Below are 57467 nucleotides of genomic sequence, written 5' to 3' on the forward strand. Positions count from 1 at the left end.
AAGGCTCGGCCCAGCCCGTTCTATGTGATGGACGAGGTGGAGGCCGCGCTCGACGACACGAACCTCCAGCGGCTGATCCGGATCATGCAGGAGCTGCAGGAGGCCTCGCAGCTGATCGTGATCACCCACCAGAAGCGAACGATGGAGGTCGCCGACGCGTTGTACGGCGTCTCCATGCAGGGCGACGGAGTGTCGAAGGTCATTTCGCAGCGCCTTCGTTAGGCCTCCATGGATCTCCCTGGACCTTCATCGCATGTTCAAGTCTTGAACGTATTGCGGTCACCTGCGGGGTTGGATCTCACAGGGGACCCCCTATTGACTTCGAAACTTGAAGGCATAGTCTCTGCATCGTTGCTTTTACCTTCAGGTGGTGGGCAGCGGGAAGCTGTGCGCCACTGGAAGGGTCGCCCCCCCACCCCGGCAGCGACGCCGGTGGCCTCAGGAGTTACACGTGACCAGCACTGCGCAGGCACCTCAGTCAGGAGCCGGGCCGGCTCATCCCGAACATCTCGCGCACGTCATCTTCATCGCGGCGGCGGCCGCGATGGGCGGCTTCCTCTTCGGCTACGACAGTTCCGTGATCAACGGTGCCGTCGAGGCGATCCGCGACCGCTACGACGTCGGCTCCACGGTCCTGGCGCAGGTCATCGCCATCGCCCTGATCGGCTGTGCCATCGGCGCGGCGACCGCCGGCCGGATAGCCGACCGGATCGGCCGTATCCGCTGTATGCAGATCTCCGCCGTGCTGTTCACCATCAGCGCCGTCGGTTCGGCGCTGCCCTTCGCGCTCTGGGACCTCGCCTTCTGGCGGGTCATCGGCGGTTTCGCCATCGGTATGGCCTCCGTCATCGGCCCGGCCTACATCGCCGAGGTGTCCCCGCCCGCCTACCGCGGCCGGCTCGGCTCGTTCCAGCAGGCCGCGATCGTCATCGGCATCGCGATCTCGCAGCTGGTCAACTGGGGTCTGCTGAACGCCGCCGACGGCGACCAGCGCGGCAAGCTCATGGGCATCGAGGCCTGGCAGGTCATGCTCGGCGTGATGGTGATCCCGGCCGTCCTCTACGGCCTGCTCTCCTTCGCCATCCCCGAGTCCCCGCGCTTCCTGATCTCCGCGGGCAAGCTGAGCCGTGCGCACGAGGTGCTGCGTGAGGTCGAGGGCGACGACATCGACCTGGACGCCCGGGTCGCCGAGATCGAGCACGCGATGAAGAGCGAGCACAAGTCGACCTTCAAGGACCTGCTCGGCGGTGGCGGCTTCTTCTTCAAGCCGATCGTCTGGGTCGGCATCGGCCTCTCGGCCTTCCAGCAGCTCGTCGGCATCAACGTCGCGTTCTACTACTCCTCGACGCTGTGGCAGTCCGTCGGCGTCGACCCGACGCAGTCGTTCTTCTACTCCTTCACGACGTCGATCGTGAACATCATCGGCACCGTGATCGCCATGATCTTCGTGGACCGCATCGGCCGTAGGCCGCTGGCCCTCATCGGCTCGGTCGGCATGGTCGTCGGTCTCGCGCTGGAGGCCTGGGCCTTCTCGTACCACCTCGTCGACGGCAAGCTGCCGTCCGCGCAGGGCTGGACCGCGCTGATCGCCGCCCACGTCTTCGTCCTCTTCTTCGCCCTGTCCTGGGGTGTCGTGGTCTGGGTCTTCCTCGGCGAGATGTTCCCGAACCGGATCCGCGCCGCCGCGCTCGGTGTCGCCGCCTCCGCGCAGTGGATCGCCAACTGGGCCATCACCGCGAGCTTCCCGTCGCTGGCCGACTGGAACCTCTCCGCGACCTACGTGATCTACACGGTCTTCGCCGCGCTCTCCATCCCGTTCGTCCTGAAGTTCGTGAAGGAGACGAAGGGCAAGAGGCTGGAGGACATGGGCTGACCGGGCCCTCCCCACATGCTCGGGGAGACGGGCTCAATCCCCCGCCGCCCGTCTCCCCGAAACCACCCCTCAGTCACCAGATGAGGACGCCGCCGCCGATCTCCCGGGCCCGGAGAGCGGCGGCCTCGATGTTGTCCAGGCGGCTCTCCACGAGGTCGGTACCCTCCCCGACCGCCGCGGCGACAGCTTCCAGATGCTCCCGCAGCAGCGCCAGCTCACGCAGGAACTCCGGTACGTCCGAGGCCTCGACGTACAGGTCGCTGGAGGCCAGCACGGGCAGGTACACGCAGCCCAGCGCGCGCACGGGCGCCGAACCCCACACGGTCTCGCGCCAGTTCTCGAAGCCGGCCGAGTCGTTGCAGCCCTCCGGAACGTCGAGCACGTTCCACTGGCCGTCCGCGTCACGCAGGAACACATCCACAGCCAAGGTCATGACCGCAGTGGACCACCGGTCGACCGGCCGGTCCACCGGTTGCGGGTAAAGGTCACCCTCCGAATCCGGGTCACTCCCCGAGCCGCGGCAGCACCCGCTCCGCGAACAGCCGCAGGCTGCGCCATCCCTCGTCCACCGGCATCCCGCCCGACAGCGGATGCAGGACGAGGTTGTCGAGCCCCAGCGCCACGCACTCGTCCGGCGTGAGAATCCGGTAGACGCCCTCCGCGCGCAGCTCCGCCACGGTCGTCGCCCCCGACTTCACCGCCGAGCGGATGTCCCCGGACTGCCAGGAGGCGTACGTCCGCGCCTCGTGCAGGAAGTGCGCCCCGTACTCGGCCCAGGCCCGGTCAGGGTCCTCGGCGATGTGCAGCAGCGGGGTCTCCGCCCCCGGCATCATGGTCCAGCCCTCGGTGCCGTACTCGACCAGCCGGTCCTTGTAGTAGGCCTCCAGGTCGGGCAGGTGAGCGCTGGGGAAGAAGGGCAGACCGAGCCGGGCGGCTCGACGTGCGGCGGCCTTCGAGGAGCCGCCGACCAGCAGCAGGGGGTGCGGGTCGGAGAAGGGGCGCGGGGTGACCCGTACCGTACGGCCGCGGTACTCGAACTCCTCGCCGGACCACGCCTTCAGGACCGTCTCCAGCAGCTCGTCCTGGAGTCTGCCCCGGCGCTTCCAGTCCACGTCGAACTGGGCGTACTCCTCGGGCCGGTAACCGATCCCGGCCACGGTCACCAGTCGGCCGCCGCTCAGCAGATCCAGTACGGCGATGTCCTCGGCCAGCCGCAGCGGGTCGTGCAGCGGGCCGATCACCGCCGAGACGGTCACCGCGATGTGCCGGGTCGCGCCGAACACCGCGCCCGCGAAGGCGAAGGGCGACGGCAGCCAGTTGTTGGCGACGCCGTGGTGCTCCTCCGTCTGCACGGTGGTGATCCCGTGCTCGTCGGCGTACGCGGCCATCTCCAGGGCGGCCCGGTAGCGGGCGCTCAGCGAGGCGGGGGTGGCGCCGGGTTCGACGAGGTTGAAGCGTACGACCGAGACGGGCATGGAAGGTCCCCCTTCGTGTGCGGTGGGGTCGTGCGTGGTGTCGTGCGTGGTGGGGGACGGTAGCTGACGGTACGTCAGATGGCCATGGGCGTGACTAGGGGCTTCCGGGTCTCCGGGCTTTTCGGCGCGGGCGAGGACGGTGCGAGATCTGGTGGCGCCGACGCCCCGGCCGTGCCCGCGCTGGGCCCCGGCGAGACCCATGGCTGATACTGGGTGGGTTATGGAAACCGTCATCCTTGCTGTAGTCATCGCCGTGGTCGTGCTCGGTGCGCTGGGCGGGCTCGTCGTCGGCAGCCGGCGCAAGAAGCCGCTGCCCCCGCCGCCCACCTCCGTCCCCGACATCACCGCCCCGCCGGCCGAGCCGCACGTCGGCGACGAGGCCGAGACGCCGCGCGACGAAGCGCGCCGGACGATAGAGGAGGTGGATCTCCCCGACGGCTCGGCCCCGGTCGCCGTCGAGGAACCCCCCGTACTGGATGTCCCCGAGCTGGATGTTCCCGAGCCGACCGCCGGACGGCTCGTCCGGCTCCGGTCCCGGCTCTCCCGCTCGCAGAACGCGCTCGGCAAGGGGCTGCTCACGCTTCTGTCCCGCGAGCACCTCGACGAGGACACCTGGGAGGAGATCGAGGACATCCTCCTCACCGCCGACGTCGGCGTGGCCCCCACCCAGGAACTGGTCGACGGCCTGCGCGCCCGCGTGAAGGTGCTCGGCACCCGCACCCCGCAGGAGCTGCGCACGCTGCTGCGCGAGGAACTGCTCAAGCTGGTCGACACCGACGTCGACCGCACGGTCAAGACCGAGCCCGAGGACCGCAAGCCCGGGATCGTGATGGTCGTCGGGGTCAACGGCACCGGCAAGACCACCACCACCGGCAAGCTCGCCCGCGTCCTCGTGGCCGACGGGCGGACCGTCGTGCTCGGCGCCGCCGACACGTTCCGGGCCGCCGCCGCCGACCAGTTGCAGACCTGGGGTGAGCGGGTCGGTGCCCACACCGTGCGCGGGCCCGAGGCCGGGGATCCCGCCTCCGTCGCGTTCGACGCGGTGAAGGAGGGCAAGGAGATGGGGGTCGACGTCGTCCTCATCGACACGGCCGGGCGGTTGCACACGAAGACCGGGCTCATGGACGAGCTGGGGAAGGTCAAGCGGGTTGTCGAGAAGCATGCGCCGCTTGACGAGGTGCTGCTGGTGCTCGACGCCACGACCGGGCAGAACGGGTTGGTGCAGGCGCGGGTCTTCGCCGAGGTTGTCGACATCACCGGGATCGTGCTGACGAAGCTGGACGGGACCGCCAAGGGTGGCATCGTGATCGCGGTTCAGCGTGAACTGGGTGTGCCGGTGAAGCTGATCGGGCTTGGTGAGGGTGCGGATGATTTGGCGCCCTTTGAGCCGGAGGCGTTTGTTGATGCCCTTATCGGGGACTGATGGGTCGTTTGTTCGCTGCGGGTCGGTGGGGGCTGGTCGCGCAGTTCCCCGCGCCCCTTGCAGGGGCGCTGTAGCTGCCCCCATCAAAAAAGTGCCCGTCCCTCAACTCATCGCTGAGGGCGGGCACTTCGTCGTCTACGGCCTACGCGCGCGACCTGTGTGCCACGTACGCCAGCGTGCCCAACAGCAGCCGCGCGGCCGGTGGTTTGGTGGCCGAGTCGAGCGCGGGGGAGCGGAGCCAGCGGACCGGGCCCAGGCCTCCTCGGTCCGAGGGTGGGGCGGTGATGTGGGTGCCGGGGCCCAGGCCGCGGAGGTCCAGGGAGGTGGGGTCGTCCCAGCCCATGCGGTAGAGCAGGGTGGGGAGTTCGGCGGCGGCGCCGGGGGCGACGAAGAAGTGGGCGCGGTGGTCGGGGGTCGCCGCGACCGGGCCGAGCGGGAGGCCCATCCGCTCCAGGCGGGCCAGCGCGCGGCGGCCGGCGGGTTCGGCCACCTCGATCACGTCGAACGCGCGGCCCACGGGCAGCATGATCGCGGCGCCGGGCAACTCGGCCCAGGCGTCGGTGACTTCGTCGAGGGTCGCGCCGGCCCGCACCTCGGGCGCGAAGGTCAGTGGATGTGCGCCCGGCGCGGGGCACTTGGTGTCACCGCAGGAACACGCGCCGCCGGCGGCCCGTGCGCCCGCGACCACGTCCCAGCCCCAGAGGCCGGTGAACTCGGCCACCGCTGTGCACTCCGACGCGCGGCCGCGGCGGCGCGTGCCGGACCGGATGTCGCGGATACCCCGGCTGCTGCCGATCGTGAAGCCCATGCCCCCTCCAACGGGTCCGACGCACCGGTGGTTACGAGACGGATGCGTGTCGTCACTCTGTGTTCACGCCTGCCCCGCGCCGCGTGGTCCAGGCGGCGTCCGGGAGCGCCTCGGGTGGTGTGCTCGACGGTGCGCGCCCCTGCGTGCACCGCTACGCCCACTTCCGGTCGTCCTATGTCAAGTGAATCGTGCGCGGGCAACCGTAGGTTCATTCGAAGGGGTGGCGAATGGTGGCGTTTCCGCGATCGCCGTGGCTGGACGGGTGATCGTAGGATTACTTTGAGTGCACAAGTCCTCGGGGCACATGCGCTCGTGGGTATGCCGCAGGCAACTCGTCATCTCGTTCGAAGGGTGACAAGTGCGGGACGGGAGGCCGTATTTACCGGCATTCTGATAGGGCTTGGCGCACAGCGGCGACAAGTGGTTCCAGGGATGGGGGCGTTCCAGTGGGCGGCAACGGCGGAAGCGGGACAACCGCGGCCAGTACGGAGAAGCGCCCCAATGAGCTGCTCGGCTCGTGGTTCGTGCGCAGCGGCTGGTCCAAGGGTGAGCTGGCGCGTCAAGTGAACCGCAGGGCTCGGCAGTTGGGGGCCAACCACATCTCCACGGACACCTCGCGCGTGCGCCGCTGGCTGGACGGCGAGAACCCGCGCGAGCCGATCCCGAGGATCCTCTCGGAGCTGTTCTCCGAGCGCTTCGGCTGTGTCGTCTCGGTCGAGGACCTGGGCCTGCGCGCGGCCCGCCAGGCGCCCTCCGTGTCCGGCGTCGACCTGCCGTGGACGGCCCCGCAGACGGTGGCCCTGCTCAGCGAGTTCTCGCGCAGCGACCTCATGCTGGCCCGGCGCGGCTTCCTCGGGGCCTCGCTGGCCCTGTCGGCGGGACCGTCCCTCATCGAGCCCATGCAGCGCTGGCTCGTCCCCGGCCCCTCGGCCCACCAGCCGGAGCCCGAGCCGGTGAGCGCCCCCCGGCACGTCGGGCGGCTCTCCCGGCCCGAGTTGGAGCTGCTGGAGTCCACCACCGCGATGTTCCGCAAGTGGGACGCCCAGTGCGGCGGCGGCCTGCGGCGCAAGGCGGTCGTAGGACAGCTGCACGAGGTGACCGACCTGTTGCAGGAGCCCCAACCCGAGGCCACCACGCGGAAGTTGTTCAAGGTCGCCGCCGAACTCGCCGAGCTGGCCGGGTGGATGTCGTACGACGTGGGGCTCCAGCCCACCGCCCAGAAGTACTTCGTCCTGGCCCTGCACGCCGCCAAGGAGGCGGGCGACAAGCCGCTCGGGTCGTACGTGCTGTCCAGCATGAGCCGGCAGATGATCCATCTCGGGCGGCCCGACGACGCGTTGGAGCTGATCCACCTCGCGCAGTACGGCAGCCGGGACTGCGCGAGTCCGCGGACCCAGTCGATGCTGTATGCGATGGAGGCCCGCGCCTACGCCAACATGGGCCAGCCGGGCAAGTGCAAGCGGGCCGTCCGGATGGCCGAGGACACCTTCGGGGATGTACACGACTGGGACGACCCGGACCCGGACTGGATCCGTTTCTTCTCCGAGGCCGAGCTGTACGGCGAGAACTCGCACTCCTATCGCGACCTCGCCTACGTCGCCGGCCGCAGCCCCGCCTACGCCTCGCTGGCCGAGCCCGTCATGCAGCGGGCGGTGGACCTCTTCGCCAAGGACGAGGTGCACCAGCGGTCGTACGCACTCAATCTCATCGGCATGGCCACCGTGCACCTGCTGCGGCGGGAACCCGAGCAGAGCGCGGTGCTGGCGACGGAGGCGATGACCGTCGCCAAGAAGGTGCGCTCCGAGCGCGTCAACACTCGTATCCGAAAGACCGTCGACACGGCGGTCCGCGACTTCGGCGAGCTGGCCGAAGTCGTCGACCTCACCGAGCGGCTCGCGATCGAGCTGCCGGAGACCGCCGAAGCGGTCTGACACCCCTCAAGCCCCGGCCGCGGCCGGCCCTCCCGAACCGCCCGACTCGGCTCCCCCATGCCAGGTCATCGGAAGGCCGACCGCGGCCGGTCCCGTTCGCGGACACCGAGCGGGTGGCGCCGGTGCGGCAGGTGAGGTCCGGGTGGTCGGAGGACCGTCCGGCCCTTCGGAACTCGTATTCGAAAGACCGTCGACACGGCGGTACGCGGTGTCCACGGTCCGGCCGAAAACGTCGGCCCCGCCGAGAGGGTCCCGACCGGGCCCCGGGAGAGCGCCGAAGGGGTCCGAGCCCCATGCCCCGGCGCCCCCGCGCCGAGCCGTCGAGAGGCGGACCGCGGCCGGTTTCCGGCCGCCGGAAAAGGTTGCGCCACGATAACGATCGCGCGGCCGGAGATCCGGCGGTTCATCGACGCGTAACACGCACGGCGCCTTCGTCACTCCGGTGAAACATCGAGGGGCTTCGACGGAAACCGCGCTGCGCCAATCTCATGGCGCATAACCGGACCCCCCGCCTTGACCGGACCGCATCCAGGCTTCGCCCGCACGGGGCCGTACAACCGACGAGGAGACGCCGATGGCATCAGCCGCCATCACGCTTGCCGCTGAGGCACCCAAACTGTCCTCCGCGAACACAGGCTTCATGCTGATCTGTTCTGCCCTGGTGCTGCTCATGACACCGGGACTCGCCTTCTTCTACGGAGGCATGGTCCGCGTCAAGAGCACCCTGAACATGCTGATGATGAGCTTCATCAGCATCGGGATCGTCACCATCCTGTGGGTGCTCTACGGCTTCTCCCTCGCCTTCGGTTCGAGTAACGGCTTCATCGGCTACAACTCCGACTGGCTGGGGATGAGCAACGTCGGACTGACGGAGCTCTGGGACGGCTACACCATCCCGATCTTCGTGTTCATGGTCTTCCAGATGATGTTCGCCGTCATCACACCCGCCCTGATAAGCGGTGCCATCGCCGACCGCGTCAAGTTCTCGGCCTGGGCGCTCTTCGTCGCCCTGTGGCTCACGGTCGTCTACGTCCCGGTCGCCCACTGGGTGTGGGGCGCCGACGGCTGGGCCTTCAAGCTCGGTGTGATCGACTTCGCCGGTGGTACGGCGGTCCACATCAACGCCGGTGCCGGCGCCCTCGGCGTCATCCTGGTCATCGGCAAGCGCGTCGGCTTCAAGCGTGACCCCATGCGTCCGCACAGCCTTCCGCTGGTCATGCTCGGCTGCGGTCTGCTGTGGTTCGGCTGGTTCGGCTTCAACGCCGGTTCGTGGCTCGGCAACGACGACGGCGTCGGCGCGCTGATGTTCGTCAACACCCAGGTCGCCACCGCCGCCGCCATGCTCGCCTGGCTCGCCTACGAGAAGATCCGGCACGGCGCGTTCACCACGCTCGGCGCGGCCTCGGGTGCCGTCGCCGGTCTGGTCGCCATCACCCCGTCCGGTGGTGCGGTCTCCCCGCTCGGCGCGATCGCCGTCGGCGCCATCGCCGGTGTCGGCTGTGCCGCGGCCGTCGGCCTGAAGTACAGGTTCAACATCGACGACTCCCTCGACGTCGTCGGCGTCCACATGGTCGGCGGTATCCTCGGCTCCCTGCTCATCGGCTTCTTCGCCACCGGCAAGGGCCAGTCCACCGCGACCGGCGTCTTCTACGGCGACCACACCTTCACCCAGCTGTGGAAGCAGTTCGCCGGTGTCGGCGCGGTCCTCGGCTACTCCCTGGTCGTCTCCGCGCTCCTCGCCTTCCTCCTCGACAAGACCATCGGTATGCGGGTCACCGAGGACGAAGAGGTCGCCGGCATCGACCAGGCCGAGCACGCCGAGACCGCATACGACTTCAGCGGCGCCGGCGGTGGCATCGGCAGCTCCGCTCTCGCCGCCCCGGAGACGAAGAAGGTGGACGCATGAAGCTCATCACCGCCGTCGTGAAGCCTCACCGGCTCGACGAGATCAAGGAAGCCCTGCAGGCCTTCGGGGTCCACGGTCTGACGGTCACCGAGGCGAGCGGTTACGGTCGTCAGCGGGGACACACCGAGGTCTACCGGGGCGCCGAGTACACGGTCGACCTGGTCCCCAAGATCCGCATCGAGGTGCTGGCCGAGGACGACGACGCCGAGCAGTTGATCGACGTCATCGTCAAGGCCGCCCGCACCGGCAAGATCGGTGACGGCAAGGTCTGGTCCCTCCCGGTCGAGACGGCCGTCCGGGTCAGGACCGGCGAGCGCGGACCGGACGCGCTCTAAAAGGAAACGAACAGGAGTCGCTGGGTGACGAGTACGGACGTGCGCAAGGATGCAGAGGACTCCGGACCCAGCGGCTACGCGGCGGCCCGGCTGCGCCTCCTCACTGAGGGGGTGCGGTCCGGGCCGCCGCGCCGTGCGGCCCTCGCCGAACTGACCGACGACTGGCTGACCGGCCTCTTCACCGCCGGCTCCGACGCCCTCAAGGGCGTCTCCCTGGTCGCGGTCGGCGGCTACGGCCGCGGCGAACTCTCCCCGCGCAGCGACCTCGACCTGCTCCTCCTGCACGACGGCAGCGACTCCGGCGCGGTCGCCGCGCTGGCCGACCGCATCTGGTACCCGGTCTGGGACCTCGGCCTCGCCCTCGACCACTCCGTCCGTACCCCCGCCGAGGCCCGCAAGACCGCCGGCGAGGACCTCAAGGTCCAGCTCGGCCTCCTCGACGCCCGCCACATCGCCGGCGACCTCGGCCTGACCGCCTCCCTGCGCACGGCCGTCCTCGCCGACTGGCGCAACCAGGCGCCCAAACGCCTCCCCGAACTCCAGGAGCTCTGCGCCGAACGCGCCGAGCGCCAGGGCGAGTTGCAGTACCTCCTCGAACCCGACCTCAAGGAGGCTCGCGGCGGCCTCCGCGACGCCACCGCGCTGCGCGCCGTAGCCGCCTCCTGGCTCGCCGACGCCCCGCGCGAGGGCCTGGCCGACGCGCGCCGCCGGCTCCTCGACGTGCGCGACGCCCTGCACCTCACCACCGGCCGCGCGACCGACCGGCTCGCACTCCAGGAGCAGGACCAGGTCGCCGCCGAGCTGGGCCTCCTCGACGCGGACACCCTGCTGCGGCAGGTCTACGAAGCGGCACGCGTCGTGTCGTACGCCAGTGATGTCACCTGGCGTGAAGTGGGGCGCGTGCTGCGGTCCCGTGCCGTGCGGCCGAGGCTGCGCGCCATGCTCGGCGGGGGCGCCAAACCCGCCGCCGAGCGCTCCCCGCTGGCCGAAGGGGTCGTGGAGCAGGACGGCGAGGTGGTGCTCGCCCGCGCCGCACGCCCCGAGCGCGACCCCGTTCTCCCGCTGCGCGCCGCCGCTGCCGCCGCGCAGGCCGGGCTTCCGCTCTCGCTGCACGCCGTACGGCGCCTCGCGGCCACCGTGCGCCCGTTGCCCACGCCCTGGCCCGCCGAGGCGCGCGAGCAGCTCGTGACACTGCTCGGTTCCGGGCAGCCCACGGTGGACGTGTGGGAGGCGCTGGAGGCCGAGGGCCTGATCACACGACTGCTCCCCGACTGGGAGCGGGTGCGCTGCCGCCCGCAGCGCAACGCCGTGCACATCTGGACCGTCGACCGGCACCTCATCGAAACCGCCGTCCGCGCCTCGGAGTTCGCCCGCCGCGTCAGCCGCCCCGACCTCCTCCTGGTCGCCGCGCTGCTGCACGACATCGGCAAGGGCTGGCCCGGCGACCACTCGGTGGCCGGCGAGATCATCGCCAAGGACGTGGCCGCCCGCATCGGCTTCGACCGCGCGGAAGTCGCCGTACTCGCGACTCTCGTACGTCATCACCTGCTGCTCATCGAGACCGCGACCCGGCGCGACCTGGAGGACCCGGCGACGGTCCGCTCGGTCGCCGAGGCGGTCGGGACGACGAGCACCCTGGAACTGCTGCACGCGCTCACCGAGGCGGACGCGCTGGCCACCGGACCGGCCGCCTGGTCGTCCTGGCGGGCCGGCCTCGTCACCGACCTGGTGAAGCGGGTCGCCGCCGTCCTCTCCGGGGACGCCCCCGAGGAGCCCGAGGCCGGCGCGGCCACCGCCGAACAGGAACGGCTCGCCATCGAGGCCGTGGCGACCGGCGGCCCGGTCCTCGCCCTGCGCGCCCAGACCGAACCCCCGACCGAGGACGAGCCCGCCGGCGACCCAGAACCGCTCGGCGTGGAACTCCTGATCGCCGTACCCGACCAGCCGGGCGTACTCCCCGCGGTGGCCGGCGTCCTCGCGATGCACCGCCTGACGGTCCGTACGGCGGAACTGCGCGCCCTGGATCTGCCCGACGGCGTGGAGGGTTCCGTCCTGCTGCTGAACTGGCGGGTCGCCGCCGAGTACGGCTCCCTGCCTCAGGCTGCCCGGCTGCGCGCCGATCTCGTACGGGCCCTGGACGGATCGTTGGACATCGCGGGCCGCCTCGCCGAGCGCGACGCCGCGTATCCGCGCCGCCGGGGTGTCGTGGCCCCGCCGGCCCGTGTGACGGTCGCCCCGGCCGCCTCCCGGCACGCGACGGTGATCGAGGTGCGCGCACACGACGCCCCGGGGCTGCTGCACCGGATCGGGCGGGCGCTGGACGACGCGGGGGTGCGGGTGCGGAGCATGCACGTCAGCACGCTGGGTTCCAACGCCGTGGACGCGTTCTACGTGACACAGCCAAAGGGCGCGCCCCTGGCCGGGGACGAGGCGCTGGCCGTGGCCCGGAAGCTGGAGGAGAGACTGAGGGAGTGACGTCACCGGCGCGCCGTTGTTCCCCGTGGACGCGGGGGTTCCGTCCCCGCCCGCTGAATACAGCAGGCGGGGACGATTGTCTTGCGGGGCCAGATACCCTGGAAGACGCCCACACTGCTCCCGACCCCGAGGACCGACGCCGCCGTGTTCGATACTCTCTCCGACCGCCTCAGCGCGACTTTCAAAAACCTCCGCGGCAAAGGCAGGCTGAGTGAGGCGGACATCGACGCCACGGCGCGCGAGATCCGCATCGCTCTCCTCGAAGCCGACGTGGCCCTGCCGGTCGTCCGCACGTTCATCAAGAACGTCAAGGAGCGTGCTCTCGGCGCCGACCTCAACAGGGCGCTGAACAACCCGGCCCAGCAGGTCGTGAAGATCGTCAACGAGGAACTCGTCACGATCCTCGGCGGCGAGACCCGCCGTCTCCGCTTCGCCAAGAACCCGCCGACCGTGATCATGCTCGCGGGTCTGCAGGGTGCCGGTAAGACCACCCTCGCGGGCAAGCTCGGCAAGTGGCTCAAGGACCAGGGGCACTCGCCGCTGCTCGTCGCCGCCGACCTCCAGCGCCCGAACGCCGTGAACCAGCTGAGCGTCGTCGCCGAGCGCGCCGGTGTTGCGGTCTACGCGCCCGAGCCGGGCAACGGGGTCGGGGACCCGGTCAAGGTCGCCAAGGACTCCATCGAGTTCGCGAAGTCCAAGGTCCACGACATCGTGATCGTGGACACCGCGGGCCGCCTCGGCATCGACCAGGAGTTGATGCAGCAGGCTGCGGACATCCGCGACGCGGTCTCGCCGGACGAGATCCTCTTCGTCGTCGACGCGATGATCGGCCAGGACGCGGTCAACACCGCCGAGTCCTTCCGCGACGGCGTCGGCTTCGACGGCGTGGTGCTCTCCAAGCTCGACGGCGACGCCCGCGGTGGTGCGGCCCTGTCGATCGCCTCGGTCACCGGCAAGCCGATCATGTTCGCGTCGAACGGCGAGAAGCTCGACGACTTCGACGCCTTCCACCCGGACCGGATGGCCTCCCGCATCCTCGACATGGGTGACCTGCTCACCCTGATCGAGCAGGCGGAGAAGACGTTCAGCCAAGAAGAGGCCGAGAAGATGGCCTCCAAGCTGGCGTCCAAGAAGGGCCAGGACTTCACCCTCGACGACTTCCTGTCCCAGATGGAACAGGTCAGGAAGATGGGCAGCATCAGCAAGCTGCTCGGCATGCTCCCCGGCATGGGCCAGATCAAGGACCAGATCAACAACCTGGACGAGCGGGACGTCGACCGTACGGCCGCGATCATCAAGTCGATGACCCCGGGCGAGCGCGCCGAGCCGACCATCATCAACGGCTCGCGCCGCGCCCGTATCGCCAAGGGCTCCGGTGTCGAGGTCAGCGCCGTGAAGGGCCTGGTCGAGCGGTTCTTCGAGGCCCGCAAGATGATGTCCCGCATGGCGCAGGGCGGCGGGATGCCCGGCATGCCGGGGATGCCGGGCATGGGCGGCGGCCCCGGCCGCACCAAGAAGCAGCCCAAGCAGGCCAAGGGCAAGCAGCGCTCAGGCAACCCGATGAAGCGCAAGCAGCAGGAGCTGGAAGAGGCCAAGCGCCGTGAGGCCGGCGCCGCTCCGGGCGGCAACGCGTTCGGACTGCCCGAGCAGGGCGGCCAGGACTTCGAGCTGCCGGACGAGTTCAAGAAGTTCATGGGCTGAGCTTGAGAAGGTTCGTGGGCTGACCGCCCGTCTTCTACGACGCCGAGGGCGCCCCTCTCCGGAAGGGCGCCCTCGGCGCGTGCTGGGCGCGTGCTGGGCGTGCCGACGCCTGGCCCGTGTCGTAACTTGCCGATATGACCAACCCCGCGCCGCCGCGCAAGTCTCCCGACCAGCCCTGGCGTACCGAGGGCACCCCCGACGAGCCCCCGAAGCCGTCGCCGGGCGGGAAGAAGATGCGCGGTGGCTGGTGGAGCCTGATCCTCACCGCGCTGGTCGTGTACCTGGTCGCGAACCTCATCCTGTCGTTCTTCAACGAGGGCGACGAACCGACCATCTCCTACACGGAGTTCAGCAAGCAGGTCGACGCGGGCAACGTCACCAAGATCTACGCCAAGGGCAACGCGATTCAGGGCCAGCTCAAGAAGGAGCAGAAGAACCCGGACGGCGACGGCAAGTACACCAAGTTCGACACCGAGCGGCCGACCTTCGCGGACGACCAGCTCTGGGAGGACCTGACCAAGCACGACGTCACCGTCACGGCGGAACCCGTCGTCCAGCACCGCAGTTTTCTGGCCAATCTGCTGATCTCGCTGGCCCCGATGCTGCTTCTGGTCGTCCTGTGGCTCTTCATCGCGCGGCGGATGAGCTCGGGGCTCGGCGGCGCGGGCGGCATGCTCGGCCGCAAGGCCCCGCCGAAACCGGTCGAGCTGGAGCCGGGCAAGCAGCGCACGACCTTCGAGGACGTGGCAGGCATCGACGAGGTCGAGGGCGAGCTGAACGACGTCGTCGACTTCCTCAAGAACCCGGACGAGTACCGCAAGATGGGCGCCAAGATGCCCCGGGGTGTGCTGCTCTCGGGCCCGCCCGGCACCGGAAAGACGCTGCTCGCGCGGGCGGTCGCGGGGGAGGCCGGGGTGCCGTTCTTCTCGGCGTCGGCCTCCGAGTTCATCGAGATGATCGTCGGTGTCGGTGCCTCCCGCGTGCGTGAACTCTTCGCGGAGGCCCGCAAGGTGGCCCCCTCGATCATCTTCATCGACGAGATCGACACCATCGGCCGGGCCCGCGGCGGCGGCAGCGGCATGGGCGGTCACGACGAGCGCGAGCAGACCCTGAACCAGATCCTCACCGAGATGGACGGCTTCTCCGGCTCCGAGGGCGTCATCGTGATCGCGGCGACCAACCGCGCCGACGTCCTCGACCCGGCACTGACCCGCCCCGGCCGCTTCGACCGGGTGGTCGTGGTCTCGCCGCCCGACCGGGGTGGCCGCGAGGCGATCCTGGAGATCCACACCCGCCAGATCCCGCTCGCGAAGGACGTGAACCTCGCCCAGGTCGCCCGCACCACCCCGGGCATGACCGGCGCCGAACTCGCCAACCTCGCCAACGAGGCCGCCCTCCTCGCCGTCAAGCGCAAGCAGGACCAGGTCACCCAGTCCGACCTCTCCGAAGCCCTGGAGAAGGTCCAACTGGGCGCCGAACGCCCGCTGGTGATGCCCGAGGAGGAGCGCCGCCGCACCGCCTACCACGAGAGCGGCCACGCCCTCCTCGGCATGCTCCAGCCCGGCGCCGACCCGGTCCGCAAGATCACCATCGTCCCGCGAGGGAGGGCCCTCGGGGTCACCCTCTCGACGCCGGACGCGGACAAGTACGCGTACACCGAGGAGTACCTGCGCGGCCGCATCATCGGCGCCCTCGGCGGCATGGCCGCGGAACAGGTCGTCTACGGCGTGATCACCACCGGCGCCGAGAACGACCTCGAACAGGTCACCAACATCGCGCGCGGGATGGTCGCCCGCTGGGGCATGAGCGAGCGCGTCGGCCGCCTCTCCGCCCTCCCGAACGACGCCCAGCAGGCCTACGGCCTCGCCGCCGCGCCGCAGACCCTGGACGTGATCGACGACGAGATGCGCCGCATCGTCGACGAGTGCTACGACGAGGCCATCCGCAAACTCGGCGACCACCGCGACCAGTTGGACGCGCTCGCGGCGGCCCTCCTGGAGAACGAGACCCTGGAGGAGACGGACGCGTACCGCATCGCGGGCGTCACGCGCCTCTTCAAGGAAGAGCCGTAGTCGTCCTCAGGTCGTACGCGCGATGAGTCGTCCTCAGGTCGTACGCGCGATCAGATACCGGAAGACGTTCGGCATCCACACCGTCCCGTCCTGCCGTCGATACGGATGCAACGCCTCCGCCAACTCCTTGTCCACCTGCGCCTGATCAGTTGCGACGATCGCCGCGTCGAAGAGCCCCGTCGACAGCAGCCCCCGTACGGCACTCTCGACATCGGCGTACCCGAAGGGGCAGGCCACCCGGCCCGAGCCGTCCGGCCTGAGGCCCGCGCGGTGGGCGACCTCCTCCAGGTCGTCGCGCAGCACCGGGCGCGGGCTGCCCGTGCCGCGCAGCGGGTCCGCCAGCCTGGTGGCCACCCGCAGCACGGACGCGGTCGCGCAGCGCTCCGGCGGACCCCAGCCCGCCAGCACCACGGGCGTCCCGCGCGCGGCGAGCGGGGTCGCGGCGTCGAGCATGTCGACGAGCCCCTCCGAGTCGCCCGCGAGACACCCGATGGGCTCGAACGCGGTCACCAGGGTGTACGCGGGCGTCTCCGCGCCGGCCGCGTCCCTGGGGGAGCCGTAGACGAGTCGGGTGGCCCCACGCGCGCGTGGGGACCAGGCGGACGGCAGCAGCCGTTCCCGGGCGAGGGCCAGGCGTTCGGGGGAGAAGCGCTCGACACCGGTGACCGTCGCGCCTCTGGAGGCCGCCATCAGCAGGGCGAGCCCGGAGCCGCAGCCGAGGCCGAGCAGCCGGGTGCCGGGTCCCACTTCCAGTCGCTCGTAGACCGCTTCGTGGAGCGGCACCAGCATCCGCTCCTGGATCTCGGACCAGTCACGCGCGCGTGCACCCAGGTCCACCCGGGGCGCCGGCCCCGCATGAGGCAGGTACTGCCGCACGAGCGTAGGTGTCATGGAAAGCGCCCCAATCCGCCGAGAGATGTGGCCGTGCCCGTTTCCGAGGCCCCCGTGATGTGCGCCCGCACTTCCCCCGTATGCCAGCAAACTCCGCACGCGCTACCGCGTCCAGGGGTTGTGGGGCCCGGCTTGTGGCTTCCCTGTGCGAGTGGCGAGAATTCACATGACGGCAACGTGGGCCCGTACCATCACGCCATGGCCAAGGCACCCGTACTCACGCCGCGGGCGGACGATTTCCCCCGCTGGTACCAGGATCTGATCAGCAAGGCCGAACTGGCCGACAACGGTCCGGTGCGCGGCTCCATGGTCATCCGACCGTACGGGTACGGGATCTGGGAGCGGATGCAGGCCGAGATGGACGCCCGCATCAAGGAGACGGGCACCGAGAACGCGTACTTCCCGTTGCTGATCCCGCAGTCCTACCTCGCTCGCGAGGCCGACCATGTCGAGGGCTTCGCGCCCGAGTTGGCCGTGGTCACGCACGGCGGCGGCAAGGAGCTGGAGGAGCCCGCGGTCGTCCGGCCCACCTCCGAGATGATCATCAACGAGTACTTCTCGAAGTGGGTGCAGAGCTACCGGGACCTGCCCCTGCTGATCAACCAGTGGGCGAACGTGGTCCGTTGGGAGCTGCGGCCCCGGCTCTTCCTGCGCACGAGCGAGTTCCTCTGGCAGGAGGGCCACACGGCGCACGCGACCTACGAGGAGGCGCGTGACTTCGCCGCGCACATCCACCGCCAGGTGTACGAGGACTTCATGGTCAACGTCCTCGCGATGGACGTCGTACCGGGCCGCAAGACGGTCAAGGAGCGGTTCGCGGGCGCGATCAACACCCTCACCCTGGAAGGGATGATGGGCGACGGCAAGGCGCTGCAGATGGCGACCAGTCACGAGCTGGGCCAGAACTTCGCCAAGGCCTTCAACACGCAGTACCTGTCCAAGGAAGGCAAGCAGGAGCTGGTCTGGCAGACCTCCTGGGGCTCCACCACGCGCATGATCGGTGCCCTGGTGATGATGCACGGCGACGACGACGGACTCCGGGTGCCGCCGCGGCTCGCCCACATCCAGGTCGTCGTCCTCGCGATCAAGGGCGACGAGGCGGTTCTGGCCAAGGTCCGCGAGATCGGGGCCCGGCTGAAGGCGGCGGGCGTCCGCGTCCGTGTCGACGACCGCACGGACGTTCCCTTCGGGCGCCGGGCCGTCGACTGGGAGCTGAAGGGCGTGCCCGTACGGATCGAGGTCGGACCCCGTGACCTGGAGAACGGCACGGCGATGCTGGCCCGCCGCATCCCGGGCGGCAAGGAGCCGGTGGCGATCGACTCCCTCGTAGAGCTGCTTCCCGTAGTCCTGGAGGAGGATCAGGCGCTGCTGCTGAAGCAGTCCCGCGAGCGGCGCGAGTCCCGGACCTCCGAGGTGGCGACGATCGCGGAGGCCGTCGAGGCCGCGACCTCGGGCGGCTGGGCGCGCATCCCGTGGGCGACGCTCGGCGAGGAAGGCGAGGCCGAGCTGGCCGAGCACGCGGTGACCGTACGGTGTCTCGTCGCGGAGGACGGGTCGGTGCCGGACGACGACAAGGCGCCCGGTAACGTCGCGATCGTCGCGCGCGCCTACTGAAGCGGCGGGCTCCGGCGGGAGAGCGACCGAAACGCCCCTTGCGCAACGGCGGACATCAGCTCACCCGGCGCGCGGACACCGTCTACGCGCCGGGTCGTACGTGGGCCTACGCACCACCTTGTGCTGAGCTGTGAGGCTTCTCCGCAGATCAGCGCACCCGCCCTCCTCCGGACGCATCAGCGGCAACTGACGGGTACGTGCAAATTATTTGGGATGCCCCGGAATCGGAACACAGGGGCACTCCGGCTCGTTGTCATTACGTGAGCACGACACAGACACCACCTGTTCTCGCCGCAGAGCTGGCAGAGGCGTGGGCCGATATTCAGCGGTACCACCCCGAACTGCCCGATCTGGCCGCGCCCGAGTCCCTGATCGGAGAGTCGTCGTCCGCCTGCGGACACGAGCTCTCCTTCGAGCGACTGCTGCATGAGGCAGTCCATGGCATCGCCGCTTCGCGCGGCGTGCGTGACACGTCCCGTGCCGGCCGCTACCACAACCGCAGATTCCTGGCGATCGCCGAGGAGCTGGGCCTGGACCACCCCGACGAACCGCATCCCAGCAGCGGTTTCTCGCTGGTCCAGCTCAACCCCGAGGCGAAGCGGCGCTACCGGCCGACGATCGAGCGCCTCCAGCGCGCGCTCAAGGCCCACACCGTCGCCACCTCGGCGGACACCTCCCGTACCTTCCGCGGCCCGGCCGCCCGTCACGGCTCGTCCGGTGGCGGCGTCCGCGTCAAGGCGGTGTGCGACTGCGGTCGTAACGTACGGGTCGTCCCGTCGGTGCTGGCCCAGGCGCCGATCGTGTGCGGAGGCTGCGGCAAGCCCTTCCGCATCCCGGAGGTCGTGGGCGCGGCCTGAGGACGCGGCTGCTCGTGGCAGCCGCATCCCGCGGGTCGGGTTGCGCACACCCGCGCCGGTCACCTCCGGCGCCGGGTGTCGCTTCCGCATGGGCGGGGGCATGCGGGGGCATGCTCCCCGGTCGGGCGGACCGCCGGGGTGTGGCACAATGGCTAGCTGTACTCGACAGCCGCACAGGAACCCTCTCGCCTCCGGCTGACGCGTCCATCGGGCACTCGGGTACCGCAACCCCACGCGGCCGTCTCGCCGTGCCCAATCACGTCAAAACCAGGAGAACCCACTCCCGTGGCAGTCAAGATCAAGCTGAAGCGTCTGGGCAAGATCCGTTCGCCTCACTACCGCATCGTCGTCGCCGACTCCCGTACCCGCCGTGATGGCCGGGCCATCGAGGAGATCGGCCTGTACCACCCGGTGCAGAACCCCTCGCGCATCGAGGTCGACACCGACCGTGCGCAGTACTGGCTGAGTGTCGGCGCGCAGCCGACCGAGCCCGTGCTCGCCATCCTGAAGCTCACCGGCGACTGGCAGAAGTTCAAGGGCCTGCCGGCCCCGGCTCCGCTGCTCGTGGCCGCGCCGAAGGCCGCGCGTCCGGTGTTCGACGCCCTCGGTGGCGACGACGCGAGCAAGGGTGAGGCGATCACCCAGAAGAAGAAGGCTGAGAAGAAGGACGAGGCCGCGGCCGAGTCCGAGTCGACCGAGGCCTGAGCATGCTCGAGGAGGCTCTTGAGCACCTCGTGAAGGGCATCGTCGACAACCCTGACGATGTGCAGGTCGCCTCGCGCGACCTGCGTCGTGGGCGCGTGCTGGAGGTCCGGGTGCACCCCGACGACCTCGGCAAGGTGATCGGTCGCAACGGCCGTACCGCTCGCGCTCTGCGCACCGTCGTGGGCGCCATCGGCGGCCGAGGTGTCCGCGTCGACCTTGTCGACGTGGACCACGTCCGCTGACGTTTATCGCACACCGGCTCGGGCCGGGGAGGGCCTGCGGGCCGTCCCCGGCCCGTCGTCGTACTACAGGAGATCAAGCACAGTGCAGCTGGTAGTCGCTCGTATCGGCCGTGCCCACGGCATCAAGGGCGAGGTCACCGTCGAGGTACGCACCGACGAGCCGGAGCTCAGGCTCGCGCCCGGCGCCGTCCTGGCCACCGAACCCGCCTCCACCGGCCCCCTGACCATCGAGGTGGGCCGCGTCCACAGCGGCCGCCTCATCCTCCGCTTCGAGGGCGTCAGCGACCGCACCGGCGCCGAGGCCCTGCGCAACACCCTCCTGATCGCCGAGATCGATCCCGAGGAGCTGCCCGAGGAGGAGGACGAGTACTACGACCACCAGCTGATGGACCTCGACGTCGTCACCAAGGACGGCGAGGAGGTCGGCCGGATCACCGAGATCTCGCACCTGCCCTCCCAGGACCTCTTCATCGTGGAGCGGCCCGACGGCAGCGAGGTGATGATCCCGTTCGTCGAGTCGATCGTCGTCGAGATCGACCTGGAGGAGCAGCGCGCGGTCATCGACCCGCCGCCCGGGCTGATCGACGACCGGGCCGAGGTCGTGTCCTCCAAAGAAGACCCTTCAGAGGAAGCTTCTTCCGAGGACGCCGACGCATGAGGCTCGACGTCGTCACGATCTTCCCCGAGTACCTCGAACCGCTGAACGTCTCCCTCGTCGGCAAGGCACGCGCGCGTGGACAGCTGAATGTGCACGTGCATGATCTGCGCTCCTGGACGTACGACCGCCACAACACGGTCGACGACACCCCCTACGGCGGCGGCCCCGGCATGGTCATGAAGACCGAGCCCTGGGGCGACGCCCTGGACTCCGTCCTGGCCGACGGCTACGAGACGGGCTCCGGTGCGCCCGCGCTCATCGTGCCCACGCCCAGCGGCCGGCCCTTCACCCAGGAACTCGCCGTAGAACTCTCCGAGCGGCCCTGGCTGGTCTTCACGCCCGCCCGCTACGAAGGCATCGACCGGCGGGTGATCGACGAGTACGCGACGCGGATGCCCGTCTACGAGGTGTCCATCGGCGACTACGTGCTCGCCGGCGGTGAGGCGGCCGTCCTGGTCGTCACGGAGGCCGTGGCACGGCTGCTGCCGGGTGTCCTGGGCAACGCCGAGTCCCACCGCGACGACTCCTTCGCGCCCGGCGCCATGGCCAACCTCCTGGAGGGGCCGATCTTCACCAAGCCGCCCCAGTGGCGCGGCCAGGGGATCCCGGACGTGCTGCTCAGCGGCCACCACGGCAAGATCGCCCGCTGGCGGCGCGACGAGGCGCTCAAGCGCACGTCCGCCCACCGGCCGGATCTGATCGAGCGCTGCGAGCCCAAGACCTTCGACAAGAAGGACCGCGAGATGCTCTCCATCCTGGGCTGGTCACCGGACCCGGCGGGGGAGCCGTACGGCCGATTTTGGCGCAGGCCGGACGGCGTGGAAGAATAGGTCGCTGTTGTGCGTCGTCCGGCGTGCGCCCCTGCCACAGGGGGACATGACGCCCGCCCCGACACGGACAGCATCCTTCCCTTCACCCAACTCCCGTCGGTGACCTGTGGCATCGATGAAGAAAGCAGACGAAATGTCCCACCTGCTCGACATCGTCGACGGCGCCTCGCTGCGCACCGACATCCCGGCCTTCCGCCCGGGTGACACCGTCAACGTCCACGTCCGCGTCATCGAGGGCAACCGCTCCCGTGTGCAGCAGTTCAAGGGCGTAGTCATCCGTCGCCAGGGCGCCGGTGTCCGTGAGACCTTCACGGTCCGCAAGGTCTCGTTCTCCGTCGGCGTCGAGCGCACCTTCCCGGTGCACACCCCGATCGTCGAGAAGATCGAGCTCGTGACCCGCGGTGACGTCCGTCGCGCGAAGCTGTACTACCTCCGTGACCTGCGCGGCAAGGCCGCGAAGATCAAGGAGAAGCGCGACAACTGAGCTTGATACGGGGTTCATATCGGGGCCGGATAACATCTGGCTCCGATGGACACCGAAGCACAGCACACGGAGCGCGACCGCTCCTCCCGCCCTTCCGACTCCGAGGACACCTCGGACACCGGAGGGCCGGAGGACCGGTCGCGTTTCGCGTTGGTGTCGCGGGTCGCCGAGTGGCTGCCCGGTGGCCGGATCACCCTGACTGCCCTGGTCTGTCTGGTGTTTCTGCTGCTGCTCAACACCTTCTTGCTCCAGCCTTTCCAAATTCCCAGCGGATCCATGGAATCCGGATTGAGGATCGGCGACCGCGTTCTCGTAAATAAGTTGGCGTACCGTTTCGGTGCTCATCCGCAGCGCGGCGACATCGTCGTGTTCGACGGAACCGGCTATTTCGGGGACGCCGACTACATCAAGCGCGTTGTGGGTGTGGGGGGAGACCACGTGCTCTGCTGCGACGAGAAGGGGAGGCTTGAGGTGAACGGGCGGCCGGTCGACGAGACGGCGTTCCTGTACCCCGGGGACGCTCCGTCCACCGTGGCTTTCGACGTGGTCGTGCCCGACGGCACGCTGTTCGTCCTCGGTGACCACCGCGGCGACTCAAGTGACTCCCGGGACCACCTGGGCGACCCGGGCGGAGGCATGATTCCTGTTGGTGACGTCATCGGGCGAGCCGACTGGATCGTCTGGCCCGCCGGGCACTGGACCCACCTCGTCCGACCCGGCGCCTACGCGCGCGTACCCGCCGGGGACGGCGCCCATGGGTAACCGCGGCAGGCCGCGGGGCGCGACGCCGCCGGGCGGCTCCTTCGGGAACGAGAACCTGCTGCCGACCGGCTTCCGGCGCGCGGGCGCGGGCGCCCCTGCCCCGGCCGGGGGCGCTGGCCGCAGCCGGGCCGAGCGGCGCAAGCTCCAGCGCAAGGTCAAGCGGCGCCGACGGCGCTCCGCGGTCCGGGAGATACCCCTCCTGGTCGGTGTCGCGGTCCTCATAGCCCTCGTCCTGAAGACCTTCCTCCTCCAGGCGTTCGTGATCCCGTCGGGCTCCATGGAACAGACGATCCGCATCGGCGACCGCGTCCTGGTCGACAAGTTCACCCCGTGGTTCGGCTCCGAGCCCAAGCGCGGCGACGTCGTCGTCTTCCACGACCCGGGCGGCTGGCTGGGGGACGAGGAGACCACCAAGAAGAACGACCCCGTCGTCGTCAAGCAGGTCAAGGAAGGCCTCCAGTTCATCGGCCTGCTGCCGTCCGACAACGAGAAGGACCTCATCAAGCGGGTCATCGGCGTCGGCGGCGACCACGTCAAGTGCTGTGACGCGCAAGGGCGGGTGACCGTCAACGGCGTCCCCCTGACCGAGGCCGACTACCTGTATCCCGGGAACGCACCGTCCGAAACGGCGTTCGACATCACCGTCCCCAAGGGGCGGTTGTGGGTGATGGGCGACCACCGGGGCAACTCGGCGGACTCCCGCGCACACCAGAACACCAGCTACGGAGGCACGGTCGCGCTCAGTTCGGTGGTGGGGCGGGCGAAGGTGATCGCCTGGCCGATGGGCCACTGGACCAGCCTGAACGAACCTAAAACCTTCGCATCGGTTTCCAACTCCGTGTCGGGGACGACCGCCGGTCCCGAACTGTCGCATAGGGTTGCCCCGGTCGATCCGAACGGATCGGTCCAACTCCCGAGCCCTGCGGAACTCCCGCTCGTTATGGGAGTGGTGGGCCTGCGCCGAGGATGGGGCAGGCGGCGGCACAGAGTAAGGAGTTGGCGTGGGGGATGTGGCGGTTGGCGCACGGTCCGGACACGACGGCGAGGAGCACCACGGACGTCCCGTGGAAGCACCCGACCCGGTCGCGGACAGCGCCGTGACCTCCGGGAGTGACTCCGGAGCCGACGAGGACGGTACGGCGCCGGGCGACGCGACCCGCACCGAGGAGCAGGGGCCGGGCGACCCGACCCCGCAGCCGAGGAAGCCGCGCTCCTTCTGGAAGGAGCTGCCGATCCTGGTCGTCATCGCGCTCGTCCTCGCGCTGCTGATCAAGACGTTCCTGGTGCAGGCGTTCTCGATCCCCTCGGACTCGATGCAGAACACCCTCCAGCAGGGTGACCGCGTCCTGGTCGACAAGCTCACCCCGTGGTTCGGCTCCGAGCCCGAGCGCGGTGAGGTCGTCGTCTTCCACGACCCGGACGACTGGCTGGCGGGCGAGCCGGCGGCGAACCCCAACGCCCTGCAGAAGGTGCTCAGCTGGATCGGTCTGATGCCGTCCGCGCAGGAGAAGGACCTCATCAAGCGGGTCATCGGCGTCGGCGGCGACACCATCTCCTGCAGTGGCACCGGCCCGCTGACGGTCAACGGCAAGGCACTGAACGAGCCGTACGTCTACCCCGGCAACACCCCGTGCACCAACGACGACCAGGGCGGCCAGTTCACCGTCAAGGTCCCCAAGGGCGACATCTGGGTGATGGGCGACCACCGGCAGAACTCGCGGGACTCGCGCTACAACCAGTCCGACAAGCACCACGGCATGGTCCCGGTGAAGGACGTCGTCGGCCGCGCGATCGTCAAGGCCTGGCCCATCAACCGCTGGGACACGCTGCCGATCCCGGACACCTTCGACCAGGCGGGCATCAACACCCGGGCCTCCGCCTCCCGTCTGCTGACGGCCGCTCCGCAGAGTCTCGCGCTCGTCGGTGTCCTGCCGTTGGTCCTGTGGCGTCGCAAGCGGTCGGGCAAGGACGAGTAAAGGCCTTGTAGAGCTTGTGACCTCGGTCCCGGAGGAAGGGCTGACCACCCTCGGTACCGCCGGGTAGGGTGCGGACCCATGGGTGGCGAGAGCGCAACACGTACGGCCCCGCGTACCGGCGGTGGCACAGGCAAGGGCCCGGTGGGCAGCCGGACCGGACAGCGGTTGTCCGGACTGGCCGTCGCGCTGGGCCTTGTGCTGTTCCTCGGAGGCTTCGGCTGGGGAGCGGTGGTCTACCGGCCGTACACGGTGCCGACCAGTTCGATGACGCCGACGATCGACGCGGGCGACCGGGTGCTGGCCCAGCGGGTCGACGGCGACGAGGTGCGCCGCGGTGACGTCGTGGTCTTCACGGACAAGACCTGGGTGACGAACGCACCCGTGGTCAAGCGGGTGGTCGCCGTCGGCGGGGACACCGTCTCCTGCTGCACGAACGGCAAGCTGGTCGTCAACGGCAAGCAGATCGCCGAGGGTTACCTCAAGGGCGGCGCGGCCGAGGACAAGACGATCCCCACGGTGAAGGTCCCCAAGGGCCGCCTGTTCCTCCTCGGTGACGAACGCCAGGGCTCCCTGGACTCCAGCGCCCACCTCACGGACGTCGCCGACGGCACCGTCGCGAGCAGCGCCGTGAGCGCCCGCGTGGACGCCGTCGTCTGGCCCATGAAGGGCATGCTGGAGCGCCCCACCGGCTTCGAGCCGCTCGGCAGCCTCTCGCATCCCGGCCCGCTGGGCATGATCCTCGCCATGATCGTCGCGGGCGCGGTCCTCGTCCTCGGCGGCGGTGCCTACGGCCCGATCGCCAAGCTGGCGGCCGGCCGCCGCGCCCGCACCCGGACGGAGCCCGCCGGTGCCCGCTGAGGCCACCGAGGAGGGCGCGTACGGCGACTCGTACGAGGGCGGTCTGCGCAAGGTCGCCCGGGTCGTCCTGCTCGACCCGGAGGACCGCATCCTGCTGCTCCACGGCCACGAGCCGGACGATCCGGCCGACGACTGGTGGTTCACCCCCGGCGGCGGCCTGGAGGGCGACGAGACCCATGAGGAGGCGGCCCTACGGGAACTCGCCGAGGAGACCGGCATCACCCAGGTCGAACTCGGCCCGGTGCTGTGGACGCGGACGTGTTCCTTCCCGTTCGCGGGCCGCCGCTGGGACCAGGACGAGTGGTACTACCTGGCCAGGACGTCCGCCACGGCCGAGGGCGTGCCCGGCGCCACGGCCCTCACCGAGCTGGAGCGCCGCAGCGTCTCCGGAGCGCGTTGGTGGACGTGCCGGGAACTGGACCGGGCGCATGAGACGGTGTATCCGACCAGACTCGCCGAGCTGCTCCGCAGGCTGCTCGACGAAGGTCCCCCGGCCGGGCCCGTGACCCTTGACACCGAAATCGTCTAGGGGCTTACGGGACTGGCGCACAATGGTGGGATCGCACGGGTGAAGGGGAACATGCCATGAGCGCCGAGGACCTCGAAAAGTACGAGACCGAGATGGAGCTGAAGCTCTACCGGGAGTACCGAGATGTCGTCGGTCTGTTCAAATATGTGATCGAGACCGAACGGCGCTTCTACCTCACCAACGACTACGAGATGCAGGTGCACTCGGTCCAGGGTGAGGTGTTCTTCGAGGTGTCCATGGCGGATGCCTGGGTGTGGGACATGTATCGACCGGCTCGCTTCGTCAAGCAGGTCCGCGTGCTCACGTTCAAGGACGTGAACATCGAGGAGCTGAACAAGAGCGACCTGGAGCTGCCGGGCGGCTGACGGCGGATGCCCGCGGGGTGGATTTCACCCGTGTGGGTGACGGAGTTCTACACAATCACCGAACGGTCCACCAAGATCCACTTGGTGGACCGTTCCGCGTGACGGTTGGTGCCGGAGGTGGTGCCGACATGAACGCACGCAGTGCACTCGGCGAGTACGGCGAGACGCTGGCCGCACGACGGCTGGTCGCCGTAGGCATGACGGTCCTGGAGCGCAACTGGCGCTGTGGCAGGACCGGTGAGATCGACATCGTGGCGCGGGACGGGGACACCCTCGTCGTCTGCGAGGTCAAGACACGGCGGGCCGGTGCCTTCGAGCACCCGATGGCCGCCGTCACACCCGGGAAGGCGGAGCGCCTGCGCGGCCTCGCCGAGCGGTGGATCCACGCGCACGGCGGAGCCCCGCCGGGAGGGGTCCGCATCGACCTGGTGGGAGTCGTCCTGCCCCGGCGCGGCAGGGCCGTTGTAGAGCACGCTCGGGGGGTGGCCTGAGATGGGGTTCGCTCGAACGTGTTCGGTGGCGCTGGTGGGCGTCGAAGGTGTGGTGGTCGAGGTCCAGGCCGACCTCGAACCGGGCGTCGCCGCGTTCACGCTGGTGGGGCTGCCCGACAAGAGCCTGACGGAGAGCAAGGACCGGGTGCGGGCCGCGGTCGTCAACTCGGGAGCGCCCTGGCCGCAGAAGAAACTGACCGTCGGGCTCAGCCCGGCGTCGGTGCCGAAGAGCGGCAGCGGGTTCGACCTCGCCGTGGCGGCGGCCGTCCTCGGTGCGGCCGAGCGGATCGATCCGCGCGTGCTCGCCGACATCGTGATGATCGGCGAACTCGGCCTGGACGGACGGGTCCGGCCGGTCCGGGGCATCCTGCCCGCCGTGCTGGCCGCCGCGGACTCCGGATACGAGCAGGTCGTGGTCCCGGAATGCGCCGCCGCCGAGGCGTCCCTCGTGCCCGGGGTGTCCGTGCTGGGCGTCCGCACCCTGCGGCAGCTGATCGCCGTACTCGCGGACGAACCGGTACCCGACGAGGATCCGGACGAACTGGGGCGCCCGGACCCGCTGCTCGCCGGGCTGCGCATGCCCGGCACGGGAGCTGCCACCGGGATGCACAGCGTGGGCGCGTCCCAGCACGACCCGGGGCACGATCTCTCCGATGTCGTCGGCCAGTTCTCGGCGCGGACGGCGGTGGAGGTCTCGGCGGCCGGCGGCCATCACCTGTTCCTCGAAGGTCCGCCGGGTGCCGGGAAGACGATGCTCGCGGAGCGGCTGCCCGCCGTCCTGCCCCGGCTCAGCCGGCAGGAGTCCCTGGAAGTCACGGCGGTGCACTCGGTGGCGGGTCTGCTGCCCCCGGGCAAACCCCTGATCGACGTCGCTCCCTACTGCGCCCCGCACCACTCGGCCACGATGCAGGCCCTCGTCGGGGGCGGACAGGGGATCGCACGGCCGGGTGCCGTGTCGCTGTCCCATCGAGGCGTCCTGTTCCTTGACGAGACACCCGAGTTCAGCGGCCAGGCCCTGGATGCGCTACGGCAGCCGCTGGAGGCCGGGCATGTGGTGATCGCGCGCAGTGCGGGCGTCGTGCGGTTCCCGGCGAGGTTTCTGATGGTGCTGGCGGCCAACCCATGTCCGTGCGGTCGTTTCTCGCAGATCGACGACCTGTGCGAGTGCGCGCCGATGTCGATCCGGCGGTACCAGGCCAGGCTCTCCGGGCCGCTGCTCGACCGGGTGGACCTGCGGGTGGAGGTCGATCGCGTCACGCGCGACCAGCTCACCGGGCGCGGTTCGCGGGGCGAGTCCACGGCGACGGTCGCGGACCGGGTGCGGGCGGCCAGGGAGCGGGCGGCGGCGCGGCTCGCGGACACGCCGTGGCGCACCAACAGCGAGGTGCCCGGCCGTGAACTGCGCAGCCGTTGGCACGCCGAGCGCGGGGCGATGGACGAGGCCGAGCGCAGCCTGGAGCGCGGTGCGCTCACCGCGCGCGGACTCGACCGGGTACTGCGCGTGGCCTGGACGGTCGCGGACCTCGTCGGCCACGACCGACCCGGCGCGACCGATGTCGCCCTCGCGCTCCAACTGCGCACGGGGGTACCGCGAGGCGTGCCGATGGCCATCGGGGCGCTGACATGACCCGGGGCGATGACATGGGCGGGGTAAATGACACGGGCGGGGTCAATGACCTGACGGGGGGCGATGGTTGGGCCGGGAGTCATGATCTGGCTGGGGCTGGGGCTGGGGCTGGGGCTGGGGCTGGGGCTGGGACTGATGGCGCTGGCGGGGCCGGTGACCGGGCCCGGATCGATGGTGCGACCGGGGCCGACGACCGGATGGGGGCCGATGGCCGGGTCGGGAGTCCTGATCGGGCTGGGGCTGATGGCGCTGGCAGGGAGGATGACCGGGCGCGGATCGATGGCGCGACCGGGACCGGTGGATTCAGCGGGGCCGATGGCTGGATCGGGACCAGTGGCGCGACCGGGGTCGATGGCCGCGTCCGCGCCGATGGCCGGGTCGGGACCGGTGATGCGAGCGGGTTCGACGACATGACCTGGGCCGATGATCGGGTCGATACCGATGGCCGGGCCGGGGCCGACGATGCGACCGGGGTTGATGACCGGACCGGGACCCAAGGCGCGGGCGACGACCTGCTCGCCCGCGTCTTCCTGGCCCGGGTCGTCGAACCCGGTGACGAGGTCGGCGGCCGGTGGATCCGGGAGTTGGGGGCCGTGGAGGTCGCCCGGCGGCTGCGGAACGGAGGGCCGCAGCTCACCGGGGTGACCGACAAGCGGTGGGCCGGGTTGTGCGCACGGGCCGGACTGGTCGAGCCCGGGCGGGACTTGGCCGTCGCGCAGGATGCCGGCGTCCGGTTCGTGTGTCCCGGGGACGTCGAGTGGCCCGCTCAGCTCGACGATCTCGGGGACGCGCGGCCCATCGGACTGTGGGTGCGCGGGCATCCCAACCTGCGGGTGTTGGCACTCAAGTCGGTTGCCGTCGTCGGCGCCCGCGCCTGCACCGAGTACGGCGCGCACATGGCGGCCACCCTCGCCGCAGGGCTGGCCGAACGCGGCTGGGTGGTCGTGTCCGGGGGCGCCTACGGAGTCGACGGTGCCGCTCATCGCGGCGCCCTCGGCGCTACCGGCGTCACGGTCGCCGTGCTCGCGTGCGGTGTCGACCAGCCCTACCCGCGCGGGCACGCCGAGTTGATCCGCAGGATCGCCGAACAGGGGCTCGTGGTGGGCGAGTTGCCGCCCGGCGAGCATCCGACGCCGAGCAGGTTCATCCTCCGGAACCGGGTGATCGCCGCGCTCACGCGGGGCACCGTGGTGGTCGAGGCCGCGTACCGGAGCGGGTCGCTCGTCACGGCGCGGGCCGCGCAGCGTTTGGGGCGCCACACGATAGGGGTGCCCGGTCCGGCCACCAGCGCGCTGTCCGCCGGGGTGCACGAACTCCTGCGCGGGGACGCGGTGCTGGTCACCGACACGGCGGAAATCGTCGAACTGGTCGGCGGCATGGGCGAACTGGCCCCGGACCGACGCGGACCGGTGCTCCCGCGCGACCTGTTGGAGCCGGCCGCCCGGCGCATCCTCGCCGCACTGCCCGGCAACAGGGCCGCGCCGCCACGGGAGATCGCGCGCGGTGCGCAGACCACGGAGGACGACGCGGTCGCGAGACTGTACGAACTCCGAGCACTTGGTTACGTCGAACGACACGGCGACGGCTGGAAGTTGACACGCCAGGCGATGATCTCGGTCCGGCCCGATCGGGGGCGCCGCTGACCGAGTGTGTTCGGCCGTCCGGGGGAACCCCGACACCCTTGGGAATTCCCGCAGTTGGCGCATTCCGATGATCACGCAGAGCGATCGGAGTGACCCGTTCCGGCACCCCGTCGAACGCGTCCGTGCCCGGTCCGAGCCCCGCCCTTCGCACACCGCGACACTCCAGTCACGCTACGCTCACGGGGATTCCGGCACAGACCGGCATCTCCCCATCACTCCGACAGCTCACCCAGGCACCCCCACTTCACAGCAGAACGGCACAAGGCGACGAATGCCCCAGCACACCTCCGGGTCCGACCGGGCGGCGATCCCCCCAGCCGCCCGCGACGGTGGCAGCGTCCGGCCGCCCGCTCCCTCGACGCTCGACGAGCTGTGGCGGTCGTACAAGACGACGGGCGACGAGCGGCTGCGTGAGCAGCTGATCCTGCACTACTCGCCGCTCGTGAAGTACGTCGCGGGACGGGTGAGCGTCGGGCTGCCGCCCAATGTGGAACAGGCGGACTTCGTGTCGTCGGGGGTGTTCGGACTGATCGACGCGATCGAGAAGTTCGACATCGAGCGGGAGATCAAGTTCGAGACGTACGCGATCACCCGCATCCGGGGCGCGATGATCGACGAACTGCGCGCCCTGGACTGGATCCCGCGCTCGGTACGGCAGAAGGCGCGGAACGTCGAGCGGGCGTACGCCACGCTGGAGGCGCGGCTGAGGCGCACCCCCAGCGAGGGGGAGGTGGCCGCCGAGATGGGCATCGCGGTGGAGGAACTCCACGCCGTCTTCAGCCAGTTGTCGCTGGCGAACGTGGTCGCCCTGGAGGAGCTGCTGCACGCCGGCGGCGAGGGCGGTGACCGGCTGAGCCTGATGGACACCCTGGAGGACACCGCCGCCGACAACCCGGTGGAGGTGGCTGAGGGTCGGGAGCTGCGGCGGTTCCTGGCGCGGGCGATCAACACCTTGCCCGAGCGCGAGAAGACCGTCGTCACGCTGTACTACTACGAGGGCCTCACCCTCGCCGAGATCGGCAACGTGCTCGGGGTGACCGAGAGCCGGGTCAGTCAGATCCACACCAAGTCCGTGCTGCAACTGCGCGCCAAGCTGGCGAGTTTCGGCCGTTGAGCGAAAGCCGTCCGGCTTTCTCGACCTCGCAGAATCGTGCCTGCATTGCCCTGCATGGCCGGGGTCACTCCCGCCCGGGGTGCGCCGTCCGTAGAGTGGTTGACGTGCCAAGGATTCGAGCGGCCTCCGTGGCCGAGCACCGGTCGATGCAGCGAGCCGCCCTGCTGGACGCGGCTCGTTCCCTGCTGTCCGAGGGCGGGACGGAGGCGCTGACGTTCCCGGCCCTGGCCGAGCGGACGGGGCTCGCGCGGTCGTCCGTGTACGAGTACTTCCGCTCTCGGGCCGCGGTCGTCGAGGAGCTGTGCGAGGTCGACTTCCCCGTCTGGGCGGCGGATGTGTCGGCGGCGATGGAGCGGGCGGACTCGGCGGAGGGCAAGGTCGAGGCGTATGTGCGGCAGCAGCTCGCGTTGGTCGGGGACCGGCGGCACCGGGCTGTTGTCGCCATCTCCGCGAGTGAGTTGGACGCGGGGGCTCGGGAGAAGATTCGGGCCGCGCACGGGGGGTTGGTGGCGATGATCGTCTCCGCGCTCGGGGACATGGGGCATGCGGAGCCTCGGCTGGCGGCGATGTTGGTTCAGGGGGTTGTCGACGCGGCTGTGCGGCGGATTGAACTGGGGGCCGCCGAGGATCCCTCGGTGATTGTCGAGGCTGCGGTGAGTATGGCTCTGCGGGGGGTTCTGGGTTGAGTGTCGGCTGCGGGCCGGTGGGGGCTGGGCGCGCAGTTCCCCGCGCCCCGGAAAGAAGCGGGTCACAGGACCGGCAACAGGCGGGACGGGCCCCGGTTCAGCAGCCATGGGGGTAGCAACGCCAGCGGGTCCAAGTACGTCTCCCCTCTCAGGAGGCCCCAGTGCACGCACGTCGTCGCGCAGTGGGAGCCGGTGATCTCCACCGTCCCCACCACCTCGCCCGGCTCCACCTCCTCGCCCTTCTTCACGGACGCGGTCACCGGCTCGTACGTCGTGCGTAAGTCCGTGCCGGTCAGTTCGACCGCGACCACCCCTCTTCCCGCCACCCGGCCCGCGAAGGACACCCGGCCCGGTGCCACCGCTCGTACCTGGGCCCCGGCCGGGGTCTCCAGGTCCACCCCTCGGTGGCCCCGGCCGTAGACCGTCGCCGGGGGCTCCCAGCCTCGTAGGACCAAGGGGTGGGAGCCGACCGGCCAGGTACGCGCGATCGCCGGTACGGAAGGGATGGGGACCCCGGGTGCCGGGGGAGGGGTGTCGTTCGCTCGGGCCGTGCAGGTGAGCAGGGTCAAGAGGAGGGCCAGTAGTAAGGCGAGGCCAGTACGCACAGTTCGGTCATCTCGTCGCATCCGCATGGCACAAACCGTGCCGTACCCGGGCCGATCATGGCCGGGACCTGTGGACCGGCGTGGGGTTGTGGACAACGGCGTCACCCGGTGCCTTGCGGGTCCCGTACACTTCCTTTGGCGATCCGGGTCACCGGGTCGACTTCGCACGCCCCGGCATCTGGTCCTCCGTCGCAAGACGAAACCGATGTCAGCGCTTCTCGGTCCTCTGGGCACGCGCACGTGGGCGTCAGGCGCGAGTGCCGTCCGGTGCTCGCGGCACAACCGAGTAAATCAAGGAGAACGGCCATGGCCGTCGTCACGATGCGGGAGCTGCTGGAAAGCGGCGTCCACTTCGGTCACCAGACCCGTCGTTGGAACCCGAAGATGAAGCGCTTCATCTTCACGGAGCGCAACGGCATCTACATCATCGACCTGCTCCAGTCGCTGTCGTACATCGACCGCGCCTACGAGTTCGTCAAGGAGACCGTCGCCCACGGCGGCACGGTCATGTTCGTCGGCACGAAGAAGCAGGCGCAGGAGGCCATCGCCGAGCAGGCCACCCGCGTCGGCATGCCCTACGTCAACCAGCGCTGGCTGGGCGGCATGCTCACCAACTTCTCCACCGTCTACAAGCGTCTGCAGCGCCTCAAGGAGCTGGAGCAGATCGACTTCGAGGACGTCGCCGCGTCCGGTCTCACCAAGAAGGAGCTTCTCGTGCTCTCGCGCGAGAAGACCAAGCTGGAGAAGACCCTCGGTGGTATCCGCGAGATGTCCAAGGTTCCCAGCGCCGTCTGGATCGTGGACACCAAGAAGGAGCACATCGCGGTCGGTGAGGCCCGGAAGCTCAACATCCCGGTCGTCGCCATCCTCGACACGAACTGCGACCCCGACGAGGTCGACTACAAGATCCCGGGCAACGACGACGCGATCCGCTCCGTCACCCTGCTCACCCGCGTGATCGCCGACGCCGTCGCCGAGGGCCTCATCAGCCGCTCCGGTGTCGCCGCCGAGGCCAAGGGTGACAAGGCCGCCGGCGAGCCGCTCGCCGCGTGGGAGCGCGACCTGCTTGAGGGCGAGAAGAAGCCCGACGAGACTCCCGCCGCCGAGGCCGAGGTGCAGACCTCCGCCGAGACGGAGAAGGTCGCCGACGCCGAGCAGGCCGACGAGGTTCCCGCCGCTGAGGCGACTGAGGCCGCCGCCGAGGTCGAGGCTCCCGTCGCCGAGGCCGCTCCGGTCGCCGAGGTCGAGGCCGTTCCGGCCGCCGAGGCCGAGCAGGCCTGATCCTCCGGCCAACGGCCTGACCTTCCGGGCCAAAGGGCTGACTGAAGTGACGGCGGGTGGTGCGGACCGCGCCACCCGCCGTTCACTCACAGCCCCTAGATCTTCGTAGCCCGTAGATCTTTGGCGGAAGCCCGCTCACCACGCGGCCGCCGCCGACTTCGAGACTTCGAACTCCGAGAAGAGATTTTCAGATCATGGCGAACTACACCGCCGCCGACGTCAAGAAGCTCCGCGAGCTCACCGGCGCCGGCATGATGGACTGCAAGAAGGCGCTGGACGAGGCCGACGGCAACGTCGAGAAGGCCGTCGAGGCGCTCCGCATCAAGGGCCAGAAGGGCGTCGCCAAGCGCGAGGGCCGCTCCGCCGAGAACGGCGCCGTGGTCTCCGTCATCGCCGACGACAACACCTCCGGTGTCCTGGTCGAGCTGAAGTGCGAGACGGACTTCGTCGCCAAGGGCGAGAAGTTCCAGGCCGTCGCCAACCAGATCGCCCAGCACGTCGCCGCCACCTCCCCGGCCGACATCGAGGCGCTCCTCGCCTCCGAGATCGAGTCCGGCAAGACGGTCCAGGCGTTCGTCGACGAGGCCAACGCGAACCTGGGCGAGAAGATCGTCCTGGACCGCTTCGCCCAGTACGCCGACGGCTACGTCTCCGCGTACATGCACCGCACGATGCCCGACCTGCCCCCGCAGATCGGTGTCCTTGTCGAGCTGGACAAGCCGAACGCCGAGGTCGCCCGCGGTGTCGCCCAGCACATCGCCGCCTTCGCGCCGAAGTACCTGGCCAAGGACGACGTGCCGGCCGAGGTCGTCGAGTCCGAGCGCCGCATCGCCGAGGAGGTCACCCGCGCCGAGGGCAAGCCCGAGGCCGCGATCTCCAAGATCGTCGAGGGTCGCGTCAACGGCTTCTTCAAGGACGCGACGCTGCTCGGTCAGCCGTACGCGCTCGACCCCAAGAAGTCCGTCCAGAAGGTTCTGGACGAGGCGGGTGTCACCCTGAAGCGCTTCACGCGCATCAAGGTCGGCATCTGAGTCCGTACCGCGATCGACGCGCGACGCCCCGCGGAATCCCGCTAGGGTCGTCAGAAGTCGGCCCGGTACGCCGCCGCGCACGCGCGCGTGGCGGACGACAGCAGATCTGACGAGGAGGCCATTGCCGAGCATGGGATGCGACAGACACCCCACCGGCAGTGGCCTTCTTCGTATGTGCGACCACGTTGAAGAGGCGAGAACTCCATGACCACCAAGCCCCAGAAGAGCGACGACGGCAAGGTACGCGGCCGGTTCATGCTGAAGCTGTCCGGAGAGGCCTTCTCCGGAGGCGGCGGCCTGGGCGTGGACCCCGACGTGGTGCACAAGATCGCCCGTGAGATCGCGGCCGTCGTCCGGGACGGCGCGGAGGTCGCCGTCGTCATCGGCGGCGGCAACTTCTTCCGCGGCGCCGAACTCCAGCAGCGCGGCATGGACCGGGCCCGCTCCGACTACATGGGCATGCTCGGCACGGTGATGAACTGCCTCGCCCTCCAGGACTTCCTGGAGAAGGAGGGCATCGACAGCCGCGTCCAGACCGCCATCACCATGGGCCAGGTCGCCGAGCCGTACATCCCGCTGCGCGCCGTGCGCCACCTGGAGAAGGGCCGTGTGGTCATCTTCGGCGCCGGTATGGGCATGCCCTACTTCTCCACCGACACCACCGCCGCCCAGCGCGCCCTGGAGATCAACGCCGAGGCGCTGCTGATGGGCAAGAACGGCGTGGACGGGGTCTACGACTCCGACCCGAAGACGAACTCCGGAGCCGTCAAGTTCGACTCGCTCAGCTACGGCGAGGTCATCACCCAGGACCTCAAGGTCGCGGACATGACCGCCATCACGCTGTGCCGCGACAACAAGCTTCCGATCCTGGTCTTCGAGCTTCTGGCGGAGGGCAATATCGCCCGTGCCGTCAAGGGTGAGAAGATCGGCACGCTTGTGGGTGACCAAGGCAGCCAGGGCTGATGACCCTGACCGGGGGATGGACAATGTCCTGCCGGTCGGGAACCGTGCAGGAAGAAGACGCGACGCAGCCGGCCGCCGACGCCGACACAGCACAGCAGCCGGGCCTACTCAAGACACGCAGGAGCAAGTGGTGATCGAAGAGACCCTCCTCGAGGCCGAGGAGAAGATGGAGAAGGCCGTCGTGGTCGCCAAGGAGGACTTCGCCGCGATCCGCACCGGCCGTGCGCACCCGGCGATGTTCAACAAGATCGTGGCGGACTACTACGGAGCGCTGACGCCGATCAACCAGCTGGCTTCGTTCTCCGTGCCGGAGCCGCGCATGGCCGTGGTGACCCCGTTCGACAAGACCGCGATGCGGAACATCGAACAGGCGATCCGCGACTCGGACCTGGGCGTCAATCCCAGCAACGACGGCAACATCATCCGTGTGACGTTCCCCGAGCTGACCGAGGAGCGCCGCAAGGACTACATCAAGGTCGCCCGGGCCAAGGCCGAGGACTCCAAGGTGTCCATCCGCGCCGTCCGCCGCAAGGCCAAGGACGCCCTGGACAAGCTCGTCAAGGACAAGGAGTCCGGCGAGGACGAGGTCCGTCGTGCGGAGAAGGAGCTCGACGACACCACGGCGAAGTACGTCGCCCAGGTGGACGAACTCCTCAAGCACAAGGAAGCGGAGCTGCTAGAGGTCTGATGAACGACTCTTCCTGGGGGGCACCGCCACAAGCCGGGTACTGGGGGCCGTCCGACCAGGGGCCTGTCCAGGGGGCTGACCCGGCGGGTCCCACGTACGATGCGCCTGAGGCGCAGCAGACTCGCCCCATGCCCATCGTGCCCGACGAGCCCGCACACGGCGGACACCAGGATGACGACCGGGGGGCCGCTCGGCTGAGCGGCCCCTTGTTCCGCGACGAGACGCAGCAACCGCCGTACGACGTACGGCAGCCGCAGCCGTACGACCCGCGGACGCAGCCGACCCACATGCCGCCGGCGCAGCCCTACGGGGCGGTGCCGCAGAATCCGGAGCCCATGCCCGACGTCCCGCCACCGGCGCCCGCCCCGCAGAAGAAGAGCGCGGGCCGGGACCTGGGTGCGGCCATAGGGGTCGGCGTCGGGCTGGCCGTGGTGATCATCGCGTCCCTCTTCGTGGTGAAGGCCGCGTTCGTCGGAGTGATAGCGGTCGCCGTCGTGGTCGGCCTGTGGGAGCTCACCTCCCGGCTGCAGGAGCGCAAGGGCATCAAGGCGCCCCTCGTGCCCCTGGCGGTCGGCGGTGCCGCGATGGTCGTCGCCGGTTACGTCCGGGGTCCCGAGGGCGCCTGGGTCGCCATGGCGCTCACGGCGCTCGCCGTCCTCGTCTGGCGGATGACGGAGCCGCCCGAGGGCTACCTCAAGGACGTCACGGCGGGCGTCTTCGCGGCGTTCTACGTGCCGTTCCTGGCCACGTTCGTCGCCCTGATGCTCACCGCCGACGACGGCGCCTGGCGGGTCCTGACGTTCCTGCTGCTGACCGTGGTCAGCGACACCGGGGCGTACGCCATCGGCTGGCGCTTCGGCACGCACAAGCTCGCCCCGCGCATCAGCCCCGGAAAGACCCGCGAGGGCCTGTTCGGGGCGGTGTCCTTCGCGATGGTGGCGGGCGCGCTGTGCATGCAGTTCCTGATCGACGACGGCAGCTGGTGGCAGGGCCTGATCCTGGGCCTCGCGGTCGCGGCCAGCGCCACGCTGGGTGACCTCGGCGAGTCCATGATCAAGCGCGACCTGGGCATCAAGGACATGGGCACGCTGCTGCCGGGTCACGGCGGCATCATGGACCGCTTGGACTCGTTGCTGCCCACGGCTCCGGTGGTCTGGCTGCTGCTGGTGCTGTTCGTCGGATCCGGCTGAAGACTGGTCTGACCTGCGGTTTTGCGTACGAGGGGCTCGTTGTCCACAGGGCGGCGAGTCCCTCTTCGTATGTCTGCGACACTGGTAGGGCCATGCCTAAGCCCGGAGAACTCACATTCGTCGCCCCCCGCGGAGCCCAGAAGCCGCCGCGGCACCTTGCCGATCTCACGCCCGCCGAGCGCAAGGAAGTCGTCGCCGCGGTCGGGGAGAAGCCGTTTCGCGCCAAGCAGCTCTCGCAGCACTACTTCGCGCGCCTCGCGCACGACCCGGCGGAGTGGACCGACATCCCCGCCGGTTCGCGCGCCAAGCTGCAAGAAGCGCTGCTTCCTGAGCTGATGACCGTCGTACGGCATCTGTCGACCGACCAGGAGACCACCCGCAAGACGCTGTGGCGGCTGTTCGACGGGACGCTCGTCGAGTCGGTGCTGATGCGGTACCCGGACCGGGTCACCATGTGCATCAGCTCACAGGCGGGGTGCGGGATGAACTGCCCGTTCTGCGCGACCGGACAGGCCGGCCTGGACCGCAATCTGTCGACCGGTGAGATCGTGCACCAGATCGTCGACGGGATGCGGGCGTTGCGGGACGGGGAGATCCCCGGTGGTCCCGCGCGGCTGTCCAACATCGTCTTCATGGGCATGGGCGAGCCCCTCGCCAACTACAAGCGGGTCGTCCAGTCCATCCGTGCCCTCACCGACCCCGAGCCGGACGGCCTCGGCCTCTCGCAGCGTGGGATCACCGTCTCGACGGTCGGACTGGTCCCGGCGATCCACCGCTTCTCCGACGAGGGCTTCAAGTGCCGCCTCGCGATCTCGCTGCACGCCCCTGACGACGACCTGCGCGACACCCTGGTCCCCGTGAACACGCGGTGGAAGGTGCGCGAGGTCCTCGACGCGGGCTGGGAGTACGCGGCGAAGTCGGGGCGCCGGCTGTCCATCGAGTACGCGCTGATCCGCGACATCAACGACCAGGCGTGGCGCGGCGACCGGCTCGGCCGCCTCCTCAAGGGCAAGCCCGTGCACGTCAACCTGATCCCGCTGAACCCGACGCCGGGCTCGAAGTGGACGGCCTCCCGCCCCGAGGACGAGAAGGCGTTCGTCGAGGCCATCGCGGCCCACGGGGTGCCGGTCACCGTCCGGGACACCCGGGGCCAGGAGATCGACGGAGCGTGCGGCCAGCTCGCCGCGACCGAGCGGTAGGCTGACCGGCGTAGGTACATCTTCATATTCCGACAGGGGAGCGCCACAGCGCTGAGAGTGCGGGATTGTCCGCAGACCCTCTGAACCTCGCCCAGGTCATTCTGGGTAGGAAGTTCGGTCACCACTCTTGCTGTTGCGCCCTGCCCACGTCCTGTGGGCGGGGCCGCGTCTCTTCCTGGACACCCCAGGAGGAAAACAACCGTGCACCACACCAAGACGTTCGTGGCCGCGGCCGTCGGCCTCGGGCTGCTCACGCTCTCCGCGTGCGGCTCGTCCGACAGCGGCAGCGGCGGCGACTCCAAGACCGTCACCCTCGTCAGCCACGACTCCTGGGCCGTCTCGAAGAGCGTCCTCAAGGACTTCGAGAAGCAGTCCGGCTACACGGTCAAGGTCCTCAAGGACGGCGACGCCGGCCAGGCCGTCAACAAGGCGATCCTGACCAAGGACAACCCCCAGGGCGACGTCTTCTTCGGCGTCGACAACACCCTGCTCTCCCGCGCGCTCGACAACGGCCTCTTCCAGTCCTACGACGCGAAGGGCTCCGACCTCGTCAAGCCCGAGTACCGCGTCGACCAGACCAAGCACCGGGTCACCCCCATCGACACCGGCGACATCTGCGTCAACTACGACAAGGCCTACTTCAGCGAGCACAAGCTGACCCCGCCGACCTCCTTCGCGGACCTGGTCAAGCCCGAGTACAAGAACCTCCTCGTCACCGAGAACGCGGCCACCTCCTCGCCCGGTCTCGGCTTCCTGCTCGGCAGCGCGGCCCAGTTCGGCGACGACGGCTGGCAGGGCTACTGGAAGAAGCTCAAGGCCAACGGCGTCAAGGTGGTCGACGGCTGGGAGCAGGCCTACGACCAGGAGTTCTCCGGTTCCGCCGGCGGCAAGAAGGCGGGCGGCGACCGGCCCCTCGTCGTCTCGTACGCCTCCTCGCCGCCCGCCGAGGTCATCTACGCCGACCCGAAGCCGACCACCGCGCCCACCGGGGTGTCGTACGGCACCTGCTTCCGGCAGACCGAGTACGCGGGCCTGCTCAGCAACGCGAAGAACACCAACGGCGGCAAGGCGTTCCTCGACTTCCTGCTGACCAAGGAGTTCCAGCAGGACATGCCGCTCAACATGTTCGTCTACCCGGTGATCGAAGGCGCCCAGGTGCCGCAGGAGTTCGTGAAGTACGGCCGCCAGGCCTCGGACCCCGAGACCATGGCGCCCACGAAGATCGCCGCCGACCGGGACCAGTGGGTCAAGTCGTGGACCTCGCTCGTACTGAAGTAGCCCCACGGAGGACCCATCGGGGCAACGTGACGCGGCTCGGCCTCATGGCCCTGCCCGTCGCGTTCTTCGCGGTGTTCTTCGCCTACCCCGTCGCCGCGATCGTCGCGCGCGGCCTCAAGGTCGACGGCGCCTGGCAGTTGGGCCGTATCCGGGACGTGCTGGTCCAGTCAGACATCCGGCACGTCCTGTGGTTCACCACCTGGCAGGCGCTCGCGTCCACCGCGCTCACGCTGCTGATCGCGCTCCCCGGCGCGTACGTCTTCGCGCGCTTCGACTTCCCGGGTAGGCACGTCCTGCGGGCCGCCGTGACGGTCCCCTTCGTGCTGCCGACGGTCGTCGTCGGTACGGCCTTCCTCGCGCTCGTCGGCCGGGGCGGACTCCTGGACGACCTGTGGGGCGTACGGCTGGACACCACCGTGTGGGCCATCCTGCTCGCGCACGTCTTCTTCAACTACGCGGTCGTCGTACGGACGGTGGGCGGCCTCTGGGCACAGCTCGACCCGCGCCAGGAGGAGGCCGCGCGGATGCTCGGTGCCTCCCGGCTCCGGGCCTGGCGGAAGGTGACGCTGCCCGCGCTCGGGCCCGCCGTGGCCGCCGCCGCGCTGATGGTCTTCCTCTTCACCTTCACGTCCTTCGGCGTGGTCCAGATCCTCGGCGGCCCGACCTTCTCCACCCTCGAAGTCGAGATCTACCGCCAGACGTCCGAGGTCTTCGACCTGTCCACGGCGGCCGTGCTCACGATCGTCCAGTTCGTCGCGGTCGGCGCGATCCTCGCCGTCCACGCCTGGACCGTACGGCGACGGGAGAGCGCCCTGCGGCTCGTGGACCCGTCGGTGACCGCACGGCGCCCGCGGGGGGCCGGCCAGTGGACCCTGCTGGCCGGAGTCGTCGCGTCCATCGCCGTGCTGCTTCTGCTGCCGCTCGCCGTGCTGGTCCAACGGTCGCTGGACACACCGGACTTCGGCTACTACCGCGCGCTGACCCACGACGACGGCGGCACCTTCCTGGTCCCGCCGATCGCCGCGATCGGCAACTCGCTGGAGTACGCCGTCGCCGCCACCGCCATCGCCGTGGTGATCGGCGGTCTCGCCGCCGCGGCCCTCACCCGGCGCGACGCCGGGCGGCTGGTGCGGGGCTTCGACGCGCTGCTGATGCTGCCGCTGGGGGTGTCCGCGGTGACGGTCGGCTTCGGGTTCCTGATCTCGCTCGACAAACCCCCGGTGGATCTGCGGAGTTCATGGATCCTGGTGCCGCTCGCGCAGGCGCTGGTCGGCGTGCCCTTCGTCGTACGGACGATGCTGCCCGTGCTGCGCGCGGTGGACGGGCGGCTCCGGGAGGCGGCGGCCGTGCTCGGGGCGTCGCCGTGGCGGGTCTGGCGCGAGGTCGATCTGCCGCTCGTACGGCGGGCGTTGCTCATCGCCGCCGGGTTCGCGTTCGCGGTGTCGCTCGGCGAGTTCGGGGCGACCGTGTTCATCGCGCGGCCCGACAACCCCACGCTGCCGGTCGCGGTGGCCCGGCTGCTGTCCCGGCCCGGTGATCTCAACTACGGCCAGGCGATGGCCCTTTCGACGATTCTGATGGTGGTGTGCGCGGTGGCCCTGCTGGTCCTTGAGCGGCTGCGCACCGACCGGACGGGGGAGTTCTAGATGCCGCCGAACATGCTTCTGAGCCTTGAGGACGCGACCGTACGGTTCGGCGGGCGCCCGGTGCTGGACGCCGTCGACCTCGGGGTCGTCGAGCACGAGATCGTGTGTGTGCTCGGGCCCAGCGGCAGCGGCAAGTCCACGCTGCTGCGGGCGGTCGCCGGGCTCCAACCCCTGGACTCCGGGCGGGTGTTGCTCGACGGCCGGGACCAGTCGGGCGTGCCCGCGCACAAGCGGGGGGTGGGTCTGATGTTCCAGGACCATCAGCTGTTCCCGCAGCGGGACGTGGCCGGAAACGTGGCCTTCGGGCTGCGTATGCACGGGGCGTCCAGGCAACAACAGGACGCTCGGGTGCGTGAGTTGCTCGACCTCGTCGGGCTGCCGGGTGCCGCCCGCCGTGCCGTCGCCGGGCTGTCCGGCGGGGAGCAGCAACGGGTCGCGCTCGCCCGGGCGTTGGCGCCCCGGCCGCGTCTCCTCATGCTCGACGAACCGCTCGGCCAGCTCGACCGGTCACTGCGGGAGCGACTCGTCGTCGAACTCCGGGAACTCTTCGGCACGTTGGGCACGACCGTGCTCGCGGTCACGCACGACCAGGGCGAGGCGTTCGCGCTCGCCGACCGGGTCGTGGTGATGCGGGACGGGCGGATCGCCCAGTCCGGTACGCCGCTTGAGGTCTGGCAGCACCCCGCCGACGAGTTCGTGGCCCGCTTCCTGGGCTTCGACAACGTGGTCGAGGCCACGGTCGTAGGAGAAGCCGCCGACACCCCCTGGGGCAAGGTCCCGGTTCCCGAGGACGCCCCTCAGGGCACCCGCACACTCCTCGTACGCCCCGCGGGCGTACGCCTGTTGCCCGCCGACGAGGGCCTGCGCTGCACGGTCGCCGCCCGCACCTTCAAGGGCACCCACGTCGCCGTACAACTCCAGCCGGAGGACGCGCCGCGCCTGGAGGCGGCCTGTGCGCTGCGGGAGGCGCCGGAGGTCGGGGACACGGTCGGGGTGGAGTTCGACGCGGCCGAGACCGTCGTACTCGGCGGCTAGCGCGCGCGTGTGTGCCCGCCCCCACGCACCGGACATGCGTGTGGCCCGTCCCCACGAACCGGACGGGCCACAACAGTTAGCTATGCAGCGGCCGTTGGATCAGCTGCCGTTGTTCGCACCACGACGGCGCATACCGAAGTAGACGGCTCCGCCGCCCACGACGACGAGGGCGCCCGCGATGCCGGCGATCATGCCGGTGTTGGAGTTGGCACCGGTCTCGGCGAGGTTCGAGGAACCGGCCGCCGGGGACGGCGCGTTGTCGGTCGTCGTCGCGGGAGCGGTGCTGCTGCTCTCCGTGGCCGACGGGGTCGGGGTGTCGGACTCGGCCGGAGTCGTGGCGGACTCCGACGGGGCCGGAGAGGACTCGCTCGGGGTCGGGCTGGGCGAGTCCGTCGCGCAGGCCTTGGACGGGGTGGTCAGGCTCGGCGTGATGTCCTTGTCGACCTGCTTGCCCGCCTTGACGTGGATGCGGTACGTGGCGTTCGGCTGCCAGTCCTCGGAGAAGGACACGGTTTCGCCCTTGGCCGAGCCCTTGACGGTCTGGGCCTCGCCGATCTGCTTGGCGTCGGAACCGTTGTTCTCCAGGAACACCGTGATGGTCGCCTCGGCAGCGGAGGCGTCCTTGTCGGTGACGGTGATGACACCGTTGGAGCCGTCACACGTGGCTGTGGCGGAGAACTCGCTGATGTTGCAGGCGAGCGCGTTGCCCGCGAATCCGAGTGCGAGTGCGGCCGAGGCGGACGCGACACCGAGGATGCGTACGGAACGTCGAGATATGGACACGTTTGCCCTTCACGGGATGTGCAACTGCGGGGGGTTTAGGGGGAGATGGAGCGGCAATGAGGTGAGGCACCACTACCCCCAGGAGTCTCACTGGTCTATAAGTGCTGCGTAAGCAGTGTCAATGCATATGCGGTGTACAGCAGTTGCCTTTACCTGCACTTTAATCAACGAGACGTTTCAGTGCCTCCGGAGCCTCCTCGATCCGGTCAACGAGGGCGATACGGGCCTTCATTGGCCGTTCCCGGGCAAGTGCACACAGGAGCGGCCAGGTCGGCAGCCGCTCCGTCCAGTGCTCCCGGTCCACGAGCACCATCGGTGTGGGCTCGCCGCGCGACTCGTAGTAGTTGGGCGTCGCGTTGTCGAAGATCTCCTGTACGGTCCCGGCCGCGCCCGGCAGGAACACCACGCCCGCGTTCGAGCGGGCCAACAGGCCGTCCTCGCGGGTGGCGTTGGCGAAGTACTTGGCGATGTGCGAGGCGAAGGCGTTCGGCGGCTCATGGCCGTAGAACCACGTCGGGATGCCGATCGAGTGGTTGCCCTTCGGCCAGCGGGTGCGGACCTCGAAGGCGCCTCCCGCCCAGTCGGTGATCGAGGGGCTGAACGACGGTGATCCGGCGAGGAGTTCGCACGCCTCCTCCAGCATGGCGTCCTCGTACGGCGCCGCGTACGCGCCCAGGTTGGCCGCCTCCATCGCGCCGGGGCCGCCGCCGGTCGCCACCGTGAAGCCGGCGCGGCTCAGCTCACGGCCCAGGCGCGCGGCACCGCCGTAGGCCGCCGTCCCGCGTGCCATCGCGTGGCCGCCCATGACGCCCACCACCCGTGCGCCGCGCAGGAGTTCGTCGAGGGCGTCGGAGATGGAGTCGTCGTGGACGGCGCGCAGCATCGACGCGTATACGTCGCCGTCGGCCTTGGTCCGCTGGAACCACGCGTACGCGAGCGCGTCCGGGGTCTGCTCGTACCCCTGGTCGAGCGAGGCGAACAGTTCGTCCGGCGTGTAGAGACGGCCGCGGTAGGGGTCGAACGGGAGGTGCGGGACGGGCGGGAAGACCAGGGCGCCGTCGGCCCGGACCTTCGCCGCCGCCTCGTCGCGCATCGGGCAGCCGAGGAAGACGGCGCCGGCGGTGTCCGTGGTGAGCAACTCCCGCGTACGGTCCGTCAGATCGACGCCCTGGACGCGGTGTCCGGCGAGGGTGCCGCGGGACGAGACGGTCGCGTCGAAGTCCTCGACCGTCTCGATCTCGCGTTCGTCGTGGTGGGCCGCATGGGCCGGGCTCGTCTGCACCGGCCCATGCTAGGCACCGAGTCGCTCAGCCCTGGACGGCCGCCGGGTCCATCCACACGATCTCCCAGGAGTGGCTGTCGAGGTCCTCGAAGGAGCGGCCGTACATGAAGCCCTGGTCCTGGACGTCGTCGTTGGCGGTGCCGCCCGCCGCGACCGCCTTGTTGATCAGCTCGTCGACCTTCTCGCGGCTCTCGGCGCTCAGACACAGCAGCACCTCGCTGGTCTTGGCCGAGTCGGCGATCTCCTTCTTCGTGAAGTCGCTGTAGCGCTTCTTCTCCAGGAGCATCGCGATGATCGTCTCGCTGATCACGACGCAGGTGGTGTCGTCGGTGCTGAACTGCGGGTTGGTCGAGAAACCGAGCTCGGTGAAGAACTTCTTCGACGCGGCGGCGTCGTTCACGGCCAGGTTCACGAAGATCATCTGCTGGTACATGCTGGGGCCTCTCCCATCGGGCGTGCGTGCTATTCGGTGGGTAGACGGGCGGCCGACACAAAACTCATCGGTGGGCGAGCGGAAGGGCCGCGAGTTCGGCGATCACGACGGTCAGCGGCACGAACAGGGCGAGCAGCGCGCCCGCGCGCAGGGCGGCCGCGCTGCGCAGCACGGTGGCCGGGGCGCCGAGCCGTACCAGCGCGGCCGTGGTGTCGGCGCGGGACTGCCGGGCCTCGACGGCGGCGGTGAGCAGGGTCGCCACCGTGCAGCCGGTCACCAGGAGCGTGCCGAGGGTGGTCAGCGGGCCGACGGACGCGTCCGTGTCGTACAGCGCCGTCATCGCGTACGCGCCCGACGCCACGGCGCAGACCACGCCCAGCGGGCGGCCGATGCGGGTCGCCTCCTCCATGAGGACCCGGCCCGCGAGGAGCCGCAGGGCGCCCGGGCGCACGGCCTGGAGGAGCCGTCCGCACAGGTGGGTGAGGCCGGGGCCCGCCAGGGCGAGACCGAGCGCGGTCAGCACCCAGCCGGCCAGCACCCCCGCGGGGCCGCCCGCGTGCCCGCCGGGCATCGACAGCCCGTCGGTGTCCGCCGTCCGGTTCGCGTACGCCTCGACGGCGAGACCGGCGGCGAGGACGGCCACACCCCAGGGGAGGCCCTTGGGGACCTCGCGGGGGGCCGGGGGGCGGGTGGGGTCCAGGTCGACGGGGCCCGTGACGGTGGCGGTCGGCTCGGCGTCGGCTGTGGGCTCGGGCGTAGGGGAGGGCGCCTCCTCAACCGCCGCCGTACGGCCACCCGTTCGCAGGTGGGAGCCGAACCTGCCGTACGTCCCGAAGGTCTCGCGGGTGCCGGACTTGCCGTAGGCGCCGAAACGGCCGTAGGACCTCGGGCCGTTCTTCGTCGGGGACGGGCGCTTGGTGTCCTTCGGGCGGAGGGTGAGGGCCACCGAGACGGACGCGGTCAGGGGGACGACGGCCAGCAGGGTGAGCGCGGCGGGGAGGGGGAGGGGGGTGTCCGAGGCGAGGAACTCCGCCGCCGCTCCGTCGAAGGGCATGCCGGTGAGGTCGCCGCGGAGGTGGAGGAAGAAGAGCAGGGCCAGCATGGAGCCGAGGGTGCAGGCCAGCGCGGTCGTGGTCGCCGAGATCGCCATCAGGCGGCCCGGGCCGAGGCCGATCGCGGAGAGGCCGGGGCGGGGTTTCGTCGCCGGGTCGGTGCGGGCGACGGCCACCGCGAAGTAGACCGTGGCGGCCAGCGGGGTCGCGCACCAGGCGAGGCGGAGGGCCGCGGCGGCGGGGGAGTCGGGGTGGCCCATGGCGTAGCCGAGGGTGCAGAGGAGGAGGAAGCCCGTGCCCGCCGAGGCCACCGCGACCAGCAGTCGGCGCAGTTGGACGGCGGGGTGCGAGCCGCGGGTCAGACGGAGAGCGAGCACGCGGCCCGGCCTTCCGACTCGGCGACCGGGGGAAGGTGAACCGTGTTCACACGGCGTCCGTCCAGCAGCGACACCGTACGGTCCGCGAGGGCCGCGGTCTCCGTCTCGTGGGTCGCGAGGACGACCGTGATGCCGTGCGAGCGGGCGGCCGTCGTGAGGGTGCGCAGGACCTGGGCGCGGTCCGCGCGGTGCAGCGGGGCGGTCGGCTCGTCGGCGAACAGGACCGTGGGCGCCGGGGCCAGCGCGCGGGCGATCGAGACGCGCTGGCGCTCCGCCTGGCGCAGTTCGTGCGGGCGTTTGCGGGCGTGGTCGCCGATGTCGAGGCGGTCCAGCCACTCCAGGGCGGCGGTCTTGGCGCGCCGGCGGCTGGTGCCGCGCAGCATCAGGGGGAGGGCCGCGTTCTCCCAGACGTTCAGCTCCGGGACGAGCACGGGCGCCGGGTCGATCCAGCCGAAGCGGTCGCGGCGCAGCCGTTCCCGGGTGAGCGGGCCCATGGTGTGCACGGGCACGCTGTTGAACCAGACCTCGCCGCGGCTGGGGCGCTCCAGGCCGGAGAGGCAGCGCAGCAGGGTCGTCTTGCCGCTGCCGCGCGGGCCCGTGACGGCGAGGATCTCGCCCTCCCGGACACCGAGCGAGACACCCCCGAGCGCGGGCGTTCCGTCGTGGTGCTGGAAGTGCAGGGCACGTGCCCAGAGCACGTCGTTGTCCGGCGGGGCCACCATGCGCGTACACCTCGTTCTGATCCGTTTTCCGTACCGCGTCCCCCTTGCGGGGGAACGAGGACGGGGCCGATCGGTTACCAGGCACGCTAAGGAGGATGCGGGTGCGACCCCGGACAGCACACGGCCCGGGGTGCGCCCTTCTCACTCGTACGGGTGCACCCCGGGCCGTATAAACCGCTGAATCGCCGAAGGCTGGAACTTCGCCGGAGGCTAGAGCTTCGTCCAGGCCTCCGTGAGGACCTGGCGGACGATGCCCTCGATCTCGTCGAAGGTCGACTGGTCGGAGATCAGCGGCGGCGACAGCTGGATGACCGGGTCACCGCGGTCGTCGGCGCGGCAGTAGAGGCCGTACTCGAAGAGCTTCTTGGAGACGAAGCCGTAGAGCACGCGCTCCGACTCCTCGTCCGTGAAGGTCTCCTTGGTGGCCTTGTCCTTGACGAGCTCGATGCCGTAGAAGAAGCCGTTGCCGCGGACGTCGCCGACGATCGGGAGGTCGTGCAGCTTCTGCAGGGTCTGGAGGAAGTTGGCCTCGTTGTCGAGGACGTGCTGGTTGAGGCCCTCGCGCTCGAAGATGTCGAGGTTGGCGAGGCCGACCGCCGCGGAGACCGGGTGGCCGCCGAAGGTGTAGCCGTGCAGGAAGGTGTTGTCGCCCTTGTAGAACGGCTCGGCCAGGCGGTCGGAGATGATGCAGGCGCCGATCGGGGAGTAGCCCGAGGTCATGCCCTTGGCGCAGGTGATCATGTCCGGGACGTAGCCGAACTTGTCGCAGCCGAACATCGTGCCCAGGCGGCCGAACGCGCAGATGACCTCGTCGGAGACCAGCAGCACGTCGTACTGGTCGCAGATCTCGCGCACGCGCTGGAAGTAGCCGGGCGGCGGCGGGAAGCAGCCGCCGGCGTTCTGTACCGGCTCCAGGAAGACCGCGGCGACGGTCTCCGGGCCCTCGAAGAGGATCTCCTGCTCGATCTGGTCGGCGGCCCAGCGGCCGTAGGCCTCCGGGTCGTCGCCGAAGAGCGGGGCGCGGTAGATGTTGGTGTTCGGGACCTTGTGCGCGCCCGGGACCAGCGGCTCGAACGGGGCCTTCAGCGCCGGGAGTCCGGTGATGGACAGGGCGCCCTGCGGGGTGCCGTGGTAGGCGACCGCGCGGGAGATGACCTTGTACTTGGTGTGCTTGCCCTGGAGCTTGAAGTACTGCTTGGCGAGCTTCCAGGCGGTCTCTACGGCCTCGCCGCCGCCGGTGGTGAAGAAGACCTTGTTCAGGTCGCCGGGCGCGTAGTGGGCGAGACGCTCCGCCAGCTCGATGGCCTTCGGGTGGGCGTACGACCAGATGGGGAAGAACGCCAGCTCCTGCGCCTGCTTGGCGGCGGTCTCGGCCAGCTCGGCGCGGCCGTGACCGGCCTGGACCACGAACAGACCCGCGAGACCGTCGAGGTAGCGCTTGCCCTTGTCGTCGTAGATGTAGGTGCCCTCACCACGGACGATCGTGGGAACGGGCGCGTTCTCGTACGAGGACATGCGGGTGAAGTGCATCCACAGGTGGTCGTACGCGGTGCGGCTGAGGTCCTTGCTCACGGTTATCGGGTTCCCCACATGTAGGTCTGTTTCTTGAGCTTCAGATAAACGAAGCTCTCGGTGGAGCGCACGCCGGGGAGGGCCCGGATGCGTTTGTTGATGACGTCCAGCAGGTGGTCGTCGTCCTCGCAGACGATTTCGGCGAGGAGGTCGTACGAGCCCGCGGTCATCACCACGTACTCCACTTCCGGCATGGCCGTCAGCGCGTCGGCGACGTTCTCGACATCGCCTTCGATGTTGACACCGACCATCGCCTGTCTGCGGAAGCCCACGGTGAGCGGGTCCGTGACGGCGACGATCTGCATGACGCCCTGGTCGAGCAGCTTCTGGACGCGCTGGCGCACGGCCGCCTCGGAGAGGCCGACGGCCTTGCCGATCGCGGCGTACGGCCGGCGGCCGTCCTCCTGGAGCTGCTCGATGATGGCGAGGGAGACGGCGTCCAGATGAGGAGTGCTGCCGTTCCTGGACTCGCGGGAGTCCCTCTGTTCTGCGCTGCGACTGGCCACGGCTTCACTGTGCACGACGTCTCGACCGTTCCGCAAGGCCGCTTCGATGAAATTCGTTGTTTACGTGGTCGAGACTTGCGGATTTCGTAGCCTTGACGCGATCGGGGGTGTTGAAAACGTGGGCCGGGCGATTAGGGTGGGTGTCTCAGTGATTGGACACACTGGACAGTTCAATCCCGATCAATCCCGACAGGAGGCCGGCAGTGAGCACCGAGCTGCGTCGTCTGCGCAATTACATCGACGGTGAGTTCCGCGACGCCGTCGACGGACGGACCACCGAGGTGGTCAACCCCGTGACGGGCGAGGCGTACGCGACCGCGCCGCTGTCGGGGGCGGCGGACGTGGACGCCGCGATGGTGGCAGCCGCCGCCGCGTTCCCGGCCTGGCGGGACGAGACCCCGGCCAAGCGGCAGAAGTTCCTGCTGGACATCGCCACCGCGTTCGAGGAGCGCGCGGAGGAGCTGATCGCGGCCGAGGTGGAGAACACCGGCAAGCCGATCGGGCTCACCCGCTCCGAGGAGATTCCGCCGATGGTGGACCAGATCCGCTTCTTCGCGGGCGCGGCCCGGATGCTCGAAGGGCGCAGCGCCGGCGAGTACATGGAGGGCATGACCTCCATCATCCGGCGCGAGCCGATCGGCGTCTGCGCGCAGGTCGCGCCGTGGAACTACCCGATGATGATGGCCGTCTGGAAGTTCGCGCCCGCGCTCGCGGCCGGCAACACGGTCGTCCTGAAGCCCTCGGACACCACCCCCGCCTCCACGGTCCTGATCGCGGAGATCATCGGTTCGATCGTGCCGAAGGGTGTCTTCAACGTCGTGTGCGGTGACCGGGACACCGGCCGCGCGATGGTCGAGCACCACACGCCGGCGATGGCCTCCATCACCGGCTCGGTGCGCGCGGGCATGTCGGTCGCCGAGTCCGCGTCCAAGGACCTCAAGCGGGTCCACCTGGAGCTGGGCGGCAAGGCCCCGGTCGTGGTCTTCGAGGACACCGACATCGCCAAGGCCGTCGAGGACATCTCGGTCGCGGGCTTCTTCAACGCCGGCCAGGACTGCACGGCGGCCACGCGCGTGCTCGTGCAGGAGGGCATCCACGACGAGTTCGTGGCGGCGCTCGCGAAGGCGGCGGCCGAGACGAAGACCGGGCAGCCGGACGACGAGGACGTGCTCTACGGCCCGCTCAACAACGCCAACCAGCTCAAGCAGGTCACCGGCTTCATCGAGCGCCTGCCCGCGCACGCGAAGGTGGAGTCGGGCGGTCACCGGGTCGGTGAGGTCGGCTACTTCTACGCGCCGACCGTCGTCTCGGGGTTGAAGCAGGACGACGAGATCATCCAGAACGAGGTCTTCGGCCCGGTCATCACCGTCCAGTCCTTCACGGACGAGGCGCAGGCCATCGAGTGGGCCAACGGCGTCGACTACGCGCTGGCGTCCTCGGTGTGGACCAAGGACCACGGGCGGGCGATGCGGCTGTCGAAGTCCCTGGACTTCGGCTGCGTGTGGATCAACACCCACATCCCGCTGGTCGCGGAGATGCCGCACGGCGGCTTCAAGAAGTCCGGCTACGGCAAGGACCTCTCGGGCTACGGCTTCGAGGACTACACCCGGATCAAGCACGTCATGACGTCGCTGGACGCGTAGGCCTTCGGCGATCCTGAGCGACAACTGCGCGGCCCCGGACGGGAGTTGACCGTCCGGGGCCGCGCAGTTCGCGTACGCCGCAGGTGAACGGGCGGTTACTCCACAGGCAACCCATCGACAAGGTGTCGGGTCCACGCGAACCCGCTCGACGCAGCGTCCATTGATCGGGCACGGGGCGGCGGGTCATGCTGCGCGGGTGCCCCAGACTCCGAAGTCGTCCTCGCCCTCCCGTCGCTCCCTGCTGCGCGCGCTCGGCGGTACCGCCGTGCTCGGCGCGCTCGCCGGGTGCGGTGTGCCCGCCGCGTATGTGAAGGCGGGGGACCGTGCCGGCGCCGATCTGTCCGCCAAGGACAAGCGGCTGACCTGGGCGAACTGGCCGTTGTACATCGACACCGATGACGACGACCAGACGAAGCGGCCCACGCTGGACGCGTTCGAGAAGAAGACCGGGATCTCCGTCGACTACATCGAGGAGATCAACGACAACGACGAGTTCTTCGGCAAGATCAGCCCGGCGCTCATGAACCACCAGCAGACCGGCCGCGACCTGATCGTCATGAGCGACTGGATGTGCGCGCGGTTCGTCCGGCTCGGCTGGGTCCAGCGGATGGACCGGTCCGCGCAGCCCAACGTGGCGAAGTACCTCGACCCGCAGCTCAGTTCGCCCGCCTTCGACCCGGGGCGCCGGTACACCGTGCCGTGGCAGTCGGGCATCACCGGCATCGCGTACAACCACCGCAAGCTCGGCCGCGAGATCCGCCATGTCTCCGACCTCTGGGCGAGCGACCTGAAGGGCCGGGTCACCCTGCTCTCCGGGCTCGACGAGTCGTTCGCACTGCTGATGCAGGGCAACGGCGTCGACATCACCAAGTGGACCGCCGCCGACTTCTACAAGGTGTGCGACCAGGTCCAGACCCAGATCAGCCGGAACCAGATCCGCCGCTTCACCGGCAACGACTACACCAAGGACCTGGTCAGCGGGGACGTCCTCGCCTGCCAGGCCTACTCCGGCGACGTGATCCAACTCCAGGCCGACAACCCGGACATCCGCTTCGTCGTCCCCGAGGAGGGCGCCGAACTCTGGGCGGACTCCCTGATGATCCCCGACCTGGCCCGCCACAAGACCAACGCCGAAAAGCTGATCGACTACTACTACGACCCCGAGGTCGCCGCGGAACTCGCCGCCTGGGTCAACTACGTCTGCCCCGTCCCGGCGGCCCAGGCCGTCCTCGCGGACTCCAAGGACAAGGACACCGCGGAGCTGGCCGAGAACCCGCTGATCTTCCCCGACTCGACGATGCGCAAGCACCTCGCCATCGCTCGGGACATCACGTCGACGGAGCGGGTGGAGTTCGCGAAGGAGTGGAACAGGATCGTGGGTCTGTAGGGGCGGTCTCGCGGTCTCGCTGATCCGCCGTGTGCGTGCGTTGTCCGTCCGCGTCGGCGTAGCGATCCGGCAACTCCCTTGCCCGGATTGAGAGTTGTGGCGCGATGTGCGTGGAGTCGGGAAGGGTTCCCGCATGGTTCCGGGGATTCGGTCCCGGGAACGGAAGGGTCGGGGGAACCCACTCGGCGCTCGCGAACAGGTCGGGCGCCGCTCCATGCGATGGGAGACCGATCAACGATGTTCACTCCGGTGCGGAGAAGAGTACGGACGGCCGCGCTCGCGCTCTCGACCATGGCGGCACTCGCCTTGGGCGCGACCGCCACGAGCGGCGCGGCAGCGGCCCCCGCCGCCGCTCTCGCGAAACAAGGACCGACCTCGGTGGCGTACGTCGAGGTGAACAACAACAGCATGCTGAACGTCGGCAAGTACACCCTCGCCAACGGCGGCGCCAACGTCTTCGACATCGCCGTGATCTTCGCGGCGAACATCAACTACGACGCGGGCACGAAGGCGGGGACCCTGTACTTCAACCCGAACGTGCAGCGCGTCCTCGACAACGCCGCCACGCAGATACGGCCGTTGCAGCAGAAGGGCATCAAGGTCGTCCTCTCGGTGCTCGGCAACCACCAGGGCTCCGGCTTCGCCAACTTCCCCTCCCAGCAGACGGCTTCGACGTTCGCGAAGCAACTGTCGGACACCGTGACCAAGTACGGCCTCGACGGCATCGACTTCGACGACGAGTACGCCGACTACGGCAACAACGGCACCACCCAGCCCAACGCCAGCTCGTTCGTGTACCTGGTGTCGGCACTGCGCGCCAACATGCCGACCAAGATCATCAGCCTCTACAACATCGGCCCGGCCGCGTCGCGCCTGTCCTACGGCGGCGTCGACGTCACCTCCAAGTTCGACTACGCCTGGAACCCGTACTACGGCAGCTGGCAGGTCCCCGGCATCGCCCTGCCCAAGTCGAAGCTGTCTCCGGCGGCCGTCCAGATCGGCGGCACCTCGCAGAGCACGGCCGCCTCCCTCGCCGCCCGCACGGTCAGTGAGGGGTACGGCGTCTTTCTGACGTACAACCTCGACGGCACCGACCGCACCGCAGATGTCTCCGCGTTCACCAGGAACCTGTACGGCAGTGCCGCCCTCTACACGCCGTAGGCCGACCATGCTCCCCGGCGTCCGGTGCCCGCTCAGGGCTTGCTCCGTCCGGTAGGACCCCGCCTCGCGCAGGCCGCGTCTTCGACAACGATGTCGGAGGCGCGGTCGCCGCAGGTACCGCAGGTGGGCGGGCAGGCGGGCAGACGGGCAGTCGGTTCAGAGGCTGCCCGGCCGGACCAATCCCGTTCTCTTCACGCCGCTCAGGATCGGTGTGACCTCGATCGTGGAGACGTGGGGCAGCGCGCCGATCGTGTCGCTCAGGAAATGGTAGAGCGCGTTGAGGTCGGCGGCGGCGACGGCCACCAGGAGGTTGGCCGAGCCGGTGGTGGCGGAGGCGAAGCGGACCTGGGGGTGGCGGCTCAGTCGGCGGCCCGTCTCCTCCAGGCCGCCGGGGGCCACCGTGATCCACAGCAGGGCCTCGGTGCGGATGCCCAGCCGGGCCAGGTCGACCTCGGTCGCGAGTCGGACCACCTGGTTGCCGACCAGTGTCTCAAGGCGGCGGCGGGCGGTGAGGGCGGTGGTGTCGGCGCGGCGGGCGAGGTCGGCGTAGGAGGCACGGCCGTCCTCGACCAGGGTCGTGATCAGGGCGTGGTCGAGCGGTTGGAGGGCCGATCGTGCCGCCGGGGCGGGCAACTCCGGTCTGAGGCTGGTCAGTTCGGCCTCCGTGAGCAGGCCGCCGCTCCAGTCGAAGGCCGCCGGGAACACCCGTATGAGGATGTGCGAGGTCCACGACTGGACCGCGGGGGTGGCCGGGAGGTCGCGCAGGAGCAGGGAGTTGCGGGCGTCCGGACCGTCCAGGAACAGGATCGTGCAGATCTCGTCGCCGCCGCCGAGGATGTCCACCCAGACGGTGTCGGGGCGGCGGGCCAGGGTGGCGGCGATGGCGCTGATCTGGTTCGGGCGGCAGCGGATGCGCAGGGCCAGGGGGATCAGGTCGGGGAACCACACCGGGTTGCGTACGGCGGTGGCGCGCAGCGTCCTGTCGTGGAACAGCGGTGCCGCGCGTCGCACCACCGTGCGCTCCGAGATGTCCAGGACGCGGCCGACCGTGCGCCAGGAGGCCCGCGGCGATGCCAGCATCGCGGCGGCGATCCGGCTGTCCGTCTCGCTCAAGGAGTGGCTTGCTTTCGCCATATCTGCCCGGCCTCTGTCCTGCTTTCGCGCTTCGGTCTCCTCATTCTGGCTCGGATCGACGCTCGCCGCTAGAAACGGTTCTGAGCGAACGACGGAGAGAGGGTGAGCCCGATGGTGATGGGTGTCGTGGAGACGGATCGGGGTCGGGTCCGGGGTGTTGTGCAGGGCGAGGCGGTCTCCTTCCGGGGGATTCCCTATGCCGCTTCGCCTGTCGGGGAGTTGCGGTTCTCGCCGCCTCGGCCGCACCCGGGGTGGACCGAGGTGCGGGAAGCTGTGCAGGCCGGACCCGCCGTCCCGCAGGGGGCCTCCCGGCTGGAACGCGTGATGGGGGCCCGCGTGCCGGACTGGGACGAGGACGGCTGCCTGACCGTCAACGTCCATGTTCCGGCAGGGGCGTTGGAGGGCAGTGCCGCCCGGCCGGTCCTCGTGTGGTGGCACGGGGGCGGCTTCACCAGTGGTTCCGGCGGCTGGGACTGGTACGACGGCGGGCGGCTGGCCGCGCTCGGCGACATCGTGGTCGTCACCGCCAACTACCGTGTGGGGCCCCTGGGTTACCTGTATCTGCCGGAGATCGGCGCCGCCAACCTCGGCGCCCAGGACCAGGCCGCCCTGCTCGCCTGGGTGCGGGACAACATCGCTTCCTTCGGCGGCGACCCGCGCGAGGTGACGGTCGGCGGGCAGTCGGCCGGCGCGTACTCGTCGTTGGCGTTGGCACTCGATCCGCAAACGTCGGGACTCGTGAACCGGGTGCTGCTGGAGAGCGGTCCGTTCGGCTTGGCCCCGCAGGATCCGCAGCGCGCGGCCGAGAACGCCGAAGCGTATCTAAGACTGCTCGGTGTGCCGGACGGATCGGATGCGGCAACTGCCCTGCGCACACTGCCCGTTGAGCAGTTGCTGTCCGCCTACGGTCAACTTGCGGGGCAGCTCGCGCGGCCGGGCGACGCCACTCCGCCCATGTATCCGGTGCTCGGCGCGCCCGGTGTGCCCCGCGATCTGCATCGGGGGGTCGTGGACGGTGGGCTGGAGGGCAAGCCGTTGCTGATCGGTACCACTCGGGACGAGGCGAGCGCCTTCACCGCGTTCGATCCGCGTATCCAGAACCTCACCAAAGATGGTGCGTTGGACCTCCTGACCGGCCAACTGGGCGAACACGCTCGCGAGTTGTACCAGCGATACGCCGACCGGTTCGAAGAGCCCACCGCTGCGCGGGTGTTCACCGCCGTGCAGACCGACGGGCTGGTTCGGAACGACTCGTTGCGGATCGCCGACCATCACGCGGCGGGCGGCAACACGACCTACGTCTACGAGTTCGACCACCGGCCGGCCGAGGACCCGTATGGCCTGGGTGCGACCCACTGTGGTGAACTCCCCTTCCTTTTCGGCTCGTTCGACGCCTTTGCGGACAGTCCGATGGTGGGTCGGACCACCGATGCCGTACGGGAGCTGGGGCGTACCTTCGCCGGCGGTGTCGCCGAGTTCGTCGCGAGCGGGTCGGTGCATGACTGGATGCCGTACACGCCTGCGACGGCCGCTCGCATCCGGCACTTCGGCTGAGGCATATCAGTCCACTTTGTTGTGAGTGGCCCTGTTCTCGCCGTGCGGACGCCCGTTGGGATGGACCCGCTTCCCCCCTCAGCCGTGCGAAAGGGCCTTGATGACCATGCCACGCAACCGCTCGTTCGTGCAGGTCGACGTGTTCTCCACGAGTCCCTACACCGGCAACCCGGTCGCCGTCGTGCTCGACGGGACCGACCTGAGCGATGAGGAGATGCAGGGGCTGGCGCGCTGGACGAACCTGTCCGAGACGACGTTCCTGTTGCCGCCCACCGTCCCCGAGGCGGACTACCGGCTGCGGATCTTCACTCCCGGGGGCGAGCTGCCGTTCGCCGGGCACCCCACGCTCGGGTCCGCGCGTGCCTGGCTGGAGGGCGGCGGCACACCGCGGCACGCCGATCGCATCGTGCAGGAGTGCGGCGTAGGACTGGTCACCGTGCGGCGGGGTGAGGGCACTCTGGCGTTCGCCGCGCCGCCCCGGGTGCGTGAGGGGGCGCTCGACGAGGAGCAACTGCTGCGGATCGTGGGCGCGTTGGGCATTGGGCGGGGCCGGGTCGTGGCCCACGAGTGGGTCGACAACGGGCCCGGGTGGGCTGTGGTCCGGCTGGCCACGG

At 69.8% G+C, this 57467-nt stretch carries 54 protein-coding genes and 1 riboswitch (2 of these 55 cut by a window edge); of the genes, 41 read left to right on the forward strand and 13 right to left on the reverse strand.

Annotated elements, in window-relative coordinates; translation table 11 throughout:
- Both smc and OG407_RS35960 read left to right on the forward strand, forming a co-directional pair.
- Positions 1-222, forward strand: partial view of a chromosome segregation protein SMC gene (gene smc, locus OG407_RS35955; protein WP_405863699.1) — the 3' portion only. Its footprint begins 3384 nt before the window's first position; only the last 222 of its 3606 coding nucleotides appear in the window; its start codon lies off the left edge, out of view; the stop codon is at positions 220-222.
- A 229-nt stretch (positions 223-451) separates the two neighbouring features.
- Positions 452-1873, forward strand: coding sequence for a sugar porter family MFS transporter (locus tag OG407_RS35960; protein ID WP_405863701.1), 1422 nt, complete (start codon positions 452-454; stop codon positions 1871-1873).
- A gap of 73 nt (positions 1874-1946) precedes the next feature.
- Here the strand turns inward: OG407_RS35960 and OG407_RS35965 are convergent, their stop codons facing one another.
- Together OG407_RS35965 and OG407_RS35970 are read right to left on the reverse strand one after the other, a co-directional pair.
- Positions 1947-2306 (reverse strand): hypothetical protein, encoded by a 360-nt coding sequence (locus OG407_RS35965; protein WP_403587388.1) that lies wholly within the window; start codon positions 2304-2306, stop codon positions 1947-1949.
- Positions 2307-2376: 70 nt separating this feature from the next.
- Positions 2377-3348, reverse strand: coding sequence for an LLM class flavin-dependent oxidoreductase (locus OG407_RS35970; RefSeq protein ID WP_033282664.1), 972 nt, complete (start codon positions 3346-3348; stop codon positions 2377-2379).
- A 220-nt stretch (positions 3349-3568) separates the two neighbouring features.
- Here OG407_RS35970 and ftsY point away from each other — a divergent pair, with 220 nt between their 5' ends.
- Entirely contained in the window at positions 3569-4771 is a 1203-nt protein-coding gene (gene ftsY, locus OG407_RS35975) for a signal recognition particle-docking protein FtsY (protein WP_405863703.1), read from the forward strand.
- 142 nt (positions 4772-4913) lie between these two features.
- On the opposite strand, the gene OG407_RS35980 is transcribed toward ftsY, so the two are convergent.
- Positions 4914-5579 carry a bifunctional DNA primase/polymerase gene (locus OG407_RS35980; RefSeq protein ID WP_405863705.1) on the reverse strand — a complete coding sequence of 222 codons (666 nt, stop codon included), beginning with the start codon at positions 5577-5579 and terminating at the stop codon, positions 4914-4916.
- A 446-nt stretch (positions 5580-6025) separates the two neighbouring features.
- Here OG407_RS35980 and OG407_RS35985 point away from each other — a divergent pair, with 446 nt between their 5' ends.
- The 6 genes from OG407_RS35985 to ftsH all read left to right on the forward strand — a co-directional run bounded on the left by OG407_RS35985 (position 6026) and on the right by ftsH (position 15999).
- Entirely contained in the window at positions 6026-7510 is a 1485-nt protein-coding gene (locus OG407_RS35985) for a hypothetical protein (RefSeq protein ID WP_405863707.1), read from the forward strand.
- Positions 7511-8084: 574 nt separating this feature from the next.
- Positions 8085-9416: an ammonium transporter gene (locus tag OG407_RS35990; protein WP_405863709.1), complete on the forward strand. Its 1332-nt coding sequence runs from the start codon at positions 8085-8087 to the stop codon at positions 9414-9416.
- A complete protein-coding gene (locus OG407_RS35995; protein ID WP_003997576.1) occupies positions 9413-9751 on the forward strand; it encodes a P-II family nitrogen regulator in 339 nt (112 codons plus the stop codon). The genes OG407_RS35990 and OG407_RS35995 overlap by 4 nt, the downstream gene beginning before the upstream one ends.
- A 24-nt stretch (positions 9752-9775) precedes the next feature.
- Entirely contained in the window at positions 9776-12226 is a 2451-nt protein-coding gene (locus OG407_RS36000; protein WP_403587402.1) for a [protein-PII] uridylyltransferase, read from the forward strand.
- 144 nt (positions 12227-12370) lie between these two features.
- Positions 12371-13927 carry a signal recognition particle protein gene (ffh, locus tag OG407_RS36005; RefSeq protein WP_405863712.1) on the forward strand — a complete coding sequence of 519 codons (1557 nt, stop codon included), beginning with the start codon at positions 12371-12373 and terminating at the stop codon, positions 13925-13927.
- 134 nt (positions 13928-14061) lie between these two features.
- A complete protein-coding gene (gene ftsH, locus OG407_RS36010) occupies positions 14062-15999 on the forward strand; it encodes an ATP-dependent zinc metalloprotease FtsH (RefSeq protein ID WP_403587408.1) in 1938 nt (645 codons plus the stop codon).
- Positions 16000-16032: 33 nt separating this feature from the next.
- Here the strand turns inward: ftsH and OG407_RS36015 are convergent, their stop codons facing one another.
- Complete coding sequence (locus OG407_RS36015; protein ID WP_405863714.1) at positions 16033-16890, reverse strand: SAM-dependent methyltransferase; 858 nt, start codon at positions 16888-16890, stop codon at positions 16033-16035.
- 198 nt (positions 16891-17088) lie between these two features.
- Between OG407_RS36015 and proS the strand changes: the two genes are divergently transcribed.
- The 18 genes from proS to OG407_RS36105 all read left to right on the forward strand — a co-directional run bounded on the left by proS (position 17089) and on the right by OG407_RS36105 (position 32331).
- Complete coding sequence (proS, locus tag OG407_RS36020) at positions 17089-18504, forward strand: proline--tRNA ligase (RefSeq protein ID WP_405863716.1); 1416 nt, start codon at positions 17089-17091, stop codon at positions 18502-18504.
- Positions 18505-18764: 260 nt separating this feature from the next.
- Complete coding sequence (locus OG407_RS36025; RefSeq protein WP_019058697.1) at positions 18765-19361, forward strand: hypothetical protein; 597 nt, start codon at positions 18765-18767, stop codon at positions 19359-19361.
- A 285-nt stretch (positions 19362-19646) separates the two neighbouring features.
- Positions 19647-20066 carry a 30S ribosomal protein S16 gene (gene rpsP / locus OG407_RS36030; protein WP_363096802.1) on the forward strand — a complete coding sequence of 140 codons (420 nt, stop codon included), beginning with the start codon at positions 19647-19649 and terminating at the stop codon, positions 20064-20066.
- 2 nt (positions 20067-20068) lie between these two features.
- Positions 20069-20308 (forward strand): RNA-binding protein, encoded by a 240-nt coding sequence (locus OG407_RS36035; protein ID WP_005479813.1) that lies wholly within the window; start codon positions 20069-20071, stop codon positions 20306-20308.
- Positions 20309-20390: 82 nt separating this feature from the next.
- A complete protein-coding gene (rimM, locus tag OG407_RS36040) occupies positions 20391-20966 on the forward strand; it encodes a ribosome maturation factor RimM (protein ID WP_405863718.1) in 576 nt (191 codons plus the stop codon).
- A complete protein-coding gene (trmD, locus tag OG407_RS36045) occupies positions 20963-21796 on the forward strand; it encodes a tRNA (guanosine(37)-N1)-methyltransferase TrmD (RefSeq protein ID WP_405863720.1) in 834 nt (277 codons plus the stop codon). The genes rimM and trmD overlap by 4 nt, the downstream gene beginning before the upstream one ends.
- Before the next feature lie 133 nt (positions 21797-21929).
- On the forward strand, positions 21930-22280 hold the full coding sequence (gene rplS / locus OG407_RS36050; RefSeq protein WP_019058701.1) for a 50S ribosomal protein L19: 351 nt from the start codon (positions 21930-21932) through the stop codon (positions 22278-22280).
- A gap of 45 nt (positions 22281-22325) precedes the next feature.
- The gene (lepB, locus tag OG407_RS36055) at positions 22326-23042 is read left to right on the forward strand and encodes a signal peptidase I (protein WP_405863722.1); all 717 of its coding nucleotides are present in this window, start codon (positions 22326-22328) and stop codon (positions 23040-23042) included.
- Positions 23035-24156, forward strand: a complete 1122-nt coding sequence (gene lepB, locus OG407_RS36060; RefSeq protein ID WP_405863724.1) for a signal peptidase I — start codon at positions 23035-23037, stop codon at positions 24154-24156. Before lepB (OG407_RS36055) ends, lepB (OG407_RS36060) begins: the two co-directional genes overlap by 8 nt.
- Positions 24044-25018, forward strand: coding sequence for a signal peptidase I (gene lepB / locus OG407_RS36065; protein WP_405863726.1), 975 nt, complete (start codon positions 24044-24046; stop codon positions 25016-25018). Before lepB (OG407_RS36060) ends, lepB (OG407_RS36065) begins: the two co-directional genes overlap by 113 nt.
- Positions 25019-25096: 78 nt before the next feature.
- Positions 25097-25876: a signal peptidase I gene (gene lepB, locus OG407_RS36070; RefSeq protein WP_405863728.1), complete on the forward strand. Its 780-nt coding sequence runs from the start codon at positions 25097-25099 to the stop codon at positions 25874-25876.
- Positions 25866-26405: an NUDIX hydrolase gene (locus OG407_RS36075; protein WP_403587434.1), complete on the forward strand. Its 540-nt coding sequence runs from the start codon at positions 25866-25868 to the stop codon at positions 26403-26405. Before lepB (OG407_RS36070) ends, OG407_RS36075 begins: the two co-directional genes overlap by 11 nt.
- 56 nt (positions 26406-26461) lie before the next feature.
- Entirely contained in the window at positions 26462-26770 is a 309-nt protein-coding gene (locus OG407_RS36080) for a DUF2469 domain-containing protein (RefSeq protein ID WP_003965949.1), read from the forward strand.
- Between the two features lie 128 nt (positions 26771-26898).
- Positions 26899-27261, forward strand: a complete 363-nt coding sequence (locus OG407_RS36085) for a YraN family protein (protein ID WP_405863730.1) — start codon at positions 26899-26901, stop codon at positions 27259-27261.
- Position 27262: 1 nt separating this feature from the next.
- Positions 27263-28888: a YifB family Mg chelatase-like AAA ATPase gene (locus OG407_RS36090; protein ID WP_405863732.1), complete on the forward strand. Its 1626-nt coding sequence runs from the start codon at positions 27263-27265 to the stop codon at positions 28886-28888.
- A 410-nt stretch (positions 28889-29298) separates the two neighbouring features.
- A complete protein-coding gene (dprA, locus tag OG407_RS36095; RefSeq protein ID WP_405863734.1) occupies positions 29299-30531 on the forward strand; it encodes a DNA-processing protein DprA in 1233 nt (410 codons plus the stop codon).
- Between the two features lie 271 nt (positions 30532-30802).
- Positions 30803-31645, forward strand: coding sequence for an RNA polymerase sigma factor WhiG (gene whiG, locus OG407_RS36100; RefSeq protein WP_019058710.1), 843 nt, complete (start codon positions 30803-30805; stop codon positions 31643-31645).
- 128 nt (positions 31646-31773) lie between these two features.
- Complete coding sequence (locus tag OG407_RS36105; RefSeq protein ID WP_405868799.1) at positions 31774-32331, forward strand: TetR/AcrR family transcriptional regulator; 558 nt, start codon at positions 31774-31776, stop codon at positions 32329-32331.
- 62 nt (positions 32332-32393) lie between these two features.
- Here the strand turns inward: OG407_RS36105 and OG407_RS36110 are convergent, their stop codons facing one another.
- Positions 32394-32963: a murein hydrolase activator EnvC family protein gene (locus tag OG407_RS36110; RefSeq protein ID WP_405863736.1), complete on the reverse strand. Its 570-nt coding sequence runs from the start codon at positions 32961-32963 to the stop codon at positions 32394-32396.
- A 279-nt stretch (positions 32964-33242) separates the two neighbouring features.
- Here OG407_RS36110 and rpsB point away from each other — a divergent pair, with 279 nt between their 5' ends.
- From rpsB to OG407_RS36155, 9 genes are all read left to right on the forward strand, one after another.
- On the forward strand, positions 33243-34217 hold the full coding sequence (rpsB, locus tag OG407_RS36115) for a 30S ribosomal protein S2 (RefSeq protein WP_405863738.1): 975 nt from the start codon (positions 33243-33245) through the stop codon (positions 34215-34217).
- Between the two features lie 194 nt (positions 34218-34411).
- Complete coding sequence (gene tsf / locus OG407_RS36120) at positions 34412-35248, forward strand: translation elongation factor Ts (protein WP_405863740.1); 837 nt, start codon at positions 34412-34414, stop codon at positions 35246-35248.
- 204 nt (positions 35249-35452) lie between these two features.
- Entirely contained in the window at positions 35453-36211 is a 759-nt protein-coding gene (pyrH, locus tag OG407_RS36125; protein ID WP_405863742.1) for a UMP kinase, read from the forward strand.
- Positions 36212-36341: 130 nt separating this feature from the next.
- Positions 36342-36899, forward strand: a complete 558-nt coding sequence (gene frr / locus OG407_RS36130; RefSeq protein ID WP_327401013.1) for a ribosome recycling factor — start codon at positions 36342-36344, stop codon at positions 36897-36899.
- Complete coding sequence (locus tag OG407_RS36135) at positions 36899-38089, forward strand: phosphatidate cytidylyltransferase (RefSeq protein WP_328678373.1); 1191 nt, start codon at positions 36899-36901, stop codon at positions 38087-38089. The genes frr and OG407_RS36135 overlap by 1 nt, the downstream gene beginning before the upstream one ends.
- Positions 38090-38181: 92 nt before the next feature.
- Positions 38182-39288 carry a 23S rRNA (adenine(2503)-C(2))-methyltransferase RlmN gene (gene rlmN, locus OG407_RS36140; RefSeq protein WP_328678371.1) on the forward strand — a complete coding sequence of 369 codons (1107 nt, stop codon included), beginning with the start codon at positions 38182-38184 and terminating at the stop codon, positions 39286-39288.
- Between the two features lie 24 nt (positions 39289-39312).
- A riboswitch (TPP riboswitch) is annotated at positions 39313-39418 on the forward strand.
- A gap of 71 nt (positions 39419-39489) precedes the next feature.
- Entirely contained in the window at positions 39490-40566 is a 1077-nt protein-coding gene (locus OG407_RS36145) for a thiamine ABC transporter substrate binding subunit (protein WP_405863745.1), read from the forward strand.
- 44 nt (positions 40567-40610) lie between these two features.
- Complete coding sequence (locus OG407_RS36150; RefSeq protein WP_405868801.1) at positions 40611-42212, forward strand: ABC transporter permease; 1602 nt, start codon at positions 40611-40613, stop codon at positions 42210-42212.
- Positions 42213-43247: an ABC transporter ATP-binding protein gene (locus OG407_RS36155; RefSeq protein ID WP_405863747.1), complete on the forward strand. Its 1035-nt coding sequence runs from the start codon at positions 42213-42215 to the stop codon at positions 43245-43247.
- 99 nt (positions 43248-43346) lie between these two features.
- Here OG407_RS36155 and OG407_RS36160 read toward each other — a convergent pair whose 3' ends face one another.
- The 7 genes from OG407_RS36160 to OG407_RS36190 form a co-directional block, all read right to left on the reverse strand.
- Entirely contained in the window at positions 43347-44030 is a 684-nt protein-coding gene (locus OG407_RS36160; protein ID WP_405863749.1) for an LAETG motif-containing sortase-dependent surface protein, read from the reverse strand.
- Positions 44031-44190: 160 nt separating this feature from the next.
- Complete coding sequence (locus tag OG407_RS36165) at positions 44191-45312, reverse strand: LOG family protein (RefSeq protein WP_405863751.1); 1122 nt, start codon at positions 45310-45312, stop codon at positions 44191-44193.
- Between the two features lie 25 nt (positions 45313-45337).
- Entirely contained in the window at positions 45338-45745 is a 408-nt protein-coding gene (locus OG407_RS36170; protein ID WP_399387561.1) for a VOC family protein, read from the reverse strand.
- 64 nt (positions 45746-45809) lie between these two features.
- Entirely contained in the window at positions 45810-47174 is a 1365-nt protein-coding gene (locus OG407_RS36175) for a hypothetical protein (RefSeq protein WP_405863753.1), read from the reverse strand.
- Entirely contained in the window at positions 47156-47896 is a 741-nt protein-coding gene (locus tag OG407_RS36180; protein ID WP_403587533.1) for an ABC transporter ATP-binding protein, read from the reverse strand. Before OG407_RS36180 ends, OG407_RS36175 begins: the two co-directional genes overlap by 19 nt.
- Before the next feature lie 210 nt (positions 47897-48106).
- Complete coding sequence (locus OG407_RS36185; protein ID WP_026150705.1) at positions 48107-49486, reverse strand: aspartate aminotransferase family protein; 1380 nt, start codon at positions 49484-49486, stop codon at positions 48107-48109.
- On the reverse strand, positions 49471-49989 hold the full coding sequence (locus tag OG407_RS36190) for an Lrp/AsnC family transcriptional regulator (protein WP_403587538.1): 519 nt from the start codon (positions 49987-49989) through the stop codon (positions 49471-49473). Before OG407_RS36190 ends, OG407_RS36185 begins: the two co-directional genes overlap by 16 nt.
- Before the next feature lie 188 nt (positions 49990-50177).
- Between OG407_RS36190 and OG407_RS36195 the strand changes: the two genes are divergently transcribed.
- From OG407_RS36195 to OG407_RS36205, 3 genes are all read left to right on the forward strand, one after another.
- Entirely contained in the window at positions 50178-51617 is a 1440-nt protein-coding gene (locus tag OG407_RS36195; protein ID WP_405863756.1) for a gamma-aminobutyraldehyde dehydrogenase, read from the forward strand.
- Between the two features lie 196 nt (positions 51618-51813).
- Positions 51814-53004, forward strand: coding sequence for a spermidine/putrescine ABC transporter substrate-binding protein (locus OG407_RS36200; RefSeq protein WP_405863758.1), 1191 nt, complete (start codon positions 51814-51816; stop codon positions 53002-53004).
- Positions 53005-53241: 237 nt separating this feature from the next.
- A complete protein-coding gene (locus OG407_RS36205; RefSeq protein ID WP_405863760.1) occupies positions 53242-54165 on the forward strand; it encodes an endo-beta-N-acetylglucosaminidase H in 924 nt (307 codons plus the stop codon).
- A gap of 156 nt (positions 54166-54321) precedes the next feature.
- Here OG407_RS36205 and OG407_RS36210 read toward each other — a convergent pair whose 3' ends face one another.
- Positions 54322-55299 (reverse strand): Lrp/AsnC ligand binding domain-containing protein, encoded by a 978-nt coding sequence (locus tag OG407_RS36210; RefSeq protein WP_405863762.1) that lies wholly within the window; start codon positions 55297-55299, stop codon positions 54322-54324.
- 117 nt (positions 55300-55416) lie between these two features.
- On the opposite strand from OG407_RS36210, the gene OG407_RS36215 reads away from it, so the two are divergent.
- Entirely contained in the window at positions 55417-56853 is a 1437-nt protein-coding gene (locus OG407_RS36215; protein ID WP_405868803.1) for a carboxylesterase/lipase family protein, read from the forward strand.
- 100 nt (positions 56854-56953) lie between these two features.
- Positions 56954-57467 carry the 5' portion of a PhzF family phenazine biosynthesis protein gene (locus OG407_RS36220; protein ID WP_405863764.1) on the forward strand. 335 nt of this gene lie beyond the right edge of the window, so the window shows 514 of its 849 coding nt (coding positions 1-514); the start codon lies at positions 56954-56956; its stop codon lies off the right edge, out of view.

This window comes from Streptomyces sp. NBC_01515, assembly GCF_045040345.1.
Lineage (GTDB): Bacteria > Actinomycetota > Actinomycetes > Streptomycetales > Streptomycetaceae > Streptomyces.

Excerpts from the sequence above, each read along its gene's own strand:
- OG407_RS35965 (WP_403587388.1), bottom strand. The coding sequence starts at position 2,306 with ATGACCTTGGCTGTGGATGTGTTCCTGCGTGACGCGGACGGCCAGTGG.
- OG407_RS35970 (WP_033282664.1), bottom strand. The coding sequence starts at position 3,348 with ATGCCCGTCTCGGTCGTACGCTTCAACCTCGTCGAACCCGGCGCCACC.
- ftsY (WP_405863703.1), top strand. The coding sequence starts at position 3,569 with ATGGAAACCGTCATCCTTGCTGTAGTCATCGCCGTGGTCGTGCTCGGT.
- OG407_RS35980 (WP_405863705.1), bottom strand. The coding sequence starts at position 5,579 with ATGGGCTTCACGATCGGCAGCAGCCGGGGTATCCGCGACATCCGGTCC.
- OG407_RS35990 (WP_405863709.1), top strand. The coding sequence starts at position 8,085 with ATGGCATCAGCCGCCATCACGCTTGCCGCTGAGGCACCCAAACTGTCC.
- OG407_RS35995 (WP_003997576.1), top strand. The coding sequence starts at position 9,413 with ATGAAGCTCATCACCGCCGTCGTGAAGCCTCACCGGCTCGACGAGATC.
- ftsH (WP_403587408.1), top strand. The coding sequence starts at position 14,062 with ATGACCAACCCCGCGCCGCCGCGCAAGTCTCCCGACCAGCCCTGGCGT.
- OG407_RS36015 (WP_405863714.1), bottom strand. The coding sequence starts at position 16,890 with ATGACACCTACGCTCGTGCGGCAGTACCTGCCTCATGCGGGGCCGGCG.
- proS (WP_405863716.1), top strand. The coding sequence starts at position 17,089 with ATGGCCAAGGCACCCGTACTCACGCCGCGGGCGGACGATTTCCCCCGC.
- OG407_RS36035 (WP_005479813.1), top strand. The coding sequence starts at position 20,069 with ATGCTCGAGGAGGCTCTTGAGCACCTCGTGAAGGGCATCGTCGACAAC.
- trmD (WP_405863720.1), top strand. The coding sequence starts at position 20,963 with ATGAGGCTCGACGTCGTCACGATCTTCCCCGAGTACCTCGAACCGCTG.
- rplS (WP_019058701.1), top strand. The coding sequence starts at position 21,930 with ATGTCCCACCTGCTCGACATCGTCGACGGCGCCTCGCTGCGCACCGAC.
- lepB (WP_405863722.1), top strand. The coding sequence starts at position 22,326 with ATGGACACCGAAGCACAGCACACGGAGCGCGACCGCTCCTCCCGCCCT.
- lepB (WP_405863724.1), top strand. The coding sequence starts at position 23,035 with ATGGGTAACCGCGGCAGGCCGCGGGGCGCGACGCCGCCGGGCGGCTCC.
- lepB (WP_405863728.1), top strand. The coding sequence starts at position 25,097 with ATGGGTGGCGAGAGCGCAACACGTACGGCCCCGCGTACCGGCGGTGGC.
- OG407_RS36080 (WP_003965949.1), top strand. The coding sequence starts at position 26,462 with ATGAGCGCCGAGGACCTCGAAAAGTACGAGACCGAGATGGAGCTGAAG.
- OG407_RS36085 (WP_405863730.1), top strand. The coding sequence starts at position 26,899 with ATGAACGCACGCAGTGCACTCGGCGAGTACGGCGAGACGCTGGCCGCA.
- OG407_RS36090 (WP_405863732.1), top strand. The coding sequence starts at position 27,263 with ATGGGGTTCGCTCGAACGTGTTCGGTGGCGCTGGTGGGCGTCGAAGGT.
- dprA (WP_405863734.1), top strand. The coding sequence starts at position 29,299 with ATGACCTGGGCCGATGATCGGGTCGATACCGATGGCCGGGCCGGGGCC.
- whiG (WP_019058710.1), top strand. The coding sequence starts at position 30,803 with ATGCCCCAGCACACCTCCGGGTCCGACCGGGCGGCGATCCCCCCAGCC.
- OG407_RS36110 (WP_405863736.1), bottom strand. The coding sequence starts at position 32,963 with ATGCGGATGCGACGAGATGACCGAACTGTGCGTACTGGCCTCGCCTTA.
- rpsB (WP_405863738.1), top strand. The coding sequence starts at position 33,243 with ATGGCCGTCGTCACGATGCGGGAGCTGCTGGAAAGCGGCGTCCACTTC.
- tsf (WP_405863740.1), top strand. The coding sequence starts at position 34,412 with ATGGCGAACTACACCGCCGCCGACGTCAAGAAGCTCCGCGAGCTCACC.
- pyrH (WP_405863742.1), top strand. The coding sequence starts at position 35,453 with ATGACCACCAAGCCCCAGAAGAGCGACGACGGCAAGGTACGCGGCCGG.
- OG407_RS36135 (WP_328678373.1), top strand. The coding sequence starts at position 36,899 with ATGAACGACTCTTCCTGGGGGGCACCGCCACAAGCCGGGTACTGGGGG.
- rlmN (WP_328678371.1), top strand. The coding sequence starts at position 38,182 with ATGCCTAAGCCCGGAGAACTCACATTCGTCGCCCCCCGCGGAGCCCAG.
- OG407_RS36150 (WP_405868801.1), top strand. The coding sequence starts at position 40,611 with ATGGCCCTGCCCGTCGCGTTCTTCGCGGTGTTCTTCGCCTACCCCGTC.
- OG407_RS36155 (WP_405863747.1), top strand. The coding sequence starts at position 42,213 with ATGCCGCCGAACATGCTTCTGAGCCTTGAGGACGCGACCGTACGGTTC.
- OG407_RS36170 (WP_399387561.1), bottom strand. The coding sequence starts at position 45,745 with ATGTACCAGCAGATGATCTTCGTGAACCTGGCCGTGAACGACGCCGCC.
- OG407_RS36180 (WP_403587533.1), bottom strand. The coding sequence starts at position 47,896 with ATGGTGGCCCCGCCGGACAACGACGTGCTCTGGGCACGTGCCCTGCAC.
- OG407_RS36205 (WP_405863760.1), top strand. The coding sequence starts at position 53,242 with ATGTTCACTCCGGTGCGGAGAAGAGTACGGACGGCCGCGCTCGCGCTC.
- OG407_RS36210 (WP_405863762.1), bottom strand. The coding sequence starts at position 55,299 with ATGGCGAAAGCAAGCCACTCCTTGAGCGAGACGGACAGCCGGATCGCC.
- OG407_RS36215 (WP_405868803.1), top strand. The coding sequence starts at position 55,417 with ATGGGTGTCGTGGAGACGGATCGGGGTCGGGTCCGGGGTGTTGTGCAG.